At 50.4% G+C, this 49529-nt stretch carries 45 protein-coding genes; 9 read left to right on the top strand and 36 right to left on the bottom strand.

The genetic code is table 11. The features are described from left to right. Positions 1-148 precede the first annotated feature (148 nt). The 4 genes from NGM66_RS10355 to pyrF all read right to left on the bottom strand — a co-directional run bounded on the left by NGM66_RS10355 (position 149) and on the right by pyrF (position 2821). Positions 149-952: an ImmA/IrrE family metallo-endopeptidase gene (locus tag NGM66_RS10355; protein WP_208907277.1), complete on the bottom strand. Its 804-nt coding sequence runs from the start codon at positions 950-952 to the stop codon at positions 149-151. Next, entirely contained in the window at positions 945-1319 is a 375-nt protein-coding gene (locus NGM66_RS10360) for a helix-turn-helix domain-containing protein (RefSeq protein WP_258115602.1), read from the bottom strand. The genes NGM66_RS10355 and NGM66_RS10360 overlap by 8 nt, the downstream gene beginning before the upstream one ends. A gap of 153 nt (positions 1320-1472) precedes the next feature. Then, positions 1473-2108, bottom strand: a complete 636-nt coding sequence (pyrE, locus tag NGM66_RS10365) for an orotate phosphoribosyltransferase (RefSeq protein ID WP_208907275.1) — start codon at positions 2106-2108, stop codon at positions 1473-1475. Further along, positions 2105-2821, bottom strand: coding sequence for an orotidine-5'-phosphate decarboxylase (gene pyrF / locus NGM66_RS10370; protein WP_208907274.1), 717 nt, complete (start codon positions 2819-2821; stop codon positions 2105-2107). Before pyrF ends, pyrE begins: the two co-directional genes overlap by 4 nt. A 402-nt stretch (positions 2822-3223) precedes the next feature. Between pyrF and NGM66_RS10375 the strand changes: the two genes are divergently transcribed. The 3 genes from NGM66_RS10375 to NGM66_RS10385 all read left to right on the top strand — a co-directional run bounded on the left by NGM66_RS10375 (position 3224) and on the right by NGM66_RS10385 (position 5531). Next, the gene (locus NGM66_RS10375) at positions 3224-4456 is read left to right on the top strand and encodes an MFS transporter (protein ID WP_208907273.1); all 1233 of its coding nucleotides are present in this window, start codon (positions 3224-3226) and stop codon (positions 4454-4456) included. A 308-nt stretch (positions 4457-4764) separates the two neighbouring features. Then, entirely contained in the window at positions 4765-4947 is a 183-nt protein-coding gene (locus NGM66_RS10380; protein WP_208907272.1) for a hypothetical protein, read from the top strand. Further along, complete coding sequence (locus tag NGM66_RS10385; protein WP_208907271.1) at positions 4947-5531, top strand: ATPase; 585 nt, start codon at positions 4947-4949, stop codon at positions 5529-5531. Before NGM66_RS10380 ends, NGM66_RS10385 begins: the two co-directional genes overlap by 1 nt. Before the next feature lie 112 nt (positions 5532-5643). Here NGM66_RS10385 and pepI read toward each other — a convergent pair whose 3' ends face one another. The 11 genes from pepI to NGM66_RS10440 all read right to left on the bottom strand — a co-directional run bounded on the left by pepI (position 5644) and on the right by NGM66_RS10440 (position 19556). Continuing rightward, complete coding sequence (pepI, locus tag NGM66_RS10390; protein ID WP_208907270.1) at positions 5644-6528, bottom strand: proline iminopeptidase; 885 nt, start codon at positions 6526-6528, stop codon at positions 5644-5646. Between the two features lies 1 nt (position 6529). Continuing rightward, entirely contained in the window at positions 6530-6961 is a 432-nt protein-coding gene (locus tag NGM66_RS10395; RefSeq protein WP_208907269.1) for a MarR family winged helix-turn-helix transcriptional regulator, read from the bottom strand. Positions 6962-7222: 261 nt separating this feature from the next. Continuing rightward, positions 7223-8287: a ribosome small subunit-dependent GTPase A gene (gene rsgA, locus NGM66_RS10400; protein WP_208907268.1), complete on the bottom strand. Its 1065-nt coding sequence runs from the start codon at positions 8285-8287 to the stop codon at positions 7223-7225. A gap of 287 nt (positions 8288-8574) precedes the next feature. Further along, positions 8575-10539, bottom strand: a complete 1965-nt coding sequence (locus tag NGM66_RS10405; RefSeq protein WP_208907267.1) for an elongation factor G — start codon at positions 10537-10539, stop codon at positions 8575-8577. Positions 10540-10577: 38 nt separating this feature from the next. Beyond that, on the bottom strand, positions 10578-12137 hold the full coding sequence (locus NGM66_RS10410; protein ID WP_208907266.1) for a hypothetical protein: 1560 nt from the start codon (positions 12135-12137) through the stop codon (positions 10578-10580). Between the two features lie 145 nt (positions 12138-12282). Next, on the bottom strand, positions 12283-12750 hold the full coding sequence (locus NGM66_RS10415; RefSeq protein ID WP_208907265.1) for a hypothetical protein: 468 nt from the start codon (positions 12748-12750) through the stop codon (positions 12283-12285). A 12-nt stretch (positions 12751-12762) separates the two neighbouring features. Next, positions 12763-13263, bottom strand: coding sequence for a hypothetical protein (locus tag NGM66_RS10420; protein WP_208907264.1), 501 nt, complete (start codon positions 13261-13263; stop codon positions 12763-12765). A 162-nt stretch (positions 13264-13425) separates the two neighbouring features. Beyond that, on the bottom strand, positions 13426-15339 hold the full coding sequence (locus NGM66_RS10425) for a hypothetical protein (protein ID WP_208907263.1): 1914 nt from the start codon (positions 15337-15339) through the stop codon (positions 13426-13428). A gap of 501 nt (positions 15340-15840) precedes the next feature. Continuing rightward, positions 15841-16254: a hypothetical protein gene (locus tag NGM66_RS10430; protein ID WP_208907262.1), complete on the bottom strand. Its 414-nt coding sequence runs from the start codon at positions 16252-16254 to the stop codon at positions 15841-15843. Between the two features lie 82 nt (positions 16255-16336). Next, complete coding sequence (locus NGM66_RS10435; protein WP_208907261.1) at positions 16337-18253, bottom strand: Ig-like domain-containing protein; 1917 nt, start codon at positions 18251-18253, stop codon at positions 16337-16339. A 268-nt stretch (positions 18254-18521) separates the two neighbouring features. Beyond that, positions 18522-19556, bottom strand: a complete 1035-nt coding sequence (locus tag NGM66_RS10440) for an SDR family oxidoreductase (protein WP_208907260.1) — start codon at positions 19554-19556, stop codon at positions 18522-18524. A gap of 115 nt (positions 19557-19671) precedes the next feature. Between NGM66_RS10440 and NGM66_RS10445 the strand changes: the two genes are divergently transcribed. Further along, positions 19672-20247: a TetR/AcrR family transcriptional regulator gene (locus NGM66_RS10445; protein WP_208907259.1), complete on the top strand. Its 576-nt coding sequence runs from the start codon at positions 19672-19674 to the stop codon at positions 20245-20247. A 394-nt stretch (positions 20248-20641) separates the two neighbouring features. Here the strand turns inward: NGM66_RS10445 and NGM66_RS10450 are convergent, their stop codons facing one another. Next, positions 20642-21502, bottom strand: a complete 861-nt coding sequence (locus NGM66_RS10450) for an AAA family ATPase (RefSeq protein WP_258115603.1) — start codon at positions 21500-21502, stop codon at positions 20642-20644. Positions 21503-21562: 60 nt separating this feature from the next. Next, positions 21563-22255, bottom strand: coding sequence for an EAL domain-containing protein (locus NGM66_RS10455; protein WP_209279988.1), 693 nt, complete (start codon positions 22253-22255; stop codon positions 21563-21565). A gap of 86 nt (positions 22256-22341) precedes the next feature. Here NGM66_RS10455 and NGM66_RS10460 point away from each other — a divergent pair, with 86 nt between their 5' ends. Then, positions 22342-23709: an FAD-dependent oxidoreductase gene (locus NGM66_RS10460; RefSeq protein WP_245155273.1), complete on the top strand. Its 1368-nt coding sequence runs from the start codon at positions 22342-22344 to the stop codon at positions 23707-23709. 45 nt (positions 23710-23754) lie between these two features. Here NGM66_RS10460 and NGM66_RS10465 read toward each other — a convergent pair whose 3' ends face one another. From NGM66_RS10465 to NGM66_RS10480, 4 genes are all read right to left on the bottom strand, one after another. Further along, positions 23755-24240, bottom strand: a complete 486-nt coding sequence (locus NGM66_RS10465) for a hypothetical protein (protein WP_208907257.1) — start codon at positions 24238-24240, stop codon at positions 23755-23757. 139 nt (positions 24241-24379) lie between these two features. Further along, positions 24380-24997 carry a sugar O-acetyltransferase gene (locus NGM66_RS10470; RefSeq protein WP_208907256.1) on the bottom strand — a complete coding sequence of 206 codons (618 nt, stop codon included), beginning with the start codon at positions 24995-24997 and terminating at the stop codon, positions 24380-24382. 214 nt (positions 24998-25211) lie between these two features. After that, the gene (locus NGM66_RS10475; protein ID WP_208907255.1) at positions 25212-25907 is read right to left on the bottom strand and encodes a type 1 glutamine amidotransferase domain-containing protein; all 696 of its coding nucleotides are present in this window, start codon (positions 25905-25907) and stop codon (positions 25212-25214) included. Next, positions 25877-26227, bottom strand: coding sequence for an ArsR/SmtB family transcription factor (locus tag NGM66_RS10480; RefSeq protein WP_373418487.1), 351 nt, complete (start codon positions 26225-26227; stop codon positions 25877-25879). Before NGM66_RS10480 ends, NGM66_RS10475 begins: the two co-directional genes overlap by 31 nt. A gap of 172 nt (positions 26228-26399) precedes the next feature. Between NGM66_RS10480 and NGM66_RS10485 the strand changes: the two genes are divergently transcribed. Then, the gene (locus tag NGM66_RS10485) at positions 26400-27410 is read left to right on the top strand and encodes an NADP-dependent oxidoreductase (RefSeq protein WP_208907253.1); all 1011 of its coding nucleotides are present in this window, start codon (positions 26400-26402) and stop codon (positions 27408-27410) included. 536 nt (positions 27411-27946) lie between these two features. Here the strand turns inward: NGM66_RS10485 and NGM66_RS10490 are convergent. Continuing rightward, positions 27947-28432 (bottom strand): hypothetical protein, encoded by a 486-nt coding sequence (locus NGM66_RS10490; RefSeq protein ID WP_208907252.1) that lies wholly within the window; start codon positions 28430-28432, stop codon positions 27947-27949. Between the two features lie 574 nt (positions 28433-29006). Here NGM66_RS10490 and NGM66_RS10495 point away from each other — a divergent pair. Continuing rightward, on the top strand, positions 29007-30173 hold the full coding sequence (locus tag NGM66_RS10495) for a DUF2075 domain-containing protein (RefSeq protein WP_208907251.1): 1167 nt from the start codon (positions 29007-29009) through the stop codon (positions 30171-30173). 51 nt (positions 30174-30224) lie between these two features. Here NGM66_RS10495 and NGM66_RS10500 read toward each other — a convergent pair whose 3' ends face one another. The 12 genes from NGM66_RS10500 to NGM66_RS10555 form a co-directional block, all read right to left on the bottom strand. Beyond that, positions 30225-30518 (bottom strand): hypothetical protein, encoded by a 294-nt coding sequence (locus tag NGM66_RS10500; protein ID WP_208907250.1) that lies wholly within the window; start codon positions 30516-30518, stop codon positions 30225-30227. Positions 30519-30562: 44 nt separating this feature from the next. Next, positions 30563-31045 (bottom strand): hypothetical protein, encoded by a 483-nt coding sequence (locus tag NGM66_RS10505; protein ID WP_208907249.1) that lies wholly within the window; start codon positions 31043-31045, stop codon positions 30563-30565. Between the two features lie 196 nt (positions 31046-31241). Then, the gene (locus NGM66_RS10510; RefSeq protein ID WP_258115604.1) at positions 31242-33113 is read right to left on the bottom strand and encodes a DUF5776 domain-containing protein; all 1872 of its coding nucleotides are present in this window, start codon (positions 33111-33113) and stop codon (positions 31242-31244) included. A gap of 303 nt (positions 33114-33416) precedes the next feature. Next, on the bottom strand, positions 33417-34283 hold the full coding sequence (locus NGM66_RS10515) for a hypothetical protein (protein ID WP_208907245.1): 867 nt from the start codon (positions 34281-34283) through the stop codon (positions 33417-33419). Between the two features lie 139 nt (positions 34284-34422). Further along, positions 34423-36243 carry a DUF5776 domain-containing protein gene (locus NGM66_RS10520; RefSeq protein WP_258115605.1) on the bottom strand — a complete coding sequence of 607 codons (1821 nt, stop codon included), beginning with the start codon at positions 36241-36243 and terminating at the stop codon, positions 34423-34425. 324 nt (positions 36244-36567) lie between these two features. Further along, positions 36568-37257, bottom strand: a complete 690-nt coding sequence (locus NGM66_RS10525; RefSeq protein ID WP_208907243.1) for a class A sortase — start codon at positions 37255-37257, stop codon at positions 36568-36570. Beyond that, a complete protein-coding gene (locus NGM66_RS10530) occupies positions 37258-38040 on the bottom strand; it encodes a class C sortase (RefSeq protein WP_208907242.1) in 783 nt (260 codons plus the stop codon). It abuts the gene before it with no gap. A 289-nt stretch (positions 38041-38329) separates the two neighbouring features. Beyond that, complete coding sequence (locus NGM66_RS10535) at positions 38330-39772, bottom strand: pilin N-terminal domain-containing protein (RefSeq protein WP_208907241.1); 1443 nt, start codon at positions 39770-39772, stop codon at positions 38330-38332. A gap of 3 nt (positions 39773-39775) precedes the next feature. After that, the gene (locus tag NGM66_RS14395) at positions 39776-42649 is read right to left on the bottom strand and encodes an MSCRAMM family protein (RefSeq protein WP_208907240.1); all 2874 of its coding nucleotides are present in this window, start codon (positions 42647-42649) and stop codon (positions 39776-39778) included. Between the two features lie 349 nt (positions 42650-42998). Beyond that, positions 42999-44621 (bottom strand): glycoside hydrolase family 43 protein, encoded by a 1623-nt coding sequence (locus NGM66_RS10545; protein WP_208907239.1) that lies wholly within the window; start codon positions 44619-44621, stop codon positions 42999-43001. 28 nt (positions 44622-44649) lie between these two features. After that, on the bottom strand, positions 44650-46128 hold the full coding sequence (locus NGM66_RS10550; protein ID WP_258115606.1) for an MFS transporter: 1479 nt from the start codon (positions 46126-46128) through the stop codon (positions 44650-44652). Positions 46129-46393: 265 nt separating this feature from the next. After that, complete coding sequence (locus NGM66_RS10555) at positions 46394-47299, bottom strand: helix-turn-helix domain-containing protein (protein WP_208907237.1); 906 nt, start codon at positions 47297-47299, stop codon at positions 46394-46396. A gap of 78 nt (positions 47300-47377) precedes the next feature. On the opposite strand from NGM66_RS10555, the gene NGM66_RS10560 reads away from it, so the two are divergent. Further along, on the top strand, positions 47378-48124 hold the full coding sequence (locus NGM66_RS10560; protein ID WP_208907236.1) for a hypothetical protein: 747 nt from the start codon (positions 47378-47380) through the stop codon (positions 48122-48124). Between the two features lie 77 nt (positions 48125-48201). Continuing rightward, positions 48202-48390: a hypothetical protein gene (locus tag NGM66_RS10565; RefSeq protein WP_208907235.1), complete on the top strand. Its 189-nt coding sequence runs from the start codon at positions 48202-48204 to the stop codon at positions 48388-48390. Positions 48391-48633: 243 nt separating this feature from the next. On the opposite strand, the gene NGM66_RS10570 is transcribed toward NGM66_RS10565, so the two are convergent. Next, positions 48634-49146 carry a DUF1097 domain-containing protein gene (locus NGM66_RS10570; RefSeq protein WP_308707533.1) on the bottom strand — a complete coding sequence of 171 codons (513 nt, stop codon included), beginning with the start codon at positions 49144-49146 and terminating at the stop codon, positions 48634-48636. A gap of 18 nt (positions 49147-49164) precedes the next feature. After that, on the bottom strand, positions 49165-49529 hold a 365-nt coding region (locus tag NGM66_RS10575), incomplete at its 5' end, for a DAPG hydrolase family protein (protein WP_258115607.1).

Here is a 49529-nt window from a genome sequence, read left to right on the forward strand (position 1 = left end):
CGCTCCTCTCCAATCCCCTGAGAACCCCTTGGTATCAGTATTTGGTTCAAATGGCTAACTTGTTCTTGCAATTTGCGCATTATCTTTTTGATAACTCTCAGCAAATATCAACATATTTGTATCAATGAAGGTACGAATATCTTGCCGATTAATCATCCGCCACCTCAAGTCGATCGATCTTTTCTTTGCGCTGCTTGAGATACTGCGTCGCCTGATTAGGATCAGCATGGGTTAGAAAGTTCGCGGCTGCCATTAAAGTCATTTGCTTATGATCGACCTGATTTTTAACGAATTCAGACAGTCCCGCAAATTTTTCAAACCTCACTGCTTCATCTAGTGGACTGGGTGGGAACTCAGACTGTTCTAAATACAACTGCCATCTCTGCTTACCCCAATTCACAATCGTCCGCTGCACCGGTAGTCCCAATTCGCTTAAACGACGACAAACGGCTACGTACGGCATTGCTGCGAGGTTAGCCATACGAACGACCAGCTCTTTAGTTACTTGCTTAGTGGGCACTTCCTGGTTCTGTACGTACTTGTTCCAAATCTTCACAACCGTAGCCTGCGGTAACATTAACGCCGCCGCAAAGTGGTCAGCAGCCCGTTCGCTGTCAAAATTGGGAGCAGCTGCACTGTGCTTGATGACCTCGCTTTGCTCCCCAAACATTGCGCTTGCCAGTGCTAAATGCCACATTTCGTGTGCCGCACTATAATATCGCGCCCGCAAATCCTGATGTGTGTTCAAGACCACAAATTGTTTACTTTTATAAGCAACCAAAGCACCAAAGAAGCTGGGATCATCAATATTTTGATAGACAACTTGTGCATTTTCAGCTATCAAGCTCTCAATGTCAGCCCCGATAAATATCTCTGAACCAATATTTTCCTTTAAAAAAACTTCGGCCGCACCTTCAGCAACCTTCTCAGAAAAACGCGTCTGCTTACTCATGATTGGCTACCTCTAAATCCACGTAACACTGAATATCCCAAAGCAATTTGTCAAAATTCTTTGCAAGTTTAGGATTGGAAAAACTTCCCCTTAACGTACACTTCAATTCATTGTCAGCCGGGTTATGCGCATCCTTAGCCAAATCATCTGGCGTCAAGCCCGTAACCGTTGAAATGCGCAACAAATGCTTCGTTTGCATTTTTCTCTCGCCATTGAGCATCTGACTGACCAAAGGCGCACTAACATCAATTTGCTTGGCTAACCAACTTTGAGGATGATTATTTTTCTTTAACCAACTTTTGATGTTTTTAATAACGATTTCATTGTTCACCGCATCCACCTCCACAAACATAGTGACATTCTGCATCAAAGGTTATCTTGATTTTACCATCGTTGTAAATATTTACAACAAATAGGCCTAAATTGTAAACACAGCGCTAGTCGTTGTCACCATGGGTAGATTTTACGACGTTAGAAGCACCGGCCTCCCATTCAAGACGCCGTTGTTTCACATGAAACACTACCGGCGCGGCCAGTGCCAAGGGTCGGCCCGCCATTGTTGTAAGGAGGCGAACTCTGCGGCGGACATGTCGCCCTCGGCCCGAGCAACCGCAATCAGGGTGCTGTAAGTGGTCAGTGGCGTCAGCGTCAGGCCAGCTTGCCGGAAATTAACGACGCTATCGGGGAGTTCATACGAGAAGATCGCCACAACGCCTAAGACGGTGGCCCCGGCCGCCTGAACCGCCCGTGCAGCGGCCAATACACTGCCGCCGGTTGAAATCAGGTCATCGATCAAGACCACCTGGTCATCAGCGTTCAGTTGGCCCTCAATCTGCTTCCCCTGGCCGTGATCCTTGGGTTTGGCGCGCACGTAATTCATGGGAAGATCGAGTCGATCAGCTACCAAGGCTGCATGCGGGATTCCCGCAGTGGCCACCCCACCAATGGCGGTGGCGGTCGGATAGTTCTCTTCAATCAATGTAGCTAATCCGTCCGCAATGGCCGCCCGAACACGCGGATAAGCAATCGTTTGCCGATTATCCGTGTAAATGGGGGCCTGCATGCCACTGGCCCACAAAAATGGGGTCTGCGGTGCCAAGCTGACTGCCCCAATGTGTAAGAGGTCTGCTGCAATCTTATCCGTAATCGTCATCATTTTCCTGCCTCCCATTCTGCTAACACCTGATGATACGCCACAACTGGATCGGCGGCTTGCGTGATCGACCGGCCAACGACGATGCCGTCACTGCCTAAACATGCGGCCTGAGCGGGGGTGACGACGCGTTGCTGATCATCGGTTGTATCCGCGGCCAGCCGAATGCCCGGATTGATGCACAGAAAGTCCGGGCCGGTCGCCGCATGGATCACGGGGTCCTCCAGCGCCGAGGCAATGACCCCGTCCGCACCATTGGCCTGAGCCAAGCGCGCGAGATGCTGCACGCTCGTCGGTAAGTCAACGTTGACCAGCTGTTCAGCTTGCATCTGTGCTTCCGTGGTCGACGTCAATTGGGTGATGGCCAATAACTTTGCCGGTGCCACTCCAGCTTCACGGCTTCCCTGGTCCAAGCCCCGCCGAGCCGCCGCAATCATCGCTGCCCCACCGGCCGCATGGACCGTCACCAACGCGACCCCTTGCCGCCCCAGCTGACGCATAGCCCGCTCGACGGTGTGGGGAATATCATACAATTTCAAGTCCAAGAAGATCTGCAGCTTGTCCTGTCGTAATGTTCGTAAAATACTGGGGCCGGCCGCATAAAAGAGTTCCATCCCTACCTTGACCATCGGCCGATCAGTTGCGGGAAAGTGGGCTAAAAACTCGCGCACGATCTGTTGATTTTCAAAGTCTAGTGCCATAATCACTGGGCGCATGTGCAAGGTCCTTTCTTCAAAAAAAGTCCGGCTAGCACCTGCAGAGGGCTAGCCGGACTTTACCCACAAATCGGTTTACTGCAGGATTTTCCGTCCAACTTTTTAGTCTCACAGGGCTAAGTTAAAGTTTAGTTGCTATTGAGTTTAGCGAAAATCCAGGCTCGCGTCAACCTCATTTTTCAGGTTAGACGATTTACCTAGAAAAATAAAGGAACAACGCCTTTTCCCACCAAAATAGTTAATTTTCCTAATGATTGACAATTTCAAGAATCCGTATAATTAATTTAATATTAGGAATAACGGTTGCTTTTCGGTGGTGGTCATGGCATAATATTGCCAACGTCCGGTTAGCCGGCAAAAATAACGAATGTCTGTGAACATTCATTTTGGAGGAACTGAATAATGGAAACCACCACGCAAGACCACGCGCTTAACTCGCACCAGAAGTGGACGATTGCTTCGACTTCGGCAGGATTCGCCTTGGAGAATATGGACGTCATGTTCTTATCGTTCGCCCTTTCTTCAATCATCGCTGACCTACATATCAGCGGGGCTCAGGCCGGCCTGATCTCTTCGATCACCAACCTGGGTATGCTCGTGGGCGGCATCTTATTTGGCATCTTGGCCGACCGCTTCGGCCGCGTTCGGACCTTCTCGCACACCATTTTCATTTTCGCCTTCGCGACCGCTGCCATGGGGTTCGCCAGTAACATCACCTGGATCTACGTCTTCCGTTTCCTAGCCGGCGTCGGTGCCGGTGGGGAGTACGGTGTGGGTATCACGCTGATTGCCGAGAGCTTCTCGCGGGATAAGATTGGGAAAATGACCTCGGTGGCCGCTGTCGGCGGTCAGATTGGCGCCATCCTCGCCGCCGTTGCCGCAGCCTTTATTATCCCCACGATGGGATGGAAAGCACTCTTCGTCCTAGGCTTGGTGCCCGTCGCCTTGACCTACTTCGTTCGGCGCCACCTGCGTGAAAGCGACGAATTTTTAGCCGCTAAAAAAGCCCCTCGCAACCAACAGCAACCGGTCCAAATTCGCGCGCTGTTCAAGACGCCTAAGTTGGCCTACCAAACGGTGGCGCTGATGATCATGGTTATCGTACAAATTGCCGGATACTTCGGGTTGATGAACTGGTTGCCGGCCATCATGCAACAAAAGCTGGGCTTGACGGTCTCCGGGTCATCGGTATGGATGATTGCGACGATTGTCGGCATGAGTATTGGGATGATGACCTTTGGTAGCATTCTGGATTACTTCGGTCCACGGCGCGCATTTGGCATCTTCCTGATTGCCTCGGCCATCGCCGTCTTCAGCATCACCTTGGCCTTCAATCAGCTGACCTTAGTGCTAGCCGGTGCCATCATCGGCTTCTTCTCTAACGGGATGTTCGGCGGTTACGGCGCGGTCATCAGCCGCCTCTACCCCACTGAAATCCGGTCCACAGCCAACAACGTCATCGTCAACGTCGGTCGGGCCATCGGCGGCTTCTCCTCCGTGGCCATTGGCTTTCTGATGGACCACTACACGCTAACCGTGGTCATGGGCTTCCTGTCCGTGCTCTACATCATCAGTTTCACGGTCATGCTCACGATTCCCAGCCTCCGCAAGATGGGCGTGGTCAATGAAGATTAAGCTAACTTAAAAACTTGAAATAAGCTCTAACAAACAAGTGGTGTTAATTGCCGGTTCGTTGACAATTAACACCATTTTTTACTTGGGAGAGGATAGCTAATTATCCTGACCTAACACTAAATTAGGGCACACACCATATCGCAAATTCGTTCAGATATTTTAGAGATAAACGACATTGAGGACGTAACGATAACAGTTTCCAGAGACTTGATTACGTGCAATACCGATTTGGTTGTTCGCTACGAGACTGGTAACTAGAAATACGTTATACTAATGTTAAATCTAAACAGAAAGTATGATGATCATAAATGGCTAGTAATCCAGTTTCTAGAATCTTTGACGATCCCGAAAAATATGATATCGATGCTTTGTTGCATGGTGCACTATACGAAAAAGACCCCCAGAAGAAGGATGTCTATTTAGCCCTATACAATTACGTCTTGGGCGAACGTCAAAAAAAGACCATTAGCCAGAAAGGATTCGTCCGCTAATGGCCAATCCTAAGTTTATTGTCGTGGCTGGAGTCAATGGTGCAGGTAAAACAACGCTGTATACTGACAATCAAAGCCTTTTTGCCAATACTAAACGTGTCAATGCTGATGAGATTTTGCGTCAGCAGCGCGGTGATTGGCGCAGTTATGCTGATAATTTACGTGCCATGCGTACAGAACTGAAGCTAATTGACGCATATATACAGCAAAGGACATCATTTCACATGGAAACAACGCTAGCAGGTAATGGCAAGACGCAACAAGAGCTGATTACTCAAGCACATAGTCAAGGCTTTATCGTAACGCTATTGTACGTTGGTGTCTCCAGCCCCCAAGTCGCAGTGAGTCGGGTTGCCGAACGGGTCTCAAAGGGAGGCCATGGCGTTTCTACTGAATTAATTTTGAAAAGATTCCGTCAGTCACTGAATAATTTACCCAAAATTGCACGTTCAGCTGATGCTGTTAAAATCTATTCAAATGACCAATTATTCCACTTGATCTATGCAAGGGACCAAGACCGTATTTTACAAGACAAACTCAGCCTACATCCCTGGCTACCCAAAATTGATAGACCAATTCTGTAAAAATTTGAGACAGTTCCCAGAATCCAAAATAATAAGTGGTGTTAATTGTCATGAATCGGCAATTAACACCACTTTTCTTTGACATGATAAAAATTATCTCAATTTTTTCGACTTAATCATGTGCCGCTAACCACGCGCTTAACCGCGTCAAATAGGCAGTCGACTCATCGATAAACGCCATGTGTCGACTGTGAGCGAACAGGTGCCAGGTCGCATGTGGCAAGGCATCGACCATGGTCTTAGCGACTAGCGGCGTGCACAGATCATTGGTGCCGCTGGTCACCAGCGTGGGCGTCGTGACGTGCGCCAATTTAGCCGTGTAATCGTAAGCCTGCAACGTCCCCGTTGGCACATATTCGTTGGGCCCCCACGCCACGTTGTACGCAGCCGTACCCGCACGTTTGGGCCGCCGCAAAAATTCAGGCGAGTCCGCCGTGACTGGTCCCGCCGCGTGGGCCAACATGTAGCGGTCATTGGCGGCCAAGTAAGCAGGCGCGGTAAAATCCCCACTGGCTTCGGCCTGCGCGATGGCGGCTTGGTCGGCTGGGGCCATGAACTTGATCAGCCGATGTTGTTCCTGACGCCACAGGGCAGCCGACGACAGCGTACTGGCCAAGATCAGGCTCTGAATCCCAGCCGGCTGGTGGTCACACAGGTAAATGATGGCCAACATGCCACCCCAAGATTGGCCCAGCAAGTGGACACGTTCCAAGCCCAAATACTGCCGCAACGCCGTCAACTCCGCCACCCAGGTATCCGCCCGCCACAAGCTGGCGTCGTCAGGCATGCTGGAGCGCCCGCAACCCAACTGATCATACATCACGATTGGTCGACCCGTTTGCTCCGCTAACTGATCGAAGCCCTCGAAATAGTTGTGCGTCGAACCGGGACCCCCGTGTAACAGGAGTAAGGGCGTTGGTCCCGCCGCTAAATCCCCAACGACCCGGTAATACGTTTGGTACTGGCGAAACGGCATGAATCCTTCGTGCACCCGCATGTTACCCCTCCAATCCGCTCTGGGCCGCCGTCAGTAGCGTCAGCAATTCCCGCTGCTGAGCGGTATTCAACTCTACGGTCAACTGCTGGTAAGCGTCGGCGCGCGCCCGCTCGAAAGCGGCGACGACCCGCTGGCCACTCACGGTCAAATACAGCTGCTTGTTCCGTGAATTGTCGGCGGGGACCCGACGGACGATGTACCCCGCTATTTCAAGCTTCTTCAAAAAAGCTGAGACCGTCGCCGCGCGCCGTTGCATCGCCGTCACAATATCTTTTTGGATCAATCCTGGTCGCTCGTCAATCAATTGCAAAACGACGGCCTGTTGCGGCGTAACGGCCGCGTCATCGGCCAACGTGGCCGCAATTTGCCGTTCCTCGGCAAGAAAAATCTCCCGAATCCGGGCACTGATGGCCTGACTATTCTCTGTTGCCATTGCTATCACCTCGCCCTTAGTTTACCAAAGTGTTTGGTGGAAATACAATTAGCTAAACTAACAAAGGTTACGGGTTGCAAAAGCCGATGTAGTAAAGCTAACTGTTAGCCTTACTAACCACATATAAACACACTCATAAGACCGACTTTGCAGGGATCTCCCCCAAAAAAATCTTTCCCTCTTAAAAGGGCCGGCGACCGCCAAATCCGCGGTCACCGGTCCTTATTTTCATCAATTACTGTCACTGTTCCACATGAAACGTTAGCGTCGTTTAACCCGCTTCACGTGGTCCATAGTCTGCTTCATCGCGCGCTTACTCCCAAAGGCGCGTTCAATCTTGGCATTCTCCCGTTCACGCGCATTCATGTCGCTGTATGCCAGTTCACGCTGGAGCTTCTGGTAGCTGGCCAGGCGCTCGGCATCTAGTTGCCCGGCGGCCAAGGCGGCCTGAACGGCGCACCCGGGTTCTGTTTGGTGGGTGCAGTTGCGGAACTTACAATGGCTGGCCAACGCCGTGACATCAGCGAAGGCCTGGTCTAAATTACCGCCTTGGACCTGGAGTTCACGCATCCCCGGGGTATCGATCACCACACCCCCGTCTGGCAACCGCAAGAGTTCTCGCGCGGTCGTGGCGTGCCGGCCCTTGTCGTCATCGGCGCGAATCGCTTTGGTCGCCAACTGGGCGGTCCCTAACAGATGGTTGATCAGCGTGGACTTGCCCACCCCCGAAGACCCAATGAACGAAACGGTCTGGTTGCCCGTCACGTAAGCCTTCAACGCAGCGACCCCTTCGCCAGTCTGGGCGGAGCACGTCAGGACGTCCACTCCTACGGTCACGGGGGCCAACTCGGCTAATTTAGCCGCCACGTCGGCACACAAATCGGCCTTGGTCAGCACCACGACCGGCACGGCGCCACTATCCCAGGCCATCGTCAGGTAGCGCTCGATTCGCCGGGCGTTGAAATTCGCGTTCAACGACATGCAGATGAAAATGGTATCGACGTTAGCGGCAATTACCTGACCGCCCGCCTTGCCCACGGCCCCACGAATCAGAACGCTTTGACGCGGCAAGACCCGCTGAATCATCGCTGGCGTCTGAGTGGCGGTCACGGCGACCCAATCCCCCACTGCGGGAAAGTCAGTCGCTTCACGTAGGTTGTGACTGAGTCGACCAGCCACTTGGGCGGATTGACTGCCCCGCGCGGTGATCACTTGATACAGCTCACGGTGTTGCGCCGTAACCCGCGCTAACGTCTGTCCGGGCAGCGTTCCCGCTTGGGCAAATCGGTCGGTAGTGGCGCCAAATTCTTGTAAATCAATGGTCAATGCTATCGGTTCCTTTCTTCAATGACGGTACCCGAAAGGTCGACGCTGACTGCTGATTGACGGTAGCAAAAAAGAGCGTCGTCAAAACCACGCCCACTAATTGGGACGCTCGACAGTCAGTAGATCGTGCTAACCATTACGGGCACACTAAACACAGCGGGAAATTTCCCACTTTTTTAGCATCCTGCGTAACGCTTAGTAACCGACTGACATCGAGCAACCCTCCGATTCATTTAATTGCCATTAGATTATCATGGCTGCACGCTGATTGTCAACACGTTGGCAACTTACCGACCTAACTTCCGCAAATCCGCCGGCGAGTAAGCATAGTCGACGTGCGCCATGCCCGGCACCTCGTCCCACGGCACGGGATAGCCGGCCCCATGAGCGCAGAACACGGAATCCGGCGTATTCGGCAAGTCCGCCACGGGGGCGTAGGCCTGTTCCGCCACGATGTCATCTTGGTTGTGGCACGGCCGGTAGCCGTCGACCAAACATTCCAGTTGGCCCTTACCGTGGGTGTAGGCCTGCACCGCTTGGGCGTAATCCTGCATCTCGGCGACTGGCGCCGTCCCGGTCAAGACGACCATCCCGGCCGCACTGCTCGTCCCATCGGGGGTGTCAAACTGGCCGTGCATTCGCTGGATATCGTTCATGGCACGGCCAACCTGATCTTGGCCGATTTCCAGGCGAAATTGATACCACGGTTCCAACAGCTGGCACGCCTGTTCCTGACGCAACATCATCAAGCCTTGTCGGACCGCCCGCCAGGTGGCCTCGCGGAAATCTCCGCCAACCGAGTGGACGATGCTGGCGCGCCCGGTGACTAGCGTGATCTTCACGTCGGTCAATGGGGCTCCGACCAAGACCCCCAGTTGCGTTTTGGCACGCAGATTGGTGAGGACTTGATGTTGCCAATTTTTCCCCAACACCTCTAGTGAGCAGTTGGTGGCAAACGTTAGCCCACTGCCCCGCGGCGTGGGTTCTAACAGCAGATGGACCTCCGCGTAGTGCCGCAGCGGTTCAAAATGCCCCACCCCTTCAACCGGCTGGGTGATGGTCTCCTTGTAGAGAATACTGCCGGCGCCAAAGCCAATCGCCAAGTCGAAGCGGTCGCGCAACAGTTGTTGCAAGATTTCCAGCTGCACGCTGCCCATGATTTGGACGCGAATCTCTTGCAGCTGGTTGGACCAGGTCACGTGTAGTTGCGGATCCTCATCTTCCAGTTCCTGGAGAACCGTCAAGCAGTGATGAATATCATTGTCGCCGGGGTCCACCGTGTAGGTCAACACTGGCTGGATTTCTGGCGACCGGCCAGCGACTTGTTGGCCCAGCCCCTGTCCCGGATGCGTGTCCGTTAGATTGGGAATGGCGCAGACCTCGCCCGCCACGACTTGTGGTTGCACCGTGAATTTAGACCCATTGTAGACCCGCAGCTGATTGACCTTCTGCTCACCCAAGATGACGTCCTTGTTGGCCAAGACGCCCCCAGTCACGCGGATCCAGGTCAGTCGTTCGTCCTGGTCGTGTGAAATTTTGAAGACCTTGGCCCCAAATTCAGTGGGATAGTTATTCTCCTGGGTCCATTTGGACAATCCAGACAAGAATTCGGCAATACCGTCTAATTTCAAGGCTGCTCCAAAGAAACACGGGAAGACTTGTCGTTGCTGAATCAACCGACGCACCGTGTCATCAGCCAACGCGCCCGTATCCAGGTAGTCGGCCAGCACGTCATCGTCTTGCATGGCCACGTTTTCCGTGGCATCCGCAGACAGGTCCGTTCCGTCAAAGGCGATACAGCCGGGCGAAAAGGTGGCCTGTAATTGCGTCAAAACGCGGTCCTTATCCGCCGTTACGGCGTCCATTTTATTAACGAAGATAATCGTGGGGACGTGGTAATGGTCTAGCAAGCGCCACAGCGTTCGGGTGTAGCCCTGAATGCCATCGGTGGCCGAGACCACCAGAATGGCATAGTCCAAGACGCTGAGGACCTGTTCCGTTTGCGAGGCGAAGTCCACGTGACCCGGGGTGTCCAGCAAGGTCAACTGCAGGTCCTGATAGGTCAGGCTGGCCTGATGGGAGAAAATGGTGATGCCGCGTTGTTTTTCTAAATCATCGGAATCCAAGAAGGCATCCCCGTTGTCGACGCGGCCCAGCTGTCGAACCGCGCCAGACTGGTACAATAGTGCCTCCGATAACGTGGTCTTGCCGGCATCCACGTGGGCGACGATGCCCGTGACTATCTGTTTCATCACTTCATAACTCCCTTCTCAATTATGTTTGCCAAGTCTTAACGCCTCTTCCGCCGTCGTTGTTTGCGAGCCGCCTTCATCGAAATGACATTGCCCCGCTTACGGTTGACCACTGGTTGGAGAGCCGCGATATTTCGTTTTCCCTCTTCGGCAGTGAGGTAACCCTCGTCAACAAACATGTGCATCAACGCTGTCAACAAAGCCACTAACTGCTGCGGCTCCCGGCCATCATGCCGAATCCACTTGGCAAAGTTTTCCCAAACAACCGGCGGACAATCATTCAGCATGACCAGTTCTTGCCCGTAGAGCATATCTGCGAGTTGCGTCAACGTATCCATGAGCTTATATGCCCCTTGCCACTCAGATGACGCCCCTTCTAATGGATACTGGGTCCGCAACAACCACAACCGTAAGCCGCAGACAACACTAAAGGCATGAGCCTTTCTGGCATCGGCTTTACGCCAACGATGGCCACTAATCTCAGTGACATGGTCCTTCGTCAAGTAGGTTTCTTGTGGATCCGTGTCAAAATTAACAGCCAAGTCGATCATGAGACTGTCATGATCTAATAAGGCTTGGAATTCCTCGGCCGTAAAATCCGTCCCATCCGGGAGACGAGCTCCCCCTTCATAGGCACTATCTAGCCCCCCTTGCGCGTTGACTTTGTCCATAAAGGCCTGAACTGCGGTATCATCGTCAGTATCGATGTCTTCAGCCCGCATTTGTATGATCGCTTGTTTGGCTGGACCAAAGTTGTTGGGGTCTTGGGCTTGTGCGACTGCCTTGGGGGCAATGTCGTTCAAGTACCGCTGATAATTCTCGGCCCGATTAACATTCAACCAGCCTTGCTCGGCCGCAAAAGTCATGACGTGGCCGATGACCGGGATGACAGCCCCAATCTCTGCCGCTGTCAAATCCAGGTTCGAGACAAAATACCCACACAAGACGCTGGACAGGACTTTTTTCGTCCAGCTTTTTGGGGTCTTCCGGTACGTATCGTAGGCCTGTTCACCCAACTGCTCAACGGCCAACTCTAACGTGTCGCGGGTTAAGCCGGGATTGCGATCCTTACGCCAACCTGGGCTCTTAAGGTAGGCCGCGACCCACTTTGCCGTGTACCGCCGAATGCTTCTGGCCGTATACTCTTGCCACTGGGGCAAGCTGGGATCATCCCGCTCATCAAAATCACCCATCGCCACTGGCGTTTCGGGTTGCGACCCCAACCACACATCACTCAACTGATACTCTTGTTCAAACTGATCTAACGCGGTGGCTAAGGCTGTTGCCTGAATCTTAGTGGCGCCGGTCTCAACCAGATAATGTAAGAACTTCTTGATGATGCTATAACTAACGAGAAAGAATTCTTCGGTACCTGGCGCATCCTGCTGAACGATAACTGTCGTGAAATCCTCTAAAGCACCGACCATGGTTTGCGTCGTCCACTGACGAAAATCAGCCGTTTTGCCACTGTCGTCAATGCCTGAAAGGTACCCTGCAAGCATTTGCTGGACCATTTCATCTGGAAATTCGGCCAGATCACGGTAATCCGCCGAGGCCTGAAAACTAGACCAAAGTGTGTTTTCTGCTTTCTTTGCCACCAATAATGCCTCCCTATTTGGTATTCATCGTAGGTCAATTTTACCGTACCCACGCAGAGAATGCACCTGGGAACTGCGTATGGTGGCAACCGACTACACGAAAAGCCTGGACGCGATTGTCCCAGGCTCCGGTTGATGACCCTATTTACCGTGTGACTTTCGTAAAAATTGTCGTTCGTGCGGGATTGTAGGCGGTCAATGTTAGCCGGTCCTGCCCTTTCACACGACTACGTTTCAACAGCATGGTTTGCTTGGGAAACGCCATCTCATTTAGCTTGTACGTGAAGGTCCACAGATTGGCGTGCCGCTTTGTCAGCGTAAAGGTTCGGTGATTCTTTAACTGACGGCTCAACATTAACCGCGATTTATTTTTGGCATGAAGCGCCCGTACCTTGGTCTGGCCCATCCGCTCGCGATACGTCTTAGCCGTGAAAATTTCTACGCCATACGCATAACTGCCCGCTTGATTGCCCCGATAGTGGGTTACCCAAGTGCCACGTAAGGCCCGCGGTACCGTCGTTAGTTTCGCGGCATTGGCTGTCACTGAGGCTAACCCTAACCCCGCAGCAATTCCCACCGCTAAAAAGTTGCGTGTTATTGTGATTACTCGCATATTTCGATTCGCCTACCTCACCTTAAACTGCCGAGCCAGCTTCTTTGTTGCATAGTATTGGCTGTTAACTTGTTTGCCGTTGGCCGAAACATTCTGGACGACCTTGACCCGACGTCCGTTGCGCTTAATTGTGGTGCGCCGATAATATCCCGCTAGTGGTAACGTGATGCGATTCGACCACGGTTCAACGCGAATTACTCCTTTTTTCTGCGTTGCATAGACCCAGTCAAGATGTTGCATCTTTTGCTTGACCGGTAGCCGCCGCGCATGGAGTGGACTGCCCACAAAGTTCTTAGTCATATTGGCGAGAAAGTAAAATTTGTGCGTCGTAAAACGCACGCCATTATAGTAGTGGTACCCATCTACTTTGCCGACATCCTGATACCACGTTCCCCGCAACGCGCGCGGAAATGTTGTTAAAGACGTTCGACGTTTAGCCTGCGCCGTCACAGGACTAACGGTCCCCGTCGCACCGACCAGCAGAACTAGCGTTACCCATTTTGTTAGTTTCATCAGACTGCCTCCGATTATGTCATTTTGCCAGAACCCGCAAAACCCGCACACAGCCGGCCTAGCTACGCTTAGCATACCCGTTCACTACTACGGGGTCAACGCTATTTGCTATTTAAAAAAATGACCGACAACTGGTGTCGATCATTTTTGAATCGTTTATTTTTATGATGGTGCCGAGGTAATTGTCCAGAGCAGTGTTGAAGAATACTCTCCGGGATAGATGGCTTGGCTGGGGATATTTAAGAGTAGCTTGTCCCCGTTATTCGCATTTAAAGAGCCAACCTTGATACCCGGGCCACTGTAGAGAACGTCCTGCGCTTGATTATTCAGAGCCTTAGTCATCCCATTGCTATTATAACTAAGCGTCGCATTTAATGTGTTGGTGCCATCACTGAAAGGTGCCTCTTGCTGTAGCGTAATCGTCGTCCCCGTCTTCGTCCGTCGATTATCAGTCACATTGAGCAGGTCACCACCGCCGACAACTTGCCCGGTAATGTTTTGATCAATATTCGCATAGGATAATGAACCAAAGGTGACTTCACCTGCTGCCTTAGTAGTCAGCGCATTATTTGACGTTTTAACTGTCAGGTTAGTGTTACCCGTATACGTACCTAATTCATTCCCCTGCGCATCGTAACCAACAATAAGTGGCACTGTCTGAAATGTCCCATCGGTGACGATATCCGAGGTGAATTTAACATCAAAAGGAATTGACTGATTGGGTGTAACTGGAATGTTCTTAAACTCAACATAAACTTCCGAATCATTAGGGCCAGGCTCGGTTGCATATTCAAACAGTCCCGGCGTTTTTCCGCCAACCACCAATGGCGTATTTTCAATATTTGCAGGAAGTAAAATTTTAAACGTTGCCGTTTTCATTTTCGTATCTGGGTTTGAATCGATAAAACTCCCTGAGATTTCACATTGATCACCAGCAATCACGTTACTTAACAAGGTTGGGGTGTCACCTGTACTATCCGTTAAGTTCGTGATCTTGTTGGTAAAGCTAACTTTAGGCGAATAGCTAAACATCACATTAAGCGTGGCCGCATTGGTTGTAATTGTCTTAGTATTGGAATCAGAAGCAATCGTAATCTTCGCATAGTACTGTGCTTTATTATCCGCAGATGTTGTTGTCGGCGTCGTGTACGTAAGACTCGTTCCGCTGGCGACCTGGGTTGCTGTACTACTGCCAGCGGATTGTTTATACCAAACCACTGACTTAGGCGTTGCGGCAAAACTCCCCTGGATGGAGAACGTCGCAGCCTTACCGGAATTTACGGTTTGATCATCCAGTCCCCCACCAATCTTAATGTCTACAGAACCAGTTTCAGTGGTCCCATCATCATTCTTAATTGTCCCAGTAATCGTCACTGTTCCAGAACGCCCCGCCGTGTTAGCCGTTACTGCACCTGACGTTTTATTGACTGTTGCCAAGTTCGCATCACTACTGGACCAAGTGATATCCCCGGTTGCGTCAGCTGGTGTTGGTGTCCCGTAAACTGTAGTTGTCGCCGCTTTGTCTTGGTTATTATAAAGATACGTGTCATCCGCCTTAACCGACAAGTTCGTGGCATTAACCGGATCACCCAAGGTTGTGACGGACGCTACCCGCGAGTAATAATACATGTCAGGAGTCAATGGTGGAATGAATAAGTAGTAACCAAAAGATTCTTGATAATAAGTCGTTCCTGCTTTGGATGGCGTTACCGTCAAGTTAGAACTGGTCTGTCCACTCATTGTACTCCAGTGTGCACCTGCATCCGTAGATTGATACCACTGAAAGTGATTGTATGCCAGTGGATTAAAGAAGGTATCCAAAAAAGAATATCCCACCGCCGAGGTTAACGTTTTAGACTGTCCTACCGTGGTATATTCATCCTGTGGCTGTAGTCGAAACCCCGTATTGGTATACCAAAGCAAAAAGCTATCTGGATCAGCCGTTGGCGTGCCATACCCAGACACGGTCGCCGCATCAGCCGTCACCGTCGTTTGCCTAGCATTGCCAAAACAAACAACTGCCACTAACATTGTCATCAACATAACGAGTAGACGCCCTAGTTTTTTACTCGTCATACTATCGTCTCCTTCTACACACGCTATTCACGCAGAATATCCCCGTTTTCGTCCCGGTTATTGCTGTCTATTGGACTGACACCCGTACCGAATCCTATGTCACCTGGTCATTACGCAACGCTGCTTCACGAATCTGAACGGGTAATTCCCGAATTTTTTCGTTAAAACTATGACCCAACTCAGCCTTTTAACGAATATTCTACGTAACTCCCCGATTATCACTTGTGACAGTCTCCGCGGGCTAATCACGGCCTGCCTTTCAACGCACAAGTAGCTTCGTCAACTCATAATTCCTAGTGTTACGAATTGACTACTCTGTCTATTTTTATTATACTTTTTATTTCGCATAAATACCATTTTAATCGTCAATTATTTTAACTATCGATATATAAGCTGAGTGTTATTCGTTGCAAATACTTCCGTTTCATGCATTGCTGCCGTTAAAAAACCGCCGCCTTCTCATGACGAGATCAGCAGCGGTTATTTTAGCGCATTGGGGCGCTATTTTCGATAATAGTAGAAATAGATATTTTTGTTCTTGATTGGATCATACGCATAAGTCTTCAAAGCTTTCTTGCCATGATGTTTGACCGGCTTCAGTCTTTCAGGCATGTCACCACTGGCAAGGCCAATCACATAGTAGCCCGCTTTGGTTTTGCCCTTAACGGCCAGCCGGCGCGCCCACTTGGCCTTCATGGTTGTGGTTGAGCCCCCCTTTACCCGGGTGTACTTGGTAAACTTCAGTTTGCTAGCCTGACCAGACCAGTGTTTTGTCTGCCAAGTACCCCGTAATGCCGTGGGTACTGACTTGTAAAACTTCATTTTTGCATTGGCCGTTGGACCACCGAAGCTCAACCCAATCACAGCTGTGAGCACTGCCAAGCCTAACATGAGGCTCTTCTTTAATCGTTTCACATTAACATCCCCTAAACCATTAGATACTTGTAGTATATCATGGCCCTCCAACAATTTCACCACCGCTGTTTCACATGAAACATTATCCCTGCGGCGCCGAAATGAACGTCCACTGTAGCGTTGCTGTGTAGGGTCCGGGGTGAATGACAGCCGGTGCTAATCGCAAGGCCAGTTGTCGCCAGTAATTTGGCCCCAGTGGTGGCACTGTCTGACCATCCGCAATCGTGGTCACCGCTTGGGCGGCCGGCCCCAACAATAGGCGATCCCCCTGGCCATCATCAAACCACAGGGACGCCGCCAGTTGGTGAGTGCCATCTTGAAAGGCCGTGACCTGTTGAAGCGCGACCTGAGTGGCGGATTTTTTGCGGCGATAGTCGGCCACATCTAACAGGTTGCCCGTGCCTTGCGTCGCCACCACGTCCTGATTGAAATTATCCGGGCCGACCGTTCCAAAATTTACCGGCTGGGCAGTCGCATGTAAATTGCCATCGGTGAAGTGTAGTGCGAGCGGATTCCCCTGATAGGTTCCCAACGGCTGGTTGGCCGCATCGCTCCCCACCAGCTGAACGCGCGTCGTATAGTCCAGTAACGCCGTTTGTTGCGAGGTGAAGTCCACCGTAAACGTGTGCCACAGGGTCTTCGCTAAGACCAGCCCGCTGACGATCAAGTCCACGTCGGTCCCATCCGCAGTCGATTGTCGATTGGCTTGGACTGTCTCCCCGTCAATCTGGACGCCCGACACTTGCGCACTGCTGGGTAACCGCACCACAAAATCGCCATCCGTTAATTTGGAATCGACATTTAGATTCAGGATCATGCCCGAGATTTCACACTGGTCATCGGGAATCACATTACTCAGCGAAGTATTCGTATTTCCCGTACTATCGGTAAGATTCTTGAGTTGGCTGGTCACCTTTATTTGCGGCGCACGACTAGGGGTCACGGTTAATTTCGCCCGACCAGTCGTGATTGTTTGTGTCTGTGGCTTTTCTTGTTCATCAAGCATGGTCATCTTGATTTCCGCATAAAATTGCGATTGGTTATCTGCCTGCGTGGTGGCGGGCGTGGTGTACGTCAGGCTTTTGTTTTTCGCCACCACCGTGTCAGTCCCGCTGGGCATCACCTTGTGCCAGGTCACTTCATCGGGCACCCGCTGCCCTGCACCCGAAATGGTAAAGGTTGCCGGCTGAGGTTCCTCAACGGTCTGGTCAGCTAGTCCCCCGCCAATCGTAATGGTCGTGCTGGCGGTAGCGGCTGTTTGATTGGCGTTTTGCAAGGTTCCCGTCACTGTGACCTTGCCGGATTTACCGGCAGTATTGGCCGTCACCTTCCCCGTCGCAGTATCCACGGTTGCCAAACTGTCATCACTACTGGTCCAACTCAGATTCCCGGTTGCGTTGGCCGGCGTAGGTGTGCCGTGAACGTAGGTCGTCGCTGCTGTCTTTTGGTTGTTGTAAAGGTAGTCACTGTCGCTGGTGACCGTCAAGTCGGTCGCATTCACTGGGGCCGGCAGGGTCGTGACCTTGGCAACCCGAGAATAGTACGTAGCCGTCACCAAAGGAATCGGAAAGAACGTGTAGTACTGAAAGGTTTGCTGGTAGTAGACCGTCCCTTCTTTATCTGATGAGATAATCAGATCAGCCTTGTTGCCATTCTTCACTACCTGCCAGGACGTCCCGGCGTCCGTCGACTGATACCATTTAAAATGATCATACGCAGTGATTCCCGTCACGATAGCCCACATCGAGTGTGCCGTGTCGGTCGTCAGGACTTTGGTATCGGGTGATCCCAGGTAAGTGTAGCGGTCATCCGGCTGGAGACTAAAGCCGGTGTTTAGATAAAATCCGAATAGGCCAAACGGTGCGGGACTGGGTGGCTTTATTCCAGGTACTGTGTCAGCCTGAACCAAACGCGGAGATAGTGGTAGCAGTTGCCAAACGCCGACCATGACTAACATGATGCCCCAGATAACTCCCCAATACCGTATTCTCCGTCCCATTGCTGGTCGCCCTCTCTGATTTTTTAGGTTCGGTCCATTTTTTTACTGGATTATAAGTAAATACGATTAACGAATCCGTTATTTGCAGTTTATTCTCCCCTGAACCCGTTAATAATCTTCAGCTTGCTACCCACATTATAGTAACTCTTTCGGCGAAAATCTATGATAAAGTGTATATTATTTTATTTATATATCATTAATCGTTTTACCCCATACCACAAAACGGGCATCCGGGAAAACATCCCCCGATACCCGTTTACGGCACGCTTTAGGCCGTCACAATGCCCAAATCAATCATGGATTGCGCCGTCGCAATAATGGCGGCCTTGGCTGAACGTGGCTGCCAGCCCAGTAGGTTCACGGCCTGCGCGTTGCTGGTCCCCGCGTACTGCCCAACGATGCTGGCAATCATCTTCAACTCCGGCTTGACCAGTGCCGCGGCCTTGATGACCGCATTGGGAATCGTCTTTGTCGGGAGCTTTGCCGCAAATGCTGGGAACGCTGTTCGCAACACGTCGGCCACCTCCAGCATCGACAGGGTCTCGCCCGTCGTTGCCAGGAAGCGTTTGCCAGCGGCCTGGGGACTCGTCATGGCTAACAAATGTAGGCTCGCCACGTCGCGTACATCCACGTACCCCGAATCCACGTGAGGAACCGCTTTGAGTTGGCCCTCAAGCAATTGCCGAATCTGGACATTGGAATGTGAGTAGTCACTGGCCAAGACCGGCCCCATGACGCCCACGGGATTGACTGTGGCCAGTTCCATTCCCTGCCCCGCCGTTGCGATGAACTGCCAAGCCGCCTTCTCTGCCAGTGTCTTTGACTTCTGGTAGGGGTGAACGTGAGGCGCCATGACATCCGACCAATCCTTTTCCGTATACGGCGTCGTCCGTCCGCGGTGCCCGGCAAAAATGGCCCCGTAGGCCGACGTCAGCACGACCCGTTTGACACCCGCGTCTCTGGCCGCCGTGAGTACGCGCAAAACACCCTGCACGGCCGGCTGGATCATATCATTTTCATCCTTGAATACCCGGTTGGGAGTGGGTGATGCCACGTGAATCGCGTAGGTGGCCCCGCGCAACGCCTCCGGCCAATTCTGATCACTGGTCAGATCTGCTTCAACCACGGATAGTGCGCTAAAATCAGTCACCCCACCGTTAGTCAACATTTCTTTAATCAAAGCCGTTTTCTCCAGCGACCGGACCGTGGTCCGCACCGCATACCCTTGTTGCAACAGCTGTAAAATGATATGAACGGCGATAAACCCACTGCCACCCGTGACCACCACTAATTTCTTTGTCATCTTTATTTCCTCCTCGCTATTGTTTCACTTGTAACGCCTGTGCCAGTAATATACAATGAGCGTGCCACCAAAGCAAGCGCCAACAGCGCATCAGTGACAGATTGGAGAAATTGTTATGGCAGCTACCCAGCACGCACAAAACCTCAAACAAGACTCACAGGACTACCTCGCCACCGCCCTGCTCCAGCTATTAGCACACACGGACCTCAGCGACCTCACCGTCACCGCTGTCGTCAAACGGGCCGGGGTCAGTCGGATGGCTTTTTACCGTAACTTTACGACCTTGACGGATGTCTTGCTTGCCCACTTCAGCCCCATCATCTCAGGCCAGTTCGATGACATTTTGGCGCACGTTCCCCAGGACCAAAAGCTCACTGCCCTGGGCACCTTCTTTACGGACCTCGGCCCAACACTCCGGCTAGCCGTCACGCGTGGGTTCGAGCCCGTTTTCCAACAGCTATTTGACGAGAACATGCAGCGGTTCTATGCCGCAACGGTGACTTGGCCCGGTGCCACGCCGATCCAGAAGAAGTATTGGACTCAATTCATGTCAGCCGGCATTTACCGTATCTGGCGCGAATGGCTGCTCGGTGGTCAGCAAGAATCGCTGGAAACCATCCATGACCTGATTGCTACCTTCCAAACGGCAACGATGCAGGCGCTCCAGGCGGCGACACCCCAACGGCCCTAATCCTTTAGGCAGACAAATAGCCCCAGCGTTTACTCAGTTTGAGAAAGCGCTGGGGCTATTTGTTATTATTAAAATATGCAAGTTTGAGAGTAGCTAGATTCATTGTGATGTCGGGGTTTATGGCGACATAATTAGTCTTTGAATGCAACTTTGTCCGTGCTGGCCGCCTACCGTCCGCCAAATATGGGTCGTGTTGCTGTGGGCGGACGGGTCGAGTCAAAATTCAAACCGAGTCGGTGGACCGTTCCTCAGGCCGCCAGCGTTCCCCGTAGCTACCGGAATCTCTGGTAGCCATGGGTGTTGGGTGTGGACTAATTTAATGTTCAGAAACCTTGTCAGCTGAGATTTTTGCACGTACAAACCTTCAGTCACTAACACCCAGCCACGAGTGCCATCAAGCTTCAAAATCCTGCCGGTGGGCCGCAAAGAAATCTGCATACACCTGGACCGCCGGCAATTCTGTCCACCGTTTGGTCACCACTGGCGTCGCATCCAAATCATAAATTTTGGCATCTCGCAGCGCCAACACGAACGGCGAATGTGTGGCAATCACAAATTGACAGCCGAAGAACCGGGCGCTATCCGTTAAGAGACGCACCAACTCCTGTTGTCGGGCGGGGGACAACGAGTTTTCGGGTTCGTCCAACAAGTACAGCTGATTGTCCTGAATCCGTTCGGCAAAAAACTGCATGGCACTCTCGCCGTTTGAGCGTTCCGTCACGTTCTTTTGCAAATGCTCCCGGACGTATCGCGACTGTGTTTTCCGGCGGGTCTCTAACGTCTTTTTCAGTTCATCGTAGTCCGCCAGATCATGATGTTGGAAATCACCAAATTTATGATTGAGGTAATCCTTGAAGGTTTCCTCGCGCTTCAGGTCAATCCCCTGATTCAACGCGCGTAGGTCCAGCATGTGATTAAAAATCTCATCGCTGGTAATAATGGCCGATTTTTCCGGCAACGGCACGTGCATCGTATACGTGCACAGGTCCAGGTAGTCTTCAAAGAAGCTGGCCCGGTTGTACAGCGCGCCTCGTTGGAGGTGTAGCTTTTCCGCAATCACATTCAGCAAGGTCGATTTACCCGAGCCATTGTCGCCGTAAAAAATAGTGATGGACGCAAATTTTAATGTGGGCAACTGTTTTGCTGGAAACACCTGAAAGGGATAATAATCCGAGTAGGCCCGACTCTTCTGGTTTAAAAAGAACTGAAACTCCTGGTCCTCGCTGGCTAGCGTGAAATCTTCTAGGTATGGCACTGGCGTTCACTCCTCATGCATTTCCGGCTTAAGCACCACGGAAGGCCCCTGCTTTGAAAATCAGTCTGAAAAGGTATCCTGTGGTAGCTTCAACAAGCGTGGCTTACTGAAATAATAGCCTTGCTTCAACTTGATGCCCAGCTTTTTGCTTAGTTGACTGTCCGCGTGATCCTCAATGCCTTCCAACACCAGACGCAACCCATATTCTTCCGTGATTGCCCGCCAGAAGTGGATTTTGCGCTGAATAACGGGGTCGCTGAAGTCCTGATGGAAATTTTGTAACGCAAACTTAATCTCGGACACCATCGGCAATAAATCCTGGATGCCCTGGTAATAATTATCACCCGTGCCGACATCATCCAGGGACAATTCCATGCCCTGATTTAGGAACTTTTTTAGTTGCGGAATCAGGTCTTGGACCGAATATTTCTGCGGCCCATCGTCCTCCGTTAACTCCACCACCAGACGGGTCGGGTAAATCTGTTCTTGGCTTTTGGTAATCGCCGATGCAATTGACGTCGTCATTAATTGCTCACGGTTAACGTTTACTGAACAATACCGCACTTTAGGCGATAAAACTTTCGTTGTTTCAACTAACAAGTCCGCCACGATCTGTGAGTCAATGGCCGAAAATGATGCTGGTAAACGCCAACCGTCAGGGGTCAATTGCTTCATCAACAATTCATAACCGAAAACCGTTTTCGTTTCCGTATTAATCTGTGGTTGGACAAAATACCGATAAATTGGTTCCAAAAGATACTACCCCCTCATGAACAGTTTGCATTGCTTTATCTTATAGAACAGTATACTATAATTAAGTAAATTAGTAATAGAAAGAAATGATTAATGTTATGAAAGTCGTCGTCATCGGCTGTACCCACGCGGGAATCGCGGCGGTCAAACAAATTTTAACGTATTACCCCGAGGCAGATATCACGGTCTACGAACGGCAAAATATGATTTCGTACTTGTCCTGCGCAACCTACCTGCACATCGAAGGGACCGTTGCCGCCCTGGCCGATGCGCGCTATGCTGAGCCCGAGGAGTTTGTGAAACAAGGGGTTCAGATGAAAACGGACTTTGATGTTATTCGCGTTAACGCGCAAGAACATTGCTTATTAGTCCAAGATTTACTGACGAAAAAGATCAGTCGTGATAGTTATGACAAACTCATTGTGACGACTGGCTCGGTCACGGCCATCCCGGCTATTTCCGGGGTTGAAAATCCCAAGGTTCTGTTGTGCAAAACTTACGATGAGGCCCACGACCTCTGCTCTTACGCGGCTGACGAACAGAGCGTGGCTATCGTTGGCGGGGGCTACGTTGGTGTGGAACTAGCGGAAGGCTATACCGCCGCGGGCTACCAGGTCCTCTTAATCCAAAAGCCCGCTCACCTACTTAACGGCTACGTGGAACCAGCTATCGGGGATAAGATCATGCAGCTGCTGATTCGCAAGGGTGTGAAAGTCCTGACCGATACGGTGGTTACTTCATTTCAAGATGCCCCGGACGATCAGCTGTTGATTACCACTGACCAAGATAGCTACCATGTCGACATGGCCGCCATTAGTGCGGGCATGATTCCCCAAACCGACCTACTGGCAGGGCAAGTCAAAATGGCCAAGAATGGTGCTATTTTGGTGGATGATTACCTGCAGACGTCAGACCCCGACATTTTTGCGGCGGGTGATGCGGCCATGAACCACAACAATCCCACGGACGACAGCGTGTACGCACCGCTGGTCTCTAGCGCCGTCCGGCAAGGGACCGTGGCGGGCATCAACGTCGGCGAACGGCGAATGCGGACGCTGGGCACACAGGTGACTACGGGCATGAAAATCTTTGAACACACCATGGCCTGCACCGGCTTGACGGTCGCTGCGGCTAAGGCCGCCAACCTCAACGTCGGCCACGTCGAATATACCGGAACGTACCGGCCCAGCTTCATGCCAGCGGCCCACCCCATTACGGTGGAGCTGTTGTACGATCGCAACAACCGAAAAATTTTAGGTGCACAATTGTTCTGCGCCCATGACGTTTCCCAAGCGGCCAACACGGTCTCCGCCCTGATTCAAAATGGCGGAACGATTGATCAGCTGGCCTTGCTGGACATGTTATTTTCACCGAACTTCAACGAACCCTTCAACTACCTGAACTTAGCGGGCCAACTGGCCGTGAAACAGGAACATGGGTATTGGCGAAGCTAAAAAACTAGCGACCCTCAATGTGCGAGGGACGCTAGCTTTTTTCATTTACCGGTTAAAATGACCGGCAATCTTTTTGCTGGGGTAATAAGTGGTATTGACATGGCCGCCAGAAAATTCCTGGAGCACCTTGATGTGGTGGTGTTGGTAGGTCTTGGTTCGAACACGGTAAGTCCCCTCAAGCGGCAAGGTGACGGTTTTTGCCCACAGGCCAATGTGAATACCACCATGCTGTTTCTTGGCGTAGATCCATGGCTTGGTACTGTCCTTCAACGGTAGCTTTTTCGCGTGGAGGTGGAACTTAGCAAATGTCGTGTTCGTGTCGTAACGCATCCACGCGGTCTTGGCCTTGATTTTGATAGCATTGCCGCGCTTCCCTGCTGAAGTGTACCAGCTGTGGCGGAAAGCCTTGGGGAAGGTCTTCAACGTGTATTTGGCCTTGGCCTGCGCTGAGGTGGCTGGCGTGGTCAGTGCGCTGGTAAGCCCCAGACCGGTGATGGCGGCGGTGATAGCAATGAACTTGGATAATTTCATGATGCGGATCTCCTTAGTAACTGAGTTGGGTGTGACAAGACACCGTCACAGCACTATCCTACAACACCGGCATGACACATGATGGCACTCACAAAAATTAGTTGCTTGTCGCTAGCTTAAAAGCGCATTGCCGTCCCTTTTACGCCTTAAATAGTGCCGGATCAATCCGCCGGTCCTTGAAATAAAATTCCTGATCATGCTCGTTGACCTCCCGGAGCACGCGGCACGGATCACCGACCGCCACGACGCCATCTGGCAGATCCTTGGTGACCACGCTACCGGCACCAATGACCACGTTGTCGCCAATCGTAATCCCTGGGAGCACGATGACGCCCGCTCCCAGCCAACAGTTGCGGCCAATGTGGATCGGCATATTGTACTGATAATTTTGTGCCCGCAATTCCGGGTTGATGGGATGACCGGCCGTGGCCAGCGTCACGTTGGGGCCAATCATGGTGTGGTCACCCACATAGATATGAGTGTCATCAACTAATGTCAGGTTAAAATTGGCGTAAACGTTATCACCAAAGTGAACGTGATGTCCCCCAAAGTTTGCGTGAAATGGCGGTTCTACGTAGCAGTTTTCTCCCAAGTCAGCGAAAAGTTCCCGGAGGATTTTTTGCTGCTGCGCTGGTTTACTCGGCCGCGTTTGATTGTAATCGTAAAGTCGATCCAGATAACGTTTCTGCTCGACTTCAATGGCGGGATCATCTGGGAGATAGAGATCACCGGTGTGCATTTTGTCGCGGTTCGTCATAGCAAGTATCCTTTCTTCTATTCGTAATGATACCGCTATCATAGCATACTTTTAATCCGTGACCCAAAAGGCAGTTATAACTTACACGTTGCCTACCTCCCCCAAAATCTGGCGTCTCACCATACAATTTTGGTAATCGCCAGCTGCTGATAACCGGCCTACTACCGCGATTTGCTGTCTGCCAAACCCTTTAACCCCATTTCCAACCGATTATTTAATTCGCCAAACTTCGGACCAGCAGCCGCGCAACTGCCTTCGCTGAAAAGGGATTCTGTCCCGTGATCAACCGGTCATCTTGAACCGCAAACTCACGGTATGCCCGCTTTTGTTGAAAGTGTGCACCGCGTTTTTCTGCCTCCACCCGGTTAAAGAAAGGAACCACCCGTTGCTTGCCCGCTAGAAATTCCTCGCTCTTGGTGAACCCCGTTACCTGACGATTGGCAATCAAGTAGCGGCCATCTGCGGTCTTGATATTCAATAAGCCCGCAATTCCGTGGCAGACCGCCGTGACGTATCCACCTTGCGTATAAATCTGAGCGGCAATTTGCTGGAGCGGTTGATTGTCTGGAAAGTCCCACATCACGCCGTGACCACCAGCATAGTAAATCGCTTGATAGTCAGCAGGCCTTACATCCACTGGTGCCAAAGAGGCCGCTAGCGCACGGCGTTGAAAGTCGGCGGTAGCATACGTTTGCATAATTTCCGCATTCGTATACTTCATACTTCGCGGATCCAATGGGACAAAACCACCACGCGGACTCACGTAATCAACGTGGTATCCGGCCTGCACCATTATTTCAGCAAACTCAGTCGCCTCACCCAACCAGAGGCCAGTGGGGGCCGCCGTATCACCATAACTTAGCATATTTGTTAATACGATTAAAATTTTCTTTCTTGTTGCTGATTGCATGCCATTACCTCCGTGACGTGGTTTAACAGTGTCTTCAATTGATCAATTTGAGTCGTTTGATGTGTGAGGTAGTAAAAGTTTTTGGTCCCGTCTCGCCGGTAGTCTACGAGTTTGACCTCACGTAAAATTTTCAAATGATGGGAAATGGCTGGCCGCGATAGCCCCGTCACACCGATTAAGTCGGTGACCTGTAGCCCTTGATGAATAACCTTCTCATCTAATAGCGCGATGATGATGGCCTGTCGTTTCTGATCCCCAAGTGCAACTAAAAAGTCACTAGCCTTCGTAAATTCATGTTTTAATTTTATCAACCCTGCCAATTTTATCATTCTTTCGTTTACAATTTTAAACCATTAAACCATGAAGAAACACGCTTGTCAACACTTATGTATTGCTATCTGTTAGTCAAGTTTAATGGTTGATATTTTTAAACCATTGTCGTATACTTCACCCTAATCGTTTAAAAATGCGAACCATGAAAAGAGCTTTCTAATGACTAAAACTATGCAGGCTGCGCGAATCACTCACTACGGCCAAACACTACCCGTTACTCAAATCATTTCCCAACCCACGCCTGGTCCCACGGACGTGCTGGTTCAGATTCATGCTGCCAGTATCAACCCGATTGATTTAAAGATCATGCATGGTGGTCTTAAATTCCTACTCTCTTATCAAATGCCACTGACTTTGGGCAGTGACTTCGCCGGAACGGTTGTGGCAGTTGGCCAGAGCGTCACCGACTTTCACGTGGGAGATGCCGTATATGGACGTCCGCGTAAGAATCGTATCGGGACATTTGCTGAAGCCATTGCCGTTAACCAGGCCGATATTGCTTTGCAACCCCAAAACCTGAGCTTCGAAGCCGCAGCGGCCATCCCGCTTGTTGGCTTAACCAGCTACCAAGCGCTCCACGACCTGATACACCTGCGTCCGGGCCAAAAAATACTGATTCAAGCTGGTGCGGGCGGCATTGGGACTTTGGCAATCCAATTGGCCAAACAGTTGGGTGCATTTGTGGCAACCACTGTCAGTCACCAAAGCTTTGAACAGGTCGCTGCATTAGGTGCCGATCGGCTAATCGACTACCATACCGAGGACTTTGCGACTGTTCTTCACGACTACGATGCCGTCTTTGATACCTTGGGGGGCCGGGCACTTGAGCAGTCTTTCCAAATCATAAAGCCCGGCGGTCATGTCGTCAGCCTTTCTGGCATTCCCGACGGTAAATTTGCAGTTGCTTATGGTCTCCCCTGGTGGAAACGTCAGTTACTCGTGGCAGCCAGCCACCGGGTGACCCACTTAGCTAAACAAGCACAAGCCAACTACAATTTTCTCTTCATGCACCCCAGCCACGTGGAGCTAGAGATTCTCACCCACCTGATTGAGCAGGAACGTTTGCATCCTGTCATTGACCGCGTCTATCCGTTCAGCCAGCTTAATCAAGCACTTAGCTATGCGCAAGCTGGCCACGCGCATGGAAAAATTATTGTGTCCTTTGACTAAGGGCGTTACCTACGCTTTAGCAGATAAACGATTCCAGTTCGCAGGTAATTGCAGTACCCTGACGCTTTGTTCCAAGGTAATTCGACTGACGCCGGGCAATTCTTCATCTTATAAAATCACACTACCCACAGTACCAACTTAGTCAATCGTGTTGCCCGCTTCCACTGAAATCCAATTTACCATGTGGTTTTCCGCCCCTTCTTGCTTACTAAGTAATCAACGGATTACCTAATTTTCCTAAATCGCCTTTCTCGTCGTCAACTACTAGAACAAATAACTGCAAAACGCAAAAATGAGTTTGAGACAAAATGGTACTTGTCTGGTGAACATTACCACGACGAGGAAGAACTCACCCCCGTATACCATGGTTTGATGAAGTTTTGCGGCAAGACCTTCTACACGTCTTACGGCGAGATTCCCGATGACAACTAAATTTTGTACAACAAAGGACGTTCAACTACTGATTGTTAACAGCTGAGCGTCCTTTTAAAAAACGGTGCTTTGTCTAGAGTACAGTTTGGGCACCTTATACTGATCTATTTCCAGTAAAGGTAAGTGATTTTACTTCCACCAATCGGGTAAAGTGCCAAGGCTTTTTTTCCACTATGGCGTACTGGTTTTAGTGTCATATACCCTGCGTAAGGAAGCTTACTCTTAGGAATTTTATTTCCACCAGGGTAAACATCATACGTCTTGTGCTTCTTATCATAATACATGCCGCCGATTTCTTTCTTAGAGAACTTAATAGTCTTACTCTTCTTATGACCACCCTTGAAATCCATCTTCATGGCATACGAATTTTTGTTAAACTTATAAGTCCAGCGAACTTTAATCCCCTTCTTGTACTTACCATAGCTCTTTTCTTGCCAAGTTCCCCGCAATGGTTGGGGCATGGTTTTGTACTGACGAAAGCCTGGGTTAACATCATTTTTTGCCGCATCAGCTGTACTAGTCGTTGCTGACACTACACCAGTAATTCCAAGCGTTAATGCAACCGCAATAGCAAGTTTTTTTAATTTCATATGTACGCCTCCGGTTAAATATCTTTTGGTTAAACAATTATATTAATATTATATCATAATATTAATACATTAACGGTAAAGATGAGTTTCTCGATAATTACGCCAAACGCCATCACTATTAGACTAAACATTGTCTATAAACCCCACTTGATTTTTCCACCACTAGCTTGCCAGTAAGTAACACAAAAATGAGTCAAAAGGCGATTAGTTGGTGAGCATTAAGGCTGATAAGCGAAACCAGCTGACTTTAGGCCCAAGTTTCAGCAATCTAAGTTCGGAGACACCAAAGGGTTTAGGCGTTTTGTCTCAAACGCAACACCAAATAAGCGTCGATATTCCCTCGGTTTTTATTTTTTTAAAATCACTTTTTTAGTTCGACTTTACTATTCTCCTAGCACCCAGTAGCCCCACTCTCTAAGCCCAGCTGGACATGCATGCTTTCTAAAATTCGCCATTTCAAAATTCATGAAACCCTTCCCACACATCCACATCCCTCCCCAAGAATATAACTGTTATAATTAAAAATTGTATGGGCGCCGGCATCGCCTACAAATCAATTGATTAGGAGCTTACCATGAATAAAATCTTACAGGAACAATTCTTCGTCAAGGACCTCTCTGACGACCAAAAGCGCGTCATCACTAACCTTAACGCGTATATCAAGCAAGGCCTCGCAGGCGACACGTCCTCCGTCGCCATCATCGAAGGCGCGGCGGGGACCGGCAAATCCGTCGTTCTGATGGAACTGGTCCGCAAATACATGACCGACAAGCACTACCGTACCTCGTTGGTCGTGAACCATCCCGAACTCTACAAGGCCTACCGTGACCTCGCTGAGTCGATTCCCAATATGAAAGCGGGCGAAATTCGGCGACCAACGTCACTGATCAACTACGCGCAAAAGAATCACAAGAAATATGACATCATTTTCGTCGATGAAGCCCATTTGCTCTATTCCAAGTCCGAGCCATACGCCCACTACCGCGGCCAAAACCAGTTGACGGATTTGATGGCATTGGCCAAAGTCGTCGTGGTCGTTTACGATTTCGACCAAGTCTTCCAGTCTAAAATGTACTGGGACAAAGACCTGCTTTACAAGACTATCGGCAACCACCCACACGAACTCTTCAGCATGAACTTTCAGTACCGGATGGTCGCTAGCGACGAGCAGGTGGCCTGGATGGACGACCTCACCGCCGAAAAACCACTACGGACCTTCCCCGACAACAGCCAGTTTGAATTTAAAATGTTCGATACTGCGGGCGACCTCTTTGAAAATATCAAGAAACGCAACAAGGAAGTCGGCATGAGCCGGGTCGTCGCTACCTCAGGGTTCCCGCGGATCGACGGGCGACACAACGTTGAAATGGATTCTTTCAGCCTCCCATGGGATGAATGGGATCCCCAACGAACACACTGGGCCAAGCGCGAGGGTTCCATCACCCAGGTGGGGACCATCTACACCCTGCAGGGCTTTGACCTGAACTACGTCGGTATGATCATCGGCCCATCATTTGGCTACGATAAGCGAACCGATACCATGACCATCATTCCCGAAAAGTATTCTCACAAGGAAATCTTCAAGAAGCGTAAGGACAAGCACTTCACGCGTGACGAGTACAAGACATTCATCGCCAACGTCTTGAATGTTCTGATGAAGCGTGGCAAGTACGGCCTGTATTTGACGGCTTATGATGACGCGCTACGGCAACGGTTGCTGGAACTAAATCATGGTGAATAGCATAAATTAAAGGACCTCAGAAACAAAATCTGGGGTCCTTTTTCGTTTAGACTAGAAATGCCAAACGAACCAGTCACACCATTCTCCGAGTCCCTGGACATCATTTGGTGACTTCTCCAGAGCTTCTTTCATGGCATCATATTTCTGGTTAGCTTCCGCTGGCGAAGCAAATGCCGTATCAAAAAATGTACCGTATAGCCCGCAAGTAATCGCAGCCTCTGTCCGACTCTCTTCCAGCGTAATTCTGCCGACACCAGGCCATTCCTCATCTCGCAAGATAACGCCATTTTCTGTTCCGAGTTGCCCAATCGTTTGGCCGTTCTCAACTGGTACCCACTCTACCACGTACGACACCTCTTTTGATTTCGGAATGTTTCACATGAAACATCCTACCGCCGATACAAGTAAGTGATATGCTTCCCGACGACTGGGTATGACTTGATGACCTTCTTGCCATTCTTGCGAGTTGGCTTCAAGTATAAGATTGATGCATAGGCACGCTTGCTTTCAGCAGCTGCGGTTGGGTAAATTTCATATCGCTTGGTTTTGTACCGGTAGTCGATGTCGCGGATTTCTTTCTTCAAGAAATGAATGCTCTTGGATTTCCTTTTCCCTTGAAAATCCACTTTCATTGTGTAAGAATGCTTTTTAAACGTATAGGTCCAGCGAACTTTCTTCTTGCTCTCGCCGTTATACTCTGAATACCCCTTAGTTCGCCAAGTTCCCCGTAGCACCTTGGGAATAACATGATACGTCTTATAATACTGGCTATTGTCAGTCGCCGCGCTAGCTGGTTGGGTAGTCGCTGTGATGCCCCCGGCTAACCCCAAGCTCAAAGCGACAGCGATGATTAAATGGTTTGCTTTCATCATAATTCCTCCGTTGGACTATGTATTTTGTTTCCCATTAAAGTATAGCACTTGGTTAACCATTTCCCACATCAAATACCTTATGGATTTTCTCCTGTGATCAACTGGTCAATTTGTTTCCCCTACTTCGTGTATGTCCGTCCTTCACGAAAATAAGGCGGCCCCCGCTATCATTGCGTGAGTCGCCTTATTTGTACACTTATTTTTGAATGACAAAAGTCTTATTTGCCGTGACATACCGCCCGTTGCTGAGCTGTAACCGCGTGGTTAAGTGGTAACGCTTGAGCTGCTTGACTCGCAGCACCTTGCCCTTCTGGTAATGAATTGACTTACCTCCCAGCGTCACACTGTGATAGGCATTAACACCCTCCTTGGCAATGACCCGAATGGCTTTAGGTTTCTGTTGATAGTAGGAGTGGACCCAAAAACTCCGATCAATCGTCACATAACCAGTTTTACCGCGGCGTTTCGATCCCTGCGTCACGTCCTTGACCAGATACCGCGGCGTGCCATTCACTGATTTGGCCATGCCCGTAATCACAAATTGTGGCCGCTTCGTCCGCGTTTGCTTGTTGTAATAGAACACGCGGGACTTCTTAGTGAAGTTAGGTGTCTGGTATAAGCCCATCTTCTTCACGGCTGTGAGCGTCCGGTCCTGCTTAGCTACCGGGAACGGCTTCGTGACTTGGTCCGGCTGACTCTCGGTGGCATCGCTGCTGGAACTAGACGATGTTGATTCGGCTGCTGGACCTGTCGTTGACGGCGTAGGATCGGCCTTGTACACCAACGTTACCTCTTGGGGATCCGAGGTATAGGTCCCGGTCAGTGATCCTTTTTCAGCCTTAACGTAGTGGTACCCTGTCAATGCTTGTGGGGTGATGGTGAAGGCTTTTCCTAAGTCACCCGGAACACTTTGGTCCGCCTGAATGGTCTTGCCATTCTCATCAACGTAGTGTACGACGACCGGGTTGCCTGGAGTGACTGCTGGCACCCAAACGTAGGTTTCATCCGTTGTCGGTTTGTCAGTATTTCCTTGGCTATACAGCTTAGAAATGCCATCCAAGGTGTAGGTTACTTTGTCTGGCGCATTTGAATATAGATCACGGCTATTCTCCCATTTCTGAGTGAGCGCACTTGCACCACCATAATTTAATTGCGGCAGGCTATTAGCTGTCAAATTCATATCTGGACTTAACGTTAACTGCGCTAGGGTCGTATCGTCCGTTATCAAATTATCTAGCGGTACTTGTGATTGCGGCTGCCAGCCTGACAGGTTAACCGTCGTCTTGGGCCCTTTCAAATAGAACATCTTATAAAAACCCGCCTGTGGATCTCCAAAAGTTTCATCCTTGCCTTCGGTCACCCTGCTGACATCAAAGTGTGATAAATCTAGGATCACGTTATAAAAGCCATCGCCAATTTCATAAAACATCTTTCCCATGTCCGTAACGTTACTGGTATTAAATTTATCAAGGCCAACAATATTACTGGTCAGGTTATTATTCCCTTCAAACATTCCCTGCATCGTCGTGACTTTACTCGTATTAAAGTTAGAGACATCCAGAGTCTGTTGCCCCGAGCTACTGAACATCTCCGCCATATTCGTCGTTTGACTAACATCTAACCGGTCCAAATGCACAATCTGTGGGCCCAAGGAACTTCCTGCTTGACTATTAACATTATTAAGCCCATAAAAAAGATGGGATGCATTCTCTGGTGCTTTAATCGGACCATCAAAAGAGATGGTTTTAACGACCATATTATTGGTGTAATCCGGAGTTTCCAAAATGTCTTTTAATGGTGAACTCCAAAAATACCCATGCGAGCCGTCTGGGTACGTTTGAATGGTTTCCGTCGCTGGCGGCAACGTCCCTTCACCCACGTGCAGCACGCCATCTGAGGTCAGCTGCCATGGGCAAGTTCCCACCGTTCCTTGAGACATAACGGTCGCAGCCGCATGCGCTACCACCGGTGACGACCAACTCGTCCCCGCTGGCAAATCACCCATGATGGTCGCGCCACCTAAAACCAACGCTGCTGCCAAAGTAACACCAACTATTCGATGTTTCATAACATAAAGCCTCCCCATAACTATCATGCTAAACATTGATCACGGTTAGATTTCATTTACTATCACAATTAAATTGCCATAGAAAATTGCCATCCGACTTTATACGTTTATTATATCAAATCATTTGTTAAACAGTACACACGCAGCATATTTTTGGCAACTTTTTAACCGCTTACATTTTGATGTGCCGCCGGACTTTCCACGTTAGACTATCCGCTATCTCCAGCACAAAAAAGGCGCTAACCGACTTGCTACTAACCCGGTTAACGCCTATTTCACAACTAATACTTTAAGTTACACACACTAATCTTCAATCTCACTACCAAAACAAATCGGCGTGTAGTAGGTGACCCCACCAACGGCGTAGAGACTATCAAACACGTAGACCGTACCCCGATCATCGTCATAGTAGCTTAAATTCTGCGGCTTATGCAAATTCTTGAAGGCCAGCCGGTACTGGTAAGCCCCCTTCTTACCCACACGCGTCGTCTTAATCCCGGTCCCAGACATTTTCGTGCCTAGGTACAGATACCGTGTGGCGCCCTTAACGCGGGTCTTCTTGATCTTGGCCTGATGCAAAGGTTTGCCCGCAAAAATGGCATCGCCAGCAGCCTTGGTGTTTCGGGCAATCAGCTCAACATAGCCGTTGGTCGTGACCCGAAAGACGCGTTTCTGCTGATTGTCTCCCTGCAAGGTTGCCTTGGCACCGCCTAAATACAAATCACCATAGCTATACGTTGGCATGTACGCCGGCCGCTTCACCTTTTTAAGATGGGTCAACGCGTAGGAAACGATGCCACCGGCCACGTAGCCCTTTTTGGCGCCCGAATTAAGCAGCTTGTAGTTCAGATTTCCTTGCCCCAGGGCCAACTCATTGCCCCACTTACCATGCGCGAGCTGATGTTTAGGGATGATGCTTCCCGCCACAACGGTTCCCTTGGGTAACGTGATGGTCTTGTTGTACTGCCGCTTTTCGGTCTTCGCCTGGTAGTACGTTACGGTCGCCTTGACCGCCCGGGTCGCCCGGTAGTAAGTATCACTATTTAAATAAGAACGACTGACGGTGGTTCCGCCAATATTGACCGTCGCGGCCGCATGGGCAGTCTCACCAGTGCCGACTGTCAACAATGCTGCAAACCCAATCAAGCCGGCTAATAGCTGTTTTTTCATGTTATTCATCCTCCCTAATCTCCCATTTACGATACCACTCCTGTGGAAAGGACGTCAACGTCTGCCAAACTCCGGTCAATTGGGCCCCACAAAAACAGACGACCCAGCCGGAGCTAGTCGTCTGTTTGATGCAATTCTGTTATTTCATCAATACTAAACGCTTATTGGCCGTGATATACCGGCCATTACTGAGTTGGAGGCGAGTAGTCATTCGATTGCGTTTAAGTTTTTTAATCCGGAGCACGCGTCCCTTTTTGTAGTGCTTGACGGGTCCCTTAAGCGAAACTTGGCGGTAAGCGTTGATACCATTCGCCGCGATTACTTTAATGGTCTTGGGTTTCTTCTGATAGTAAGAATGGGTCCAGAATTTCTGATTAGTCGTAACATAACCCATCTGTCCTCGCCGCTTTGATCCTGGCGTTACGTCCTTGACCAGATATCGGGGTGTTCCTTTCGCTGATTTAGTTAATCCTACAATCACAAATTGTGGCCGGTTCGTCCGCAACTGACGATTGTAGTAAAACATCCGTGATTTTTTAGTGAAGTTAGGCGTTGTATACAACCCCAGCTTTTGCACAGCTGTAATGGTCCGATTCTTTTTAGCGATTGGTAATTGGTCAACAACTTTGTCCGGTTGACTCTCAGTGCTTTCACTTCCCGTATCCGTCGTCACATCAGGCGTTACCACTCCTGCTATCGGCGGTGCTGGCTTCACCCGGTACGTCAGCGTAACACTTTGCGGGTCAGCCGTGTAACTACCCGTCAGTGATCCCGCCTGTACATCAACAAAGTCATAGCCTCTAATCGGATAAGCCACTGGATCAATATCAAATGCCTGGCCGTAGTCGCCAGCAAGCGTCTGGTCTGCCTGAATCTTTTCCCCTGCCTCATCAACAAAGTGGATAGTCACTGGCCCGCTGGCCTTTTTTTCTGGCATATAGGTCACTGCTGTCGTCGGCCAATCAACGCTTCCAGAACTGTACAAAGCAATCAGTTGGTCAGTTGTAAATTGACTACCTGCTGAGTTCACCCAATTACCGGTAATTGCCGAATCATCATCGATTTGCGACTGAAATGTTGTCTGGCTTAAATCAATTTTGGGATTCAGTGTCAATCGATCTAAATAATTCATATTATTGTACCAAGTTTCAAATATATCACCTAAAGGAATCGATGGATGCCAACCACTTAGGTCAATGGACAATCGGCCACTGCTCGCAAACATCTGTTCAAATCCAGTTGTCTTACCAAAATTCTCGCTGTTTCCCTCCTTGACCTGGCTGACATCCCAGCTGGACAGGTCAAGAGTAAACGATTCTTTACCAGTGATGTCAGAACCATAGTCATTAAACATCTCACCCATATCTGTAACCTTACTCGTGTCGAATTGATTAATTCCTTTAATATCATCTGTAAGATCAATATTCCCAATAAACATACCATGCATATTCGTTACGTTCCGCGTGTCCAAACCAGAAACATCAATTGTCTGCTGTTTGCTACCAGAAAACATATAGGCCATATTAGTCGTCTGACTACTATCTAACCAATGCCAATTTTCAATCTGTGGATTATCCTCAAAGTCATATATCAGCATGTCAAATAAGTGGGATGAGTTTTTAGGCAACACAATTGGGCCCTCTAGCGAAATAGCCTTAGTCTCATGCGGGTTTTCTATATCAAATCTCATTTTATTAATGACCTTTACAAACGGTGAGTAACCCAAATAACTCGCTTCAGCCTCTGGAAGCTCACCACCACTAACGTGAACGACTTCTTCGTCTGACTCATACCACCACTTACAAGTCCCCAGTTCGCCTTCATCCGTCGTACTCATACTATCTGCCCGTGCCGTTACCGTTGGCGACCAACCTGTCATCTCTGGTAAAGCTTCCCCAACCGCCATCCCACCTATTACCAAGATTGCGGTCACTGCTAGACCGATTACCCGTCGTCTCATGAATAACGCCTCCTCATGGATTCATGTCAAATACTAATTAATAGCAATCCTCGTTTACTATATGATTAAAGTGCGCACGAAAAGGGTGTCTACGTTATTTACAAGTTCATTATATCAGATGACGATGTATCCAGCCATCCTTATGTGATTTTGTTCACTTTGTTTGTTGCTGTTTTCTTATTCATCGATGAAGGCTAATTCTTCACTAGTCATTGAATTATAATCCGCTACATTACGGCAATAATCTGAATTCTCTTTCTGAGCCGCAGTAAAAAACGACCATCCATCACGGATAATCGTTTCAATAACACGTTATACATTTCTCTATTTTGTGATCCGTTTCACCGATTGCAACGTCCCTCGCACCACCAACCGTTTAGGCTCACCGCGCTTAGCCGAGGCACAGGTGACCAGGGTCACGAGCTGTTTGCCGGGCACGTCGTCGATCACCTCGACGCGGTAGCGGTCCACCACCTGTACGCGGGTGACGCGATACCGGTACATCCGCCGCTGGTCGGTCAGGTAGACGCTATCTCCGTTGCGAACGCCCTTCAGCGGTGAAAACAAGAGCCGTTGGGACGTCATGTAGTGGCCGGCCAGCGCGTAATTGCCTTTGCCCATCTGCTGGTCGGCCTTGAGCGTGCCGGCCCCGCGCACCAGGACGTTATTACTCACGCCCACGCCAATCGGTAAATCCAGATTCACCGCGGGGACGCGCAACTGCCCAACCGCCCCATACGTCTGGTCGCCTGCCAGCCCCCGTAGTCCGTAGCCTGCGACCGACACGGGATTCAGCTGAGATGTCTGCGCGTAATTGAACGGGGCCGTCTTGCCTTGTGCCGCTCGTTTAGCCTGCTGGACGCTCTCAGGCGTCATCTGGCGTTTCGCCGCCTCGCCTAATTGCGTGACCGAAAAGCTTTGCGTCAATGCCAGGAGCACCAACCCACTGCCGATGAGAAACATCCCCAGCAACCAGAGGGAAGCCTTTTTGAAACGTCGTTTACGTGTTGCCATTTACTTTCCCTCCTTCATTCGTCGGTAGTGGTGGTAGCCGGCCCACCCACCAGCGATGATGAGGAGGGCCGCGACCACCAGCAAGCCAATCTTGTACCAGTCCCACACGAACTGGCCGCGGGGAATGGTTTGCGTCTCGTTGGGGATGCGCCGACCAGTGACCAGCAAGCGGTGCGTGTTGATCATATACGGGGTACAGGTCATCAGCGTCACTTGATTCTGCGTTGCCGCGCGTTGGATGGGCTGTTGAGTCGCGGCCTTCACGGTTCGGCGCGTCGTCACCTCGTAGGTCATCAGCCCGTAAGCATTTTTAAGGTAAAACCGGTCCCCGCGTTGGAGCCGGGGAAGATCGGTGAAAAGCTGTGCCCCCGGCAGACCACGGTGCGCCGTGATCAAGCTGTGTTGATTCCGTTTGCCCTGAGGGACATCCGTGCCGCGGACCAGCCCCGCATACTTTTGCAAGACATCCTCACCAGTCCCCGCGAAGACTGGTAGTTCCACGTTGATCTTGGGAATCGCAATCAGGGTGAGCGGCGTGGTCGTCACGAAGGACTTCCCCGTCGCGTTAAACGGGTCTGGTACCGTGGCCTCATCACTGGTTTCTTGCTTCTGTAAGGCCCGCTGCAGTGTCTTTAGTTGGGTCTGGTTCGCCCGTTGGAGCTGTTGCTTGTACGCCGTCAGGACCCCCTGCTGGCGCCAACCGGTCACCACGTTGCTGGCGGCCGGATAGCCAATCAGGCCCAGGCCCAAGCAAAAGAGTAAGATGATCAACCATCTGCGCATTAGGGGGTCCCCCCTTTCTTTAGTCTAGTTATGCCGTTTTCGGCTAGGTAGTTTCGTGGAAATCGGTGAAATCGGAAAGCTCCGTCAACCAACAGTTTTGCCGGTTTGGGAAGCGGTCTTCCGGTTCGTTTAATAGCCAGGTAACCGGTCGGCACAGCCAGTACCACTGAATTGGGTCAACTTTGGCTGAGCTTCACTGTTACTGAGAACTAAACCGACTGCTAGTGACTTATCTCTGTAGCCGAACTGTGTCGCCGTTTCTTGCGTGCCACCTTCCTAGCTGTCTAGGTTACGCCTTGTTTTGCCGCCGTTGCCGGTAGTACAGGTAGCCGGAGCCGCCCATCAGGAGTCCCCCGATGAGAAGGAAGAGCCAGATGCCCATGCCCCCGGTAATCGGTAAGGCGTAACGTTCGTTTTCAATGTCCTTGATTTCCGTCTTTTCATTAATTTCAAATGGCGTTGCGGACTTCAGCAGTGCATATCCAGCCGGTGCTTGCGTTTCAATCAAGTTGTAGACGACCTGCTTTTTATCGTGCTTATCGTAAACGTAAGGGACGCCGGTGAAGTCAAATTTCCCATCCGAACCGGACGTCAGAACTGTCGCTTGCGCTTCATCCTTCACCCATTTCTCAAACGTCTTGCCGTCAAACACAGCCCAAAACTTTTCGCCGTCAGCGACTTTTTGTACCTTGAATTTCGCTCCGGCCAGCTCCTTACCCGTCTGTGCGTCGACCTTCTTGAACTCGGCGCCACCCAGAATCAGGTGATTCGTGATTCCGATCGTGCTGCCAGAGATTTTAAAGTAACCCGCGCTAGGTTGGGCAACCGCTTTCTTGATGTTCCCATCCTTATCAACAGCGAAAGTCAGGGAGATGGCCTGACCGTTAGCGGTGAGGTGGTACCACGGGTGGCTGGCTACGGAAGATTCCGTCAGCACATAGCGCGTCCCGACTTCCAGGCCGCCAAAGTCAATGTCGCCTTGTGCATTCGTGGTCAACGTGATCGCGTTGTCTGGGTCGTTCTCCGGTGCCAACGTGAACTGGATGCCTTCCAGCGTCACGTACTTATCGCTGGTCGGTGCCTCTGGGTCCAGGCCAACCTTGTGAATGGTCGGGTCGATGCCACTAGCCACCACGTTTTTAGGGTACAAGTGAATCGTGTCTTTGTCATTCAGGGGTAAGCCAATAATCATCGGTGCGGACATCCCCGTTAAATGGTCCACAGGTGCCGCCGTTTCCATGATGAGATAGAAGCCCTTGTTACTCAGGCCGGCAAACGTCAGCAGGCCACTGCTATCCGTCAGCGTTTGGGTCGCCGTTGCCTGTAGGTCATTCTGATCGACGAAGGCCTGTTGCGCCGCTAAGACTTTTTCAGGATCGGTCTGACCGTTGGTGATTTCTTGAATCAATTCATCACGAACTTGTTTAAACGTGTCCTGGTCCGTTTGCCCTGCAACCACGTCCCGCGCCTTTAACAGGGCCGTGATATCGTACACGCTGTACGTGACAGCGCCATATTTGCTAGCGTCATAGGGCTTGAGGCCTTGCGTGTCGACCTCGTCGCCGGTGTTTTGAATCGTCTTATCAGCGGTGTTATCCAACTTGTGCAACTTCAACGTCACCGTGTCCGGCGCGGCCTCAGCGGCGTGAGCGGTCAGTTGACCACCCCCTAACGCCAAGCCACAAACGGCGAAAGCAGCGACTGCGAGTTGTCGTAATTTTGTAATTTTCATGGGTTATTCTCCTCTAGGGTGGGTGCGCCAAATGGCGAGAGACGATAGGGTGAGTATGAGCCCTAAGACAATGAACCAGAAGATGCCCTGCCCCCCGGTCACGGGAAGACTGTATGGGTCGTTTTCAATCCGGTCTGGTGCGGATGCTTCTCTGTCTGAAATGGTAAAGTCATGCGCCTTACCGAGCGTGTAGCCGTCTGGCGCCTGCGTTTCGATCAACTGGTAATCGCCGTATGGCAAGCCAGTGACCTTGAAAATACCATCGGCCGCCGTTAGCTTGGTCGCTTGCTCACGCTGGTCGACCACGCCACTCAGGTGCCCGTCCGCGTCAAACGTCAGGTACTGCTTCGCCTGGTTGCGAATGATAAATTCGGCGCCGGCGAGTTTGCTGCCAGTGGTGCTATCAACCTTGTGGAAACCGTAGTCCCCGCGTTTGCGTTGGTTGGTCACGGTGATAACCTGCTGCGCGTCGTCAGAGATGCTGACCTGCAGCGTGTCGGTCGTGAGTTTCCAGCGATTAACAGCGGTGTCGTAAGTTAGCGTGAAGGTCGGCCCTGAGATGTAGCCCGCGGGCGTGGTCTCAGTGATCGTGTACGTGTGTCGCTTACTCAAATGCGTCAGAGTCGCCTCACCGGCCTGATCCGTTGTGACCGTGAACGTCTGGCCGTTCGGGTCGGTCACCGTGAAGACGACATCTTTCAGGGGTTCGCTGGCCGTGGGGTCCCACATGAGGTCGCCCACTTTTTTCAGCTTCAAGGTCGTCAGGTCCCGTTGGAAATGCGTGACCACTTCATTCGTTTCCTTTTCCCAGGTGTAGTTTTCCCCGGAGTCAAACGTCACCGTCGCCTGGTTCTTGAAGGTCCCGACAAAGTCATCGTCAATCACGACCCGCATTTGAAAGGCAAAGGCGCGACCGTCAAACGTCAACTTTTCAATTTCCTTGTCGGCGAGTTCATAGATGACCTGACCGCTATCAGAAACGTCTAGCTTGCCCCCCTCAGTAATCTGGGTGCCATCCGTGTTGTACAGCTGAAAGCCTTCGAGTGTCATCCCCGCCGGCAATTGATCTTTCAGGATGATCCGATCCGGCTTGGCAATCGATTCGTTCGGAATACTGTAAGTCGGTTGATAAATCGTGTAGTAAAAGCTGTTCAGGTCATCGTCATCCCGGTCGATCGTCACGCCATCCAGGTTGTTGTGGTCGAGACCCAGGTCGGCGGTCCGGTGAACCGTTTTTTGCGGCGCCGGTGCTTCGAGAGCCACGAGGTAGCCGCTGGAAAATGACTGCCACGTGAAGCCCGATTCACTTTTCAGCTTGAATAGCTGCGTCGTCCCCACTAGTGGGAAGGAAACCGCGCCTTTTTCATAGTTGGTGGACCCGAGGAAGTCGCCCCATTCGTCCTTACCCGTATACGATTGGCCAGCCTGCCAGATCCCTTTACCGATACCTTCGTACCAGCCGTTGTCTTGCTTTTTGACCAGCGACTCCGCTGACAGCATGCCTTCCAATCCCGACCGCGTTCCTGCCCATTCATGTTCGCCTTCCTCGTTACCGTTCAAGGAGCCAAATGTGAAGTATGAGTTGTAATCGTTATCGGCAGTGGGTTGCGGGAAGTTCAGCATCTTGGTCCCGTCTTCGTTAATAAACGTGATATCCAGGTCAAAGCTTTCAATCCCGTTGTAGACGATTCCCGAGTAGAAATTGGTGGAAAAATCAATGTAGCGATCCTTCCCTGCTGGTGCATTCTTATTGTAGACAATGTTAGAAATCTTAACGATAGCGCCCATCTGCTCAGTAGGGCTTTCTGCCGAAGCTGAGGTCGTGTAGGCCCCAACATTTTGATAGTAAACCACGATGGTATCCGTCGCTGCGGGTACTGGGCTATCATTCAAAACAACCGTATAGGCCTGCGCGTGGTCTGCTTGTTGGTAAGAGTAGTAGTACTGGTTGGCATATGTGTTGTCCCAGTAAGTGTTGCCGCCCGTCGCGGCTTTTTTGGGCCCGACGACGTTGCTATCAGTGACTAAGGTGCCGCCAATATCCAGGCTGTCTGACCAACTGCCGATCTGAATCTGTGCGCGGTGAACGTCGAGCGAAGCCGTTGGCAATGCCGGTGTCGTTGCTCGCGCTTTGCTAGTCTGCGTCTTCGCCGTGGTCGCGGTATCCGCGTCGTCATCGTCGGCCTTAGCTGCTGAACGACTGCTGGTCGTGCTGGCCGCTGACGCCTTGCTCGACCGTGAGCGTGACTGGCTGGACTGCGACCGCTGACTCACGGACGTTTGTGCGTTGGTGGTGGATTGACTGCTGGTGCTACTACTAGTGGTGCTACTGTGACTGCTGCTTTGACTATTGTTCTGATTACTGCTCTGACTGCTGTTCGTTGACGATTCTGCCTCGCCACTCTCAGCCGCCTTGACCGTGACTGTCGGGAGCACGAATGTTTCGGCTTGGTCCGCCACTTTCAAAGTCAGTTGGAGTTTCGCCACCAGGAGTGGGTCAACGAGCTTGACGGGCACGACCACGGCCGTTTTCTGGGGCTGGTCCTGCTCATTTTGGAGCACCAACCGCTGTTTCGAATCAACTTCCGCCGTCACGGCCTCGGCCAGTTGCGGGTCGTCAATCTGCCCGGACTGGAATGCGGCCTCATCTTGTTCCGCCAACGTCATCACCGTTTCGCCTGCAGGGAGCGTCAGGTTTAGCGCCAGTTGCACGTCCTGCGGTTGGTGACTATCGAGGTTGGCCACGACTTCCCCCGCTTGGGTCTGGAGGTCCGCCGTTTGAATGACTGCTGTGTGCTTCTGCGCTTGGCTACGCAAGAGCGGTGTTAAACCAAAGAGACAACCGATAATTAAAACCATGCGTAACCATTTTTTCATGGGGGTAACCTCCCTATCAAGCGGGTTGCGAGCTGCTTTTTCTTAATTGCCCCCAGAATATCAGTGAATTATGAATAAGTTATGAACTCGATATGTAATTTCTTATTAGATTGATACCGTAATCTTGTTACATACTAAATGACTTGTAACGATGATTGTTTTGCAAAATTAATTTAAAACCCAGTTTCTACTATAAATAAATGCCGCCTTCAACTATGCGTCTTGCGCCCCATGATTTCTCATGAGACTCCCATATTTTTGGCTGATTGCCTGTCAACCCCAAAAACGACGCGCCCTCAGCAAATTGCCGAAAGCGCGTCGTTCTCTATATTCTGCTCATTGACCCAGACTAGTCTGGTAATTCTTGGTAATCGAAGTGGTCAAACGTCGCGACCGCCTCGTAGCCAGCGTAATCCACCGCTGCCAAGCCCACGAAGGCCCCGGTGAAGAAGCCACCCGATGTCTGTAGCACGTAATCGTCGGATAGAATGGCGGCATCTAGGACTACGGGAACCGTTTGCCAGTCCTGCCCGTCAAAGGAATACTGGTACGTGTAGGATTCCTTGCGAGCCTGCACTCTGAACCAAACGTACTCGGTGTCGGCCGGAATCGCAATGGCCTGGTCCTTCAGGAAGGACGTGTAGTGGTTGTTGTCATTTTGGGCGACTTCAATGACCCGGCCCTTCTTTTCATCATTGGTAATGAAAATCCAGGAGTAGTGCTTGTCATTGTAGAAGTTGACCAGTCCTGCCATTTGTTGATAGCTGAACGGGTCAAATTTCACCTTGGTCTCAGCATCAAAATTAAAGGCTTGCCAGCGCCGGGCGATAAACGAAACGTCAAACGTGCTGGACAGGGATTGTTGCCCCACGAGCTTTAATTCACCGTTCCCAACAGTCCCTAGCTTTGCGCTAAAGGGTTGCCGCAGCGTATTCCAGTTCAGGTCCAACGTTGGTTGATCAAAGTCATCATGTTGCGAGTGGTCCTTAGGGGCATCCGTTAAGATGGCATCTTGGGGGGCGTCAACTTCAACCTGTCCACCATGGCCGCCAACCACGCGTGGCCAGCCGTCTTCATCCCATTCAACTTTTTGGATCGACGTCTCTCGGCCTAAGGTACTCCATCCCCGTGGATCATGACTCGATTCCGTGGCGTGATTCCATGGCCGTGAGACTAGTGACGCATAATACCATTCGCCACCAGGCGTCGAGGTCAACGCCCCATGCCCTTGCTTTTGCAGGTAAAAGTCTGGGGTATCCAGGTTGGTAATGAACGGGCCATCGGGTTCCCCTTCAAAGGAGAGTTCAGCCAATGTCTTCGACCGCGCCACGATTTCCTGGTGCGTAAAGACGGTACCCCCTTCAGCGGCAAACAGGTAATAGTAGCCGTTGATTTGGTAAAGGTGAGGCCCTTCTACCAGTTTAACGTCATCCCCGTTGTAGATGTTCCGTGCCGTTTCCGGCTTTAAGCGCATCGTGTCCAGGTCGAATTCAGTCAACGTGATCCCATTAAATGGGTGGTTGTATTCACGGTGATCCCAGGTTTGTTGGACCAGGTACTTACGCCCATCCTTATCGTGGAACAAGGATGAATCAAAGCCGACCCCGTTAATCTTGATGGGATCTGACCACGGTCCGTGAATATCGGTAGCCGTCGTCAGGTAGTTGGTCATGTCCTTAAACGGCCCATCCGTAATCTTGACGTCCGTGTACACCAACCAGAACTTACCGTCGGCGTAGGAGAGATCAGGCGCCCAAATCCCGCCAGAAGCCGGATTCCCTTTCATATCAAGTAACGTCGTCGTGGACAACGGTGATGGCAAGAGGTTCCAATGAACCAAGTCTTTAGACTCATGCAGCCGGACACCTGGGAACCACTCAAAGGTCGAGTTGGCAATGTAGTAGGTGTCGCCGACCCGAATCATGCTCGGGTCAGCGTTAAAACCAGGTAACACAGGATTTTGAATCTTCATTAGAGATCTTCCTTTCATGTTTGAGTCCTTAATCCAGTTCAGCTTTGCGTGCGGCCGTTAATTCTTCGTTCATCTTGTTCACTTCGTCATCGGTCAACGTGTAGCGACTCATGACAAACATCGCGATGATGGCCAGAATAATTGGCAGCCAAATCATGGACCACTGAATGCCCATTAAGGCGCCGGCACTTTGCGTCGCCTTCGTCCCGTCAAATTTGAAGAAGGCGTTGATGTAGCCTGGGATGATTCCCCCGAGGGCTAACCCAATCTTGAAGAACAGGCCCATGATGGCGTTGATGATACCAGCCACCCGCTTCTTGGACGTGTATTCGCCGTAAGAAACGACTTCCGGAACCAGGGACCACATGTAACCCGTTGCGGCGGTAATCCCCCACTGCATGAGGAAACGGCCCGTGTAGCCAAGGGCAACGCTATTCTTAAAGGCAGGGAAAGACCAGACCCACAGAATTAACGTCCCAATGATAAATAGTGTTAAGAAAGCGTAGAAGAATTGGCGTTTACCAATCTTTTTACGAATGATTGGCCATAAGAAAACCAAGAAAATCCCTGGAATCGACCCAATCAAGTTGATGGAAGCCATCCACTCGGAGTGCCCAATGCTGTATTGCATGTAGAATGGCCAAACCGTGTTGCCAAAGAACATGAAGGTAAAGCCAATCAAGAAGAACAGGCCTAGGATTTGTAATGGCTTGTTTTGTTTGAATTCAGTCCAGAGGTCGGAATACTTAACGGCATCGGATTCCTTTTGCGTTGGCAAGACCCGTTCCTTGATGCCAAAGTAAGTAGCCGTTAACATCACAAACCCAATGATCATGTAGATTGCCATGACCATGAAGTAGGCGCCACCGGCCTTAGGTGAGGTGTAATCCCCCAAGTTCATGTGAATCCCGAAGAAGCCGATGTCCTTGGATTGTGGGTTTGGTGAAGCCATTTGAACGAACAGCGGTAGGAACGTGTAGACTAACAGGTTCCCGATATTTGCTTCCGTCATCCGTACCGTGGTCAGCGTTGAAATCTCATCGTTGTCCCGGGTCAAAGACGCGTTCAAGGCGCCGTAGGGGATGTTCACGAATGAGTAAATCAATGCGGTCGCCAGGTAAGCGATGAAGGCATAAAAGACGTTGCCCCGAACGGCATCGATCGGCAAGAAGAGCAGCGCGGCCATGATGGTCAGCGGCACCCCGCCATAAATCAGATATGACCGGTACTTACCTTTTTTAAAATTGTGCTTGTCGACAAACGCGCCGACCCACGGATCCCAGAAAACGTTGACCCAACGGACAATCAAGAAGATCGTGGCACCGACTGCGGCCGAAATACCATAAACGGTGGTTAAGTAAAATAAGAGCATGGAACCAACTGTACCGAAGATCAAGTTTTGCGCGAGATCACCGGCACCATAACTAATGCGTTCACGCCAAGAAAGTTTGGCAAATTCATCAGTAGCCTGAGTCTCTGTGGCAGTAGCCTGTGTATTTGAGGCCATGTGCGAGAACCCCTTTCAAATTGGAAAATAAGTACTTGGCAGCCGCTTCTAGCTGAGTGACCGCCAACAATTTATCTCGTGAGCCGTTGGCCGACGCCTCACGCATTTCTCCGTTAGCTAACTTACACGTTGAATTGTATCCGCTTTCATAAAGACTCGCTATCTTCTTTCATGACCGGTTTTAGTTAAATCCTGACCTTGTGGGTAAAACAAATCCCCGCCAAATCAATGTTTGACGGGGTCATTTATCTTTTTCTAACCAAAACTATTCAAAATAGCCACTTTCCTTAACTGTCCGGACCCGCCGCTTTTGTTTTAACTGCCGCTGGTAGCGACTAGGGGTAATGCCAGACCACTTCTTAAATTGCTTGCTAAAATTGGAAACACTGCTGGCCCCCATCAGGTAGGCGATATCCTCGATAGAATATTCCGGTGAGCCTAAGAGGCGCTTGGCCTTGTTGTACTTTTGACTTTCAATGTAATGTAGCGGGGTCACGCCGTAGACTTTCTTGAAGATGCGGTGCCCATATCCACTGCTGACGCCCACCTGCTGGCAAATGGTGGCAAACGAAAAGGACGGGATTTCTTCTTTCAAGATGTACTGCTTGATCAGCGACGCCATTTGCCGGCTCGTCTTGGCCTCGTTTTCACTGTAGCGGCCGCCCTTCTGTTGGGCAGAGGTCCGCAGGTCAGTCGAAACGGCGTAGAAGAAGTTGAGCACGGCAATTTGAATCTGGAGGTTGACCTGTTCCTTGTTCAAAGACCGGTCTGCACTGGCCGCAACAATGGTCGTTGCCGCAATCATGGCGGCTTTCGCAACGGGATGAGCGGCCGGAATCACGGCATTGACCATGTTGCTGAGCATCTCTGCCTTGAGCTCCAGGCTTTCAATGCTGAAGTGAAAGCAGATGTAGGTCATGCTAGCATCATCGCTGGTATTTTTATTGGTGTGCAGGGTCCCCGGGGAAATGATCATCACTTCACCCGCACCATAGTCAAACGCCCCACTCCCCTTGATCTCCGTGGTTTGCCGACCGTCAACGACACACATTAATTCAAACGCTTGATGTTTTTGCTCAAAAAACTGCCAGCCCCCTGGCACGGTTCGTTGATGCCCCCCGAATAAATAGAGACTCGAGTCCACGACTGGAATGGGTACAAACGGCTTCATCCCCGGTTCCTCCTTACGTTACTGGCTAGCACGATTGTGTAAGCGGTTTATTATTCAGCTTTTATTATAGCGAATTGGTTGTTTAAAGCAACTAACCTGCTTGCTGAGGAATTGAGCGTCTGGTCGCTGACTTTATTTCCAGCGTATTCTGGTACAACTGGCGGCAAAAATTGGGAAGAACTTATGGCAGGCTTCCTTGTCATCCGCATTTGCACCCCGCAACTGCTTCGGTATACTAAAAGCACTAAGGAGGAGATCTCAATGAAACATTTGTGTATGAAAACTGGTATTGTCATGCTTTTCGCTGTAACCGGATTCATTGGATTTGCCAATACTTCTGCTGATGCCAAGGTCGTTTGGACATTTGGTACATCCGATAAGTCTATTCGAACGGCGCCTAAATCTATACGCGGCACCTGGTATGGCTATCAATCTTCTTATGACAAACACCCAAGCAAACTCACCATCAACAAAAAATCCTTCACCGTGGCAACCACGGCTGGCAAACGTACGTTGAAGTACGCTAAATCCTGGAAGACTGCCTATAAAAAGAAGCATCTTCCCAATATTGATTTGCGAAAATCCCGCTACCATTGGTATTACTTCTCCGTTAATTTAAAATACAATCGGAACCCATTGGCTTCACAAATCAGTTATGGCCAGGTGCTACCTGTTAAGTACGGTCATCAAAAAGCCTTGGCTTACGTTCCAGTTGTCAGCGAAAATACTAGCCGGGTCACGCTACTGACCAAGAAAAAGGTCAACCACCCGATTTACAAATCAGCAAAGCACATGACCGTCGTTAATTTTTATGGTGGCAAGTAATTTGCTTGCAAATAGTTGATGAGAACCCTCGCTGCAATGATTTAAAGTTTCGCTATTCGAATTGGAGGAGAACATCCATGAAAAGTTTAGCAGTAATTGGGCTGGCCACCGCAACCATTCTGGGGCTAACCATCACCGCACCCGCACAGGCCGCCCAAGCAGCCGTTTGGCACCACGGCACCCCAAAGGCACTGCGGGGTAAATGGCGGGTCAAGCACGGTTCTCCTAGCGTGGAACGGCTGCACATTACGAAATCTCACGTCTAATTGTACTCAGTCGGACCGTTTAATCTGAAAAATGTCAAATACCAGAAGACGGGGAAGCATGCCTATAAGATTCGCGGCTATGAATATACTTATTTAGACGCAAATAGCACTATCAAGCTGCGTACCAAGGGCAAACACGTCATTCAGTACAAAGGGAGCTACCCTGGGGCTAATTGGATCAGTTTTGTTCATCGGTAAAGTAAAAGCGCATTGGCTGGGAATCGGTCAATGCGCTTTTGCGTGTTATGAACGTTTTTTGACCCAATCATTAACGACAGTCCCACCAACACCAATTAAATAAACACCCACAATCATGGATAGCGCCAGCTGCCAGGGCAACCAATGCCAACTGGCCATTGGCACATGGCCTAAAACTAGCAGTGCAATGGCCCACCCTGATAGCCACGCCGTAGAGTCAACATACTTACCCACAATGGTCAGTCCACAAATCAAGATACTACCCGCTCCCAAAACACCTAATGCTAAGAACTGGTTAACTGAATGACTTCCAGGTAATGCTGTAAAGCGCAAAACAAGAATTCCCCAGGGAATGCCGATTAACAGGCCTAAAATAATTTTACCCGCATTTTTGGGATCATTACCCGCTGCCGTAAATATTCCCGCACAAATGAGCGCAACGGCTCCGGTTTCAACACCGATTACAGGAATAAACACTGCCCACAATGGTGGTATGATACCTATGAAGAGTGCTGTGGCACCTACCTGATTAAAACGATGGCTTAAATTTCTGATTATCGTTCACCGTCCTGCTATTTAGAAATTATCTTTATTCTCACGGTAAATACTTGGTAATATTTTAGCCAAGTTCGTCATTTCTTTAATACTATGAATACCAAGTCGTTTAGCAATTTCGCCATCAATCTTGGCATCGTCAGGAATAACCCGGATTGGTTCGTGGGTTTGGAGATCAACATTCCATCCCAACCAGAAGCGGCTACGTAATTCAATGCCACCCTTGATGGGCCGGACGGTGTGCAACATTAAGGCTGTCTCACCATTAGCAGCAGCGACAATCTTAGTATCACTCTTCGCTAATAATTGGAGAGCGTAAAATATCTTGTGTAAATGCATAAAAGATTTCTGAATTGTATAGAAATAGGGAATGCCTTCCCTTATGA

The organism is Levilactobacillus yiduensis (assembly GCF_024718525.1).
GTDB lineage: Bacteria > Bacillota > Bacilli > Lactobacillales > Lactobacillaceae > Levilactobacillus > Levilactobacillus yiduensis.

Bases quoted from the DNA above. Each gene is read 5' to 3' on its own strand.
- NGM66_RS10360 (WP_258115602.1), bottom strand. From the start codon at position 1,319: ATGCAGAATGTCACTATGTTTGTGGAGGTGGATGCGGTGAACAATGAA.
- pepI (WP_208907270.1), bottom strand. From the start codon at position 6,528: ATGCGGGTGCACGAAGGATTCATGCCGTTTCGCCAGTACCAAACGTAT.
- NGM66_RS10495 (WP_208907251.1), top strand. From the start codon at position 29,007: ATGAATAAAATCTTACAGGAACAATTCTTCGTCAAGGACCTCTCTGAC.
- NGM66_RS10465 (WP_208907257.1), bottom strand. From the start codon at position 24,240: ATGAAATTATCCAAGTTCATTGCTATCACCGCCGCCATCACCGGTCTG.
- NGM66_RS10490 (WP_208907252.1), bottom strand. From the start codon at position 28,432: ATGAAATTAAAAAAACTTGCTATTGCGGTTGCATTAACGCTTGGAATT.
- NGM66_RS10355 (WP_208907277.1), bottom strand. From the start codon at position 952: ATGAGTAAGCAGACGCGTTTTTCTGAGAAGGTTGCTGAAGGTGCGGCC.
- NGM66_RS10520 (WP_258115605.1), bottom strand. From the start codon at position 36,243: ATGAGACGACGGGTAATCGGTCTAGCAGTGACCGCAATCTTGGTAATA.
- NGM66_RS10505 (WP_208907249.1), bottom strand. From the start codon at position 31,045: ATGATGAAAGCAAACCATTTAATCATCGCTGTCGCTTTGAGCTTGGGG.
- NGM66_RS10535 (WP_208907241.1), bottom strand. From the start codon at position 39,772: ATGAAAATTACAAAATTACGACAACTCGCAGTCGCTGCTTTCGCCGTT.
- NGM66_RS10555 (WP_208907237.1), bottom strand. From the start codon at position 47,299: ATGAAGCCGTTTGTACCCATTCCAGTCGTGGACTCGAGTCTCTATTTA.
- pyrF (WP_208907274.1), bottom strand. From the start codon at position 2,821: ATGCGCCCAGTGATTATGGCACTAGACTTTGAAAATCAACAGATCGTG.
- NGM66_RS10485 (WP_208907253.1), top strand. From the start codon at position 26,400: ATGACTAAAACTATGCAGGCTGCGCGAATCACTCACTACGGCCAAACA.
- NGM66_RS10440 (WP_208907260.1), bottom strand. From the start codon at position 19,556: ATGACAAAGAAATTAGTGGTGGTCACGGGTGGCAGTGGGTTTATCGCC.
- NGM66_RS10425 (WP_208907263.1), bottom strand. From the start codon at position 15,339: ATGACGAGTAAAAAACTAGGGCGTCTACTCGTTATGTTGATGACAATG.
- NGM66_RS10420 (WP_208907264.1), bottom strand. From the start codon at position 13,263: ATGAAACTAACAAAATGGGTAACGCTAGTTCTGCTGGTCGGTGCGACG.
- NGM66_RS10475 (WP_208907255.1), bottom strand. From the start codon at position 25,907: ATGCAATCAGCAACAAGAAAGAAAATTTTAATCGTATTAACAAATATG.
- NGM66_RS10415 (WP_208907265.1), bottom strand. From the start codon at position 12,750: ATGCGAGTAATCACAATAACACGCAACTTTTTAGCGGTGGGAATTGCT.
- NGM66_RS10385 (WP_208907271.1), top strand. From the start codon at position 4,947: ATGGCCAATCCTAAGTTTATTGTCGTGGCTGGAGTCAATGGTGCAGGT.
- NGM66_RS10550 (WP_258115606.1), bottom strand. From the start codon at position 46,128: ATGGCCTCAAATACACAGGCTACTGCCACAGAGACTCAGGCTACTGAT.
- NGM66_RS10515 (WP_208907245.1), bottom strand. From the start codon at position 34,283: ATGAAAAAACAGCTATTAGCCGGCTTGATTGGGTTTGCAGCATTGTTG.
- NGM66_RS14395 (WP_208907240.1), bottom strand. From the start codon at position 42,649: ATGAAAAAATGGTTACGCATGGTTTTAATTATCGGTTGTCTCTTTGGT.
- NGM66_RS10510 (WP_258115604.1), bottom strand. From the start codon at position 33,113: ATGAAACATCGAATAGTTGGTGTTACTTTGGCAGCAGCGTTGGTTTTA.
- NGM66_RS10445 (WP_208907259.1), top strand. From the start codon at position 19,672: ATGGCAGCTACCCAGCACGCACAAAACCTCAAACAAGACTCACAGGAC.
- NGM66_RS10395 (WP_208907269.1), bottom strand. From the start codon at position 6,961: ATGGCAACAGAGAATAGTCAGGCCATCAGTGCCCGGATTCGGGAGATT.
- NGM66_RS10470 (WP_208907256.1), bottom strand. From the start codon at position 24,997: ATGACGAACCGCGACAAAATGCACACCGGTGATCTCTATCTCCCAGAT.
- NGM66_RS10545 (WP_208907239.1), bottom strand. From the start codon at position 44,621: ATGAAGATTCAAAATCCTGTGTTACCTGGTTTTAACGCTGACCCGAGC.
- NGM66_RS10375 (WP_208907273.1), top strand. From the start codon at position 3,224: ATGGAAACCACCACGCAAGACCACGCGCTTAACTCGCACCAGAAGTGG.
- NGM66_RS10565 (WP_208907235.1), top strand. From the start codon at position 48,202: ATGAAAAGTTTAGCAGTAATTGGGCTGGCCACCGCAACCATTCTGGGG.
- NGM66_RS10405 (WP_208907267.1), bottom strand. From the start codon at position 10,539: ATGAAACAGATAGTCACGGGCATCGTCGCCCACGTGGATGCCGGCAAG.
- NGM66_RS10460 (WP_245155273.1), top strand. From the start codon at position 22,342: ATGATTAATGTTATGAAAGTCGTCGTCATCGGCTGTACCCACGCGGGA.
- NGM66_RS10435 (WP_208907261.1), bottom strand. From the start codon at position 18,253: ATGGGACGGAGAATACGGTATTGGGGAGTTATCTGGGGCATCATGTTA.
- NGM66_RS10380 (WP_208907272.1), top strand. From the start codon at position 4,765: ATGGCTAGTAATCCAGTTTCTAGAATCTTTGACGATCCCGAAAAATAT.
- NGM66_RS10530 (WP_208907242.1), bottom strand. From the start codon at position 38,040: ATGCGCAGATGGTTGATCATCTTACTCTTTTGCTTGGGCCTGGGCCTG.
- pyrE (WP_208907275.1), bottom strand. From the start codon at position 2,108: ATGATGACGATTACGGATAAGATTGCAGCAGACCTCTTACACATTGGG.
- NGM66_RS10525 (WP_208907243.1), bottom strand. From the start codon at position 37,257: ATGGCAACACGTAAACGACGTTTCAAAAAGGCTTCCCTCTGGTTGCTG.